The sequence below is a fragment of the Micromonospora sp. NPDC047557 genome (assembly GCF_043205095.1).
GTDB lineage: Bacteria > Actinomycetota > Actinomycetes > Mycobacteriales > Micromonosporaceae > Micromonospora.
Genome location: NZ_JBIDDK010000010.1, coordinates 115,344 through 173,014, shown reverse-complemented (window position 1 = coordinate 173,014; position 57,671 = coordinate 115,344). Strand labels below are relative to the sequence as shown.

At 70.8% G+C, this 57,671-nt stretch carries 44 protein-coding genes and 2 pseudogenes (2 of these 46 cut by a window edge); 20 read left to right on the top strand and 26 right to left on the bottom strand.

From position 1 onward, the window contains the following. On the top strand, window positions 1-1,172 hold the 3' portion of the coding sequence (gene manD, locus ACGGAQ_RS22745; RefSeq protein WP_393052267.1) for a D-mannonate dehydratase ManD. The gene continues 37 nt to the left of window position 1, outside the view; the window shows 1,172 of its 1,209 coding nt (coding positions 38-1,209); its start codon lies beyond the left edge, outside the window; it ends in the stop codon at window positions 1,170-1,172. A 46-nt stretch (window positions 1,173-1,218) separates the two neighbouring features. Here manD and ACGGAQ_RS22740 read toward each other — a convergent pair whose 3' ends face one another. The 6 genes from ACGGAQ_RS22740 to ACGGAQ_RS22715 all read right to left on the bottom strand — a co-directional run bounded on the left by ACGGAQ_RS22740 (window position 1,219) and on the right by ACGGAQ_RS22715 (window position 10,300). Beyond that, window positions 1,219-3,357, bottom strand: a complete 2,139-nt coding sequence (locus ACGGAQ_RS22740; protein WP_393052265.1) for an alpha-glucuronidase — start codon at window positions 3,355-3,357, stop codon at window positions 1,219-1,221. A 43-nt stretch (window positions 3,358-3,400) separates the two neighbouring features. Then, window positions 3,401-4,087: a hypothetical protein gene (locus ACGGAQ_RS22735; protein ID WP_393052263.1), complete on the bottom strand. Its 687-nt coding sequence runs from the start codon at window positions 4,085-4,087 to the stop codon at window positions 3,401-3,403. 196 nt (window positions 4,088-4,283) lie between these two features. Then, window positions 4,284-5,927, bottom strand: coding sequence for an extracellular solute-binding protein (locus ACGGAQ_RS22730; protein WP_393052261.1), 1,644 nt, complete (start codon window positions 5,925-5,927; stop codon window positions 4,284-4,286). A gap of 45 nt (window positions 5,928-5,972) precedes the next feature. After that, on the bottom strand, window positions 5,973-6,911 hold the full coding sequence (locus tag ACGGAQ_RS22725; protein ID WP_393052259.1) for a carbohydrate ABC transporter permease: 939 nt from the start codon (window positions 6,909-6,911) through the stop codon (window positions 5,973-5,975). After that, window positions 6,908-7,900, bottom strand: a complete 993-nt coding sequence (locus ACGGAQ_RS22720) for an ABC transporter permease (protein WP_393052258.1) — start codon at window positions 7,898-7,900, stop codon at window positions 6,908-6,910. Before ACGGAQ_RS22720 ends, ACGGAQ_RS22725 begins: the two co-directional genes overlap by 4 nt. A gap of 9 nt (window positions 7,901-7,909) precedes the next feature. Next, entirely contained in the window at window positions 7,910-10,300 is a 2,391-nt protein-coding gene (locus tag ACGGAQ_RS22715; RefSeq protein WP_393052256.1) for a glycoside hydrolase family 3 N-terminal domain-containing protein, read from the bottom strand. A gap of 315 nt (window positions 10,301-10,615) precedes the next feature. On the opposite strand from ACGGAQ_RS22715, the gene ACGGAQ_RS22710 reads away from it, so the two are divergent. From ACGGAQ_RS22710 to ACGGAQ_RS22700, 3 genes are all read left to right on the top strand, one after another. Further along, window positions 10,616-11,650: a LacI family DNA-binding transcriptional regulator gene (locus ACGGAQ_RS22710; protein ID WP_393052254.1), complete on the top strand. Its 1,035-nt coding sequence runs from the start codon at window positions 10,616-10,618 to the stop codon at window positions 11,648-11,650. A 15-nt stretch (window positions 11,651-11,665) separates the two neighbouring features. After that, window positions 11,666-12,670 carry an acetylxylan esterase gene (locus ACGGAQ_RS22705; protein ID WP_393052252.1) on the top strand — a complete coding sequence of 335 codons (1,005 nt, stop codon included), beginning with the start codon at window positions 11,666-11,668 and terminating at the stop codon, window positions 12,668-12,670. 269 nt (window positions 12,671-12,939) lie between these two features. Then, window positions 12,940-14,139 carry a cellulose binding domain-containing protein gene (locus ACGGAQ_RS22700; protein WP_393052250.1) on the top strand — a complete coding sequence of 400 codons (1,200 nt, stop codon included), beginning with the start codon at window positions 12,940-12,942 and terminating at the stop codon, window positions 14,137-14,139. Between the two features lie 154 nt (window positions 14,140-14,293). Here the strand turns inward: ACGGAQ_RS22700 and ACGGAQ_RS22695 are convergent. Both ACGGAQ_RS22695 and ACGGAQ_RS22690 read right to left on the bottom strand, forming a co-directional pair. Then, window positions 14,294-14,857 (bottom strand): annotated as a pseudogene (locus tag ACGGAQ_RS22695) (DUF6193 family natural product biosynthesis protein). A gap of 506 nt (window positions 14,858-15,363) precedes the next feature. Then, window positions 15,364-16,038: a hypothetical protein gene (locus ACGGAQ_RS22690; protein ID WP_393052249.1), complete on the bottom strand. Its 675-nt coding sequence runs from the start codon at window positions 16,036-16,038 to the stop codon at window positions 15,364-15,366. A gap of 73 nt (window positions 16,039-16,111) precedes the next feature. On the opposite strand from ACGGAQ_RS22690, the gene ACGGAQ_RS22685 reads away from it, so the two are divergent. The 7 genes and pseudogenes from ACGGAQ_RS22685 to ACGGAQ_RS22655 all read left to right on the top strand — a co-directional run bounded on the left by ACGGAQ_RS22685 (window position 16,112) and on the right by ACGGAQ_RS22655 (window position 25,875). Continuing rightward, on the top strand, window positions 16,112-16,528 hold the full coding sequence (locus tag ACGGAQ_RS22685) for a VOC family protein (protein ID WP_393052247.1): 417 nt from the start codon (window positions 16,112-16,114) through the stop codon (window positions 16,526-16,528). Between the two features lie 487 nt (window positions 16,529-17,015). Beyond that, the gene (locus ACGGAQ_RS22680; RefSeq protein WP_393052246.1) at window positions 17,016-17,312 is read left to right on the top strand and encodes a hypothetical protein; all 297 of its coding nucleotides are present in this window, start codon (window positions 17,016-17,018) and stop codon (window positions 17,310-17,312) included. A gap of 867 nt (window positions 17,313-18,179) precedes the next feature. After that, the gene (locus ACGGAQ_RS22675) at window positions 18,180-21,053 is read left to right on the top strand and encodes a BTAD domain-containing putative transcriptional regulator (RefSeq protein ID WP_393052244.1); all 2,874 of its coding nucleotides are present in this window, start codon (window positions 18,180-18,182) and stop codon (window positions 21,051-21,053) included. A gap of 380 nt (window positions 21,054-21,433) precedes the next feature. Then, a pseudogene (locus ACGGAQ_RS22670) lies at window positions 21,434-22,111 on the top strand (hypothetical protein); the annotation flags it as partial. 1,274 nt (window positions 22,112-23,385) lie between these two features. Beyond that, entirely contained in the window at window positions 23,386-25,047 is a 1,662-nt protein-coding gene (locus ACGGAQ_RS22665) for a hypothetical protein (protein ID WP_393052243.1), read from the top strand. Window positions 25,048-25,381: 334 nt separating this feature from the next. After that, window positions 25,382-25,564 (top strand): hypothetical protein, encoded by a 183-nt coding sequence (locus ACGGAQ_RS22660; RefSeq protein ID WP_393052241.1) that lies wholly within the window; start codon window positions 25,382-25,384, stop codon window positions 25,562-25,564. Then, window positions 25,561-25,875, top strand: coding sequence for a hypothetical protein (locus ACGGAQ_RS22655; protein WP_393052240.1), 315 nt, complete (start codon window positions 25,561-25,563; stop codon window positions 25,873-25,875). Before ACGGAQ_RS22660 ends, ACGGAQ_RS22655 begins: the two co-directional genes overlap by 4 nt. A gap of 96 nt (window positions 25,876-25,971) precedes the next feature. Here ACGGAQ_RS22655 and ACGGAQ_RS22650 read toward each other — a convergent pair whose 3' ends face one another. From ACGGAQ_RS22650 to ACGGAQ_RS22600, 11 genes are all read right to left on the bottom strand, one after another. Further along, window positions 25,972-26,436, bottom strand: a complete 465-nt coding sequence (locus ACGGAQ_RS22650; protein ID WP_393052238.1) for a MaoC family dehydratase — start codon at window positions 26,434-26,436, stop codon at window positions 25,972-25,974. Between the two features lie 17 nt (window positions 26,437-26,453). After that, window positions 26,454-27,602, bottom strand: coding sequence for an acyl-CoA dehydrogenase family protein (locus ACGGAQ_RS22645; RefSeq protein WP_393052236.1), 1,149 nt, complete (start codon window positions 27,600-27,602; stop codon window positions 26,454-26,456). Between the two features lie 60 nt (window positions 27,603-27,662). Beyond that, complete coding sequence (locus tag ACGGAQ_RS22640) at window positions 27,663-30,449, bottom strand: AAA family ATPase (RefSeq protein WP_393052234.1); 2,787 nt, start codon at window positions 30,447-30,449, stop codon at window positions 27,663-27,665. Between the two features lie 54 nt (window positions 30,450-30,503). After that, the gene (locus ACGGAQ_RS22635) at window positions 30,504-31,115 is read right to left on the bottom strand and encodes a TetR/AcrR family transcriptional regulator (protein ID WP_354861826.1); all 612 of its coding nucleotides are present in this window, start codon (window positions 31,113-31,115) and stop codon (window positions 30,504-30,506) included. A 94-nt stretch (window positions 31,116-31,209) separates the two neighbouring features. Continuing rightward, window positions 31,210-31,977 carry an SDR family oxidoreductase gene (locus ACGGAQ_RS22630; protein WP_393052232.1) on the bottom strand — a complete coding sequence of 256 codons (768 nt, stop codon included), beginning with the start codon at window positions 31,975-31,977 and terminating at the stop codon, window positions 31,210-31,212. Between the two features lie 133 nt (window positions 31,978-32,110). Beyond that, window positions 32,111-33,397 (bottom strand): ABC transporter substrate-binding protein, encoded by a 1,287-nt coding sequence (locus ACGGAQ_RS22625; protein ID WP_393052230.1) that lies wholly within the window; start codon window positions 33,395-33,397, stop codon window positions 32,111-32,113. Window positions 33,398-33,480: 83 nt separating this feature from the next. Continuing rightward, the gene (locus tag ACGGAQ_RS22620) at window positions 33,481-34,596 is read right to left on the bottom strand and encodes a branched-chain amino acid ABC transporter permease (RefSeq protein ID WP_393052228.1); all 1,116 of its coding nucleotides are present in this window, start codon (window positions 34,594-34,596) and stop codon (window positions 33,481-33,483) included. Beyond that, window positions 34,593-35,471 carry a branched-chain amino acid ABC transporter permease gene (locus ACGGAQ_RS22615; protein ID WP_393052226.1) on the bottom strand — a complete coding sequence of 293 codons (879 nt, stop codon included), beginning with the start codon at window positions 35,469-35,471 and terminating at the stop codon, window positions 34,593-34,595. The genes ACGGAQ_RS22620 and ACGGAQ_RS22615 overlap by 4 nt, the downstream gene beginning before the upstream one ends. Before the next feature lie 28 nt (window positions 35,472-35,499). Beyond that, the gene (locus tag ACGGAQ_RS22610) at window positions 35,500-36,222 is read right to left on the bottom strand and encodes an ABC transporter ATP-binding protein (RefSeq protein WP_393052224.1); all 723 of its coding nucleotides are present in this window, start codon (window positions 36,220-36,222) and stop codon (window positions 35,500-35,502) included. A gap of 58 nt (window positions 36,223-36,280) precedes the next feature. Beyond that, window positions 36,281-37,063 (bottom strand): ABC transporter ATP-binding protein, encoded by a 783-nt coding sequence (locus ACGGAQ_RS22605; RefSeq protein WP_393052222.1) that lies wholly within the window; start codon window positions 37,061-37,063, stop codon window positions 36,281-36,283. Window positions 37,064-37,194: 131 nt separating this feature from the next. After that, on the bottom strand, window positions 37,195-38,091 hold the full coding sequence (locus ACGGAQ_RS22600) for an alpha/beta hydrolase family protein (protein ID WP_393052221.1): 897 nt from the start codon (window positions 38,089-38,091) through the stop codon (window positions 37,195-37,197). A gap of 183 nt (window positions 38,092-38,274) precedes the next feature. Between ACGGAQ_RS22600 and ACGGAQ_RS22595 the strand changes: the two genes are divergently transcribed. Beyond that, window positions 38,275-40,536 carry a catalase gene (locus ACGGAQ_RS22595; RefSeq protein WP_393052219.1) on the top strand — a complete coding sequence of 754 codons (2,262 nt, stop codon included), beginning with the start codon at window positions 38,275-38,277 and terminating at the stop codon, window positions 40,534-40,536. Between the two features lie 219 nt (window positions 40,537-40,755). Here ACGGAQ_RS22595 and ACGGAQ_RS22590 read toward each other — a convergent pair whose 3' ends face one another. Next, entirely contained in the window at window positions 40,756-41,625 is an 870-nt protein-coding gene (locus ACGGAQ_RS22590) for an LLM class F420-dependent oxidoreductase (RefSeq protein WP_393052217.1), read from the bottom strand. A 162-nt stretch (window positions 41,626-41,787) separates the two neighbouring features. On the opposite strand from ACGGAQ_RS22590, the gene ACGGAQ_RS22585 reads away from it, so the two are divergent. The 3 genes from ACGGAQ_RS22585 to ACGGAQ_RS22575 are packed head-to-tail and all read left to right on the top strand — an operon-like array spanning window position 41,788 to window position 45,103. Further along, window positions 41,788-42,933: an acyltransferase family protein gene (locus tag ACGGAQ_RS22585; protein WP_393052215.1), complete on the top strand. Its 1,146-nt coding sequence runs from the start codon at window positions 41,788-41,790 to the stop codon at window positions 42,931-42,933. Next, the gene (gene alr, locus ACGGAQ_RS22580) at window positions 42,930-44,087 is read left to right on the top strand and encodes an alanine racemase (RefSeq protein ID WP_393052213.1); all 1,158 of its coding nucleotides are present in this window, start codon (window positions 42,930-42,932) and stop codon (window positions 44,085-44,087) included. Before ACGGAQ_RS22585 ends, alr begins: the two co-directional genes overlap by 4 nt. Continuing rightward, the gene (locus tag ACGGAQ_RS22575; protein ID WP_393052211.1) at window positions 44,084-45,103 is read left to right on the top strand and encodes a D-alanine--D-alanine ligase family protein; all 1,020 of its coding nucleotides are present in this window, start codon (window positions 44,084-44,086) and stop codon (window positions 45,101-45,103) included. The genes alr and ACGGAQ_RS22575 overlap by 4 nt, the downstream gene beginning before the upstream one ends. Window positions 45,104-45,119: 16 nt before the next feature. Here ACGGAQ_RS22575 and ACGGAQ_RS22570 read toward each other — a convergent pair whose 3' ends face one another. The 4 genes from ACGGAQ_RS22570 to ACGGAQ_RS22555 all read right to left on the bottom strand — a co-directional run bounded on the left by ACGGAQ_RS22570 (window position 45,120) and on the right by ACGGAQ_RS22555 (window position 48,872). Continuing rightward, window positions 45,120-45,638 carry a hypothetical protein gene (locus tag ACGGAQ_RS22570; protein ID WP_393052209.1) on the bottom strand — a complete coding sequence of 173 codons (519 nt, stop codon included), beginning with the start codon at window positions 45,636-45,638 and terminating at the stop codon, window positions 45,120-45,122. Beyond that, on the bottom strand, window positions 45,635-47,077 hold the full coding sequence (locus ACGGAQ_RS22565; protein WP_393052207.1) for an ATP-binding protein: 1,443 nt from the start codon (window positions 47,075-47,077) through the stop codon (window positions 45,635-45,637). Before ACGGAQ_RS22565 ends, ACGGAQ_RS22570 begins: the two co-directional genes overlap by 4 nt. A gap of 23 nt (window positions 47,078-47,100) precedes the next feature. Further along, window positions 47,101-47,796, bottom strand: a complete 696-nt coding sequence (locus tag ACGGAQ_RS22560; RefSeq protein ID WP_393052205.1) for a response regulator — start codon at window positions 47,794-47,796, stop codon at window positions 47,101-47,103. Window positions 47,797-47,864: 68 nt separating this feature from the next. After that, window positions 47,865-48,872: a phosphatase PAP2 family protein gene (locus tag ACGGAQ_RS22555; RefSeq protein WP_393052203.1), complete on the bottom strand. Its 1,008-nt coding sequence runs from the start codon at window positions 48,870-48,872 to the stop codon at window positions 47,865-47,867. A 301-nt stretch (window positions 48,873-49,173) separates the two neighbouring features. Between ACGGAQ_RS22555 and ACGGAQ_RS22550 the strand changes: the two genes are divergently transcribed. After that, window positions 49,174-49,677 carry a winged helix-turn-helix domain-containing protein gene (locus ACGGAQ_RS22550; RefSeq protein WP_393052201.1) on the top strand — a complete coding sequence of 168 codons (504 nt, stop codon included), beginning with the start codon at window positions 49,174-49,176 and terminating at the stop codon, window positions 49,675-49,677. Window positions 49,678-49,770: 93 nt separating this feature from the next. Here ACGGAQ_RS22550 and ACGGAQ_RS22545 read toward each other — a convergent pair whose 3' ends face one another. Then, on the bottom strand, window positions 49,771-54,183 hold the full coding sequence (locus ACGGAQ_RS22545) for a S8 family serine peptidase (protein ID WP_393052199.1): 4,413 nt from the start codon (window positions 54,181-54,183) through the stop codon (window positions 49,771-49,773). 243 nt (window positions 54,184-54,426) lie between these two features. Between ACGGAQ_RS22545 and ACGGAQ_RS22540 the strand changes: the two genes are divergently transcribed. Beyond that, window positions 54,427-55,026: a winged helix-turn-helix domain-containing protein gene (locus ACGGAQ_RS22540; protein ID WP_355066440.1), complete on the top strand. Its 600-nt coding sequence runs from the start codon at window positions 54,427-54,429 to the stop codon at window positions 55,024-55,026. Between the two features lie 93 nt (window positions 55,027-55,119). On the opposite strand, the gene ACGGAQ_RS22535 is transcribed toward ACGGAQ_RS22540, so the two are convergent. Beyond that, window positions 55,120-56,010 carry a diiron oxygenase gene (locus ACGGAQ_RS22535; RefSeq protein ID WP_393052197.1) on the bottom strand — a complete coding sequence of 297 codons (891 nt, stop codon included), beginning with the start codon at window positions 56,008-56,010 and terminating at the stop codon, window positions 55,120-55,122. Between the two features lie 117 nt (window positions 56,011-56,127). Here ACGGAQ_RS22535 and ACGGAQ_RS22530 point away from each other — a divergent pair, with 117 nt between their 5' ends. The 3 genes from ACGGAQ_RS22530 to ACGGAQ_RS22520 form a co-directional block, all read left to right on the top strand. Continuing rightward, window positions 56,128-56,787 (top strand): TetR family transcriptional regulator, encoded by a 660-nt coding sequence (locus ACGGAQ_RS22530; RefSeq protein WP_393052195.1) that lies wholly within the window; start codon window positions 56,128-56,130, stop codon window positions 56,785-56,787. After that, window positions 56,784-57,080: a DUF4873 domain-containing protein gene (locus tag ACGGAQ_RS22525; RefSeq protein ID WP_393052193.1), complete on the top strand. Its 297-nt coding sequence runs from the start codon at window positions 56,784-56,786 to the stop codon at window positions 57,078-57,080. The genes ACGGAQ_RS22530 and ACGGAQ_RS22525 overlap by 4 nt, the downstream gene beginning before the upstream one ends. 243 nt (window positions 57,081-57,323) lie before the next feature. Beyond that, window positions 57,324-57,671, top strand: the 5' portion of a protein-coding gene (locus tag ACGGAQ_RS22520; protein WP_393052191.1) for an OFA family MFS transporter. The gene runs 1,209 nt beyond the window's last position; the window shows 348 of its 1,557 coding nt (coding positions 1-348); it begins with the start codon at window positions 57,324-57,326; its stop codon lies beyond the right edge, outside the window.

The following is a 57,671-nucleotide window of genomic DNA, read 5'->3' as shown; positions in this document are numbered from 1 at the left end:
CGGGCCGCAACTTCGTCACCCTCAAGATCGTCACTGACGAGGGCGTCACCGGCGTCGGGGACGCCACCCTCAACGGCAGGGAGCTGGCCGTCGCGTCGTACCTGCGCGACCACGTGGCGCCGCTGCTGATCGGCCGGGATCCGGCGCGGATCGAGGACACCTGGCAGTACCTGTACCAGGGCGCGTACTGGCGGCGCGGGCCCGTCACGATGAGCGCGATCGCCGCGGTGGACACCGCGCTGTGGGACATCAAGGGCAAGGTGGCGGGCCTGCCGGTCTACCAGCTGCTCGGCGGCCGGTCCCGCGAGGGCGTCACGGTGTACGGCCACGCCAACGGCGAGACCGTCGAGGAGGTCCTGGTCGAGGTCGCCCGCTACGTCGACCTCGGCTACCGGGCGGTCCGGGTGCAGTGCGGTGTGCCGGGCCTGCCCAAGACGTACGGGGTCAGCGCCGACAAGCTCTTCTACGAGCCGGCCGACGCGGCGCTGCCCAGCGAGACCACCTGGTCGACGCCGCGCTACCTGACCCACGTACCCACCGTGTTCGCCCGGGTCCGTGACGAGTTCGGCCCCACTCTGCGGCTGCTGCACGACGTGCACCACCGGCTCACGCCCATCGAGGCGGCCCGGCTCGGCCAGAGTCTGGAGCCCTACGCGCTGACCTGGATGGAGGATCCGGTCCCCGCCGACCTCCAGGAGGGCTTCCGGCTGATCCGGCAGCACACCACCACCCCGATCGCCGTGGGTGAGGTCTTCAACAGCGTCTTCGACGCGGCGCAGCTCATCCGGGAACAGCTCATCGACTACATCCGGGCCACGGTGGTGCACGCCGGCGGCATCACCCACCTGCGTCGCATCTTCGACCTCGCGGCGCTGCACCACGTCCGCAGCGGCTCACACGGCGCCACCGACCTGTCGCCCGTGTGCATGGCCGCCGCGCTCCAGCTCGACATCTCGATCCCCAACTTCGGCCTACAGGAATACATGCGGCACACCGCGCAGACCGACGAGGTGTTCCCGCACGGCTACCACTACGCCGACGGCTACCTGCATCCCGCCGAGACCCCCGGCCTCGGCGTCGACATCGACGAGGAGGCGGCGGCCCGCTACCCGTACGCGCCCGCGTACCTGCCGGTGAACCGGTTGGAGGACGGGACCGTCCACCCCTGGTGAGCGCGACGGCGCCGGTGCTCCGGCCGGCCCGATCGGGCCGGCCGGATCAGTGGATGCGCCGCCCCCGCGCGTCGGGCACCCCGGACTTGCGGAAGAAGTACGTGTTGATCTGGTCCCGCCACTCGGCGGCGCAGCGCACCTGCTCGTCGAGGCGCTCGGCCACCCGTTCGTACACGGCCGGATCGATCATTCCGTTCAGGGTCCGCCACCGCCGCCGCATCACCGCCACCTCCTCGACGCCCGCGAAGTGGGTGTCGTAGATGTGCTGGATGACGGTGGACCCGCTGTGCAGGACGTGCGTGTACGGGACGTGGTGGAAGAAGAGCAGCAGTTCGTCCGGGCACGTCCGGGGCGACTCGTACACCTCGGCCCAGTAGGGCGGGTACTGGCCGGCGAAGCCGGTGCCCGAGGCGCGACTGCGGTCCACGCCGACGCCGTCGCGGTCGGCGAAGTGGTAGGTGCCCCACCGCGAGTACTCGTACCCGTCGACGTCGGGGCCGTAGTGGTCGCCGGGATGGACCATGAAGCCGACGCCCAGCGGGGCGGTGTACCGCTCGTACGTCCGCCAGGAGTCGTCCATGATCTCGTGCAGCGTCCGCCGCACCAGCTCCGGCTCGGCGGTCGCCGACGGCGGGAACGTCAACGTCATCCACTCGTCGAGGACCGCCGTCGGATCGAGGCGCGGATCCCAGGCGAGCCGGCCGAACGTGTAGAGGTTGGCCTGTGCCAACGGGTGCCCCGTCCAGAAGGGGTCGTCGCCGGTGTTGGCGACGGCGACCAGGCCACCCCCCTTGCCGGCCTCCCCGGTGACCACGTCGGCGATCGTCCGACCGCCGGGGCCCCAGGGCGCGAAGCGCAGCACCTCACCCCAGCACGGCCCGAGGTGGCAGACGTGCCGCTGCTGACCCGTGTACTCCTGGGTGACCTGCAGCTCCACGGCGATCCGGGTGGCCGGCATGGCGGCCAGCACCGGCGAGACCGGCTCCCGCGTCTGGAAGTCCACCGGGCCGAACTTCACCTGGAGGACCACGTTGGTGCGGAACCGCCCGTCGAGCGCGGCGAAGTGGTCGTACGCGGCCCGCGCCCGGTCGGTGGAGCGATCCCGCCAGTCCTGGTGGTGGTTGTAGACGAACGCCCGCCAGTGCACCACTCCCCCGTACGGGGCGAGGGCCTCGGCGAGCAGGTTCGCCCCGTCGGCGTGGTCGCGCCCGTAGGTGAACGGGCCGGGTTGCCCCTCGGAGTCGGCCTTCACCACGTAGCCGCCGAAGTCGTCGATGCGCTCGTACACCCGCCGGGTGGTGGCGGCCCACCAGGCGCGTACCTCGTCATCGAAGGGGTCGGCGGTGGACAGTCCACCGAGGATCATCGGCGCGGCGAAGGTGACCGACAGGTGCACCCGGATGCCGTACGGGCGCAGCACGTCCGCGATCTCCGCCACGTCGCCGAGCCGGTCGGTGAGCAGCAGCGCCTCGGCGCGACCCACGTTGACGTTGTTCACCGAGATCGCGTTGATCCCGCTGGCGGCCAGCAGCCGCCCGTACTCCCGGATCCGCGCCAGGTCCCCGCGCGGACGGCCACCGGCCCAGAAGATCGAGCCGCCCGCGTACCCCCGTTCGACCTGACCCATCACCGGGTGCACGGCCACGTTGTCCCAGTGGTTCAGCATCCGTCGGCGCAGCGTGGGCCGGTGCAGCTCGGGTGGACGGGCCGGGTCGAACGCCGCCGCGCAGAGCCGTACGACGTGGAACAGCCCGTACAGCAGGCCGGCGGGCGCGTCGGCCAGCACCACCGTCGTCTCGCTGGCGCGGGCCAGCAGGAACCCCTCGTCGCCGAGCGTCGCACCGTCGCCCAGGTCGACGAGCGCCGCCTCCCCCGCCGACCGCGCCGCCTCGACCGTGGAGCTGGGCAGCTCGTCGGCGTCGCGCAGGGTGAACACCAGGTCGGCGTCGACGTCCCAGGAGGGGGAATGCCAGACCCGCCCGCCGTAGCGCCTGCAGGCGCGGGTCACCTCGTCGAGGACGGTGTCGACGAGCAGCCCGTCGCCGTGCACGAGGACGCGACGCGCGCCGAGCGCCCGGAACGCCTCCGGTGGAAGCCAGGCGGGGTGTACGCGCGGCTGCTCGATGTCGGGCGGTTCTGCCACGAACACCGGCTCCTCCAGGTCCATCGACTCGTGCGCGTTCACGCGTCCTCCCGGCCGAAGCGCGCCTCGTCGGTCGCGGACAGGCTCATGCGGTGAACTCCTTCCGGATCAGGTGGATCATCGGGTCGCCGACGCGCAGGACCGCCAGGACCACGACCGAGGCGAGCAGCGCCAGGACCGCCTCGGAGAAGACCGCGGTGACCCCGGCCGCCGCGGCGAGCAGCAGGGCGTTGCCGACGGTGACCCCGGGGGTACGGACGAGGAAGTGCACGGCCAGGCGCAGGACGTCGCGGGTGCGGAACTCGAACAGCGAGGTGATCACCAGCGCGTTGGCGGCGCAGAGGGTCACCCCGACCGCGATCAGGACCAGCGGCACCACCCACCACCTTCCGAGGCCGACCGCACCGGAGTAGGCGAGGTTCAGCGCGAGCACGGTCAGCCACAGCAACGTCGGCGCCCAGATTCGCAGCGCGCCCCCGACGTTGATCCGGTAGCCCCGCCAGAACAGGGCGGCGGGCCGCAGGTCCGTCAGGTCGGGCCGCTGGTGGCGCAGCGCGTACAGGGCGGCGCAGACCGCCGGACCGACCGGCAGCAGCAGGAGCGCGACCAGCGGCAGGTTGCTGGGGTCGCGGCCGAGCAGCAGCAGCGGGAGCAGGCCGGGCAGCGTGGCGACCAGGAGCAGCACCTCGACCACGAGCAGCGTGTAGACGCGGGACGCGAACCGGGACAGGGGCCCGTCGCCGAACTGCCGCCCAGCGTGCGCGGTGCTCATCGGTGCTCTCCCGGCGCGGCGCCGAGGTCGAGGTACGCGCGGCCGGTGCCGACGGCGAAGCGCCAGGCATCGGACAGTCGGCCCTGCGGATCCGCCGACACGGTCATGCGCGTCATCTCGTCCTCTTCGGTGCGGTGCGCGGCTGACGGTGCTCGGCCGGTCCGGTCGTGACGGGCACCACCGGACCGGCCGACGGTCAGCCGTGGTCCTTCTGGTACCTGTCGTACGCCTTGTTGATCATGGCCAGGTAGGTGTCCATGTTCTTGCCCTTCAACTCGGCCAGGTACGCGTCCCACTGGGAGAAGTCGCGCTGGCCGAGTGCGAACTGCAGGGTCGCCTGGTAGACGGCGTCCTTCAGCGGCGTCTCCCACAGGGACGCCTGCTCCCGTTCCTCGTCGGTCAGGGGGTGCGGCGGGGGCACCGCGACCGGCGGACGGGCGTTGAGCACCTTCTGGAACTCCTGCTCCTCCGGGGAGAAGAAGCCCTGCACCAGTTCCGGCTTGCCGCCGTAGGCGAACACGCCGTTGTAGAAGCCGAAGTCCTTCTGCAGATGCTTGGACGCCTTCGGGTTCAGGCCGATGACGTTGACGTCGGGTGCCAGTTTGGGCTTACCGGCGGCGTCCCGGACGAACGTCGTGCCCTCGACGCCCCACTTGGCGAACTCCTGGCCGGCGTCGGAATACCAGAGCCAGTCGATGAACTGCATCATCGCCACGAAGTTCTTGCTGTCGCGGGCCTTCGAGGAGATCATCACGCCGTTCTCCAGGCGGCTGGCGGGGTTGACCGCACCGGCCGGCCCGATCGGCAGCGGGATCTTGGCGATCGTCGCCTTGGGGTTGGTCTTGGCGAGGTCGGGTCGGTAGTCGTTCACGACTGCCTGCGCGTTGGCGCTGATCACGAAGGACTTGCCGTTGGCGAGCTTCTGCCGGGCCTGTTCGTCGGTCTGAGTGAAGCTCTCCGGGTCGAGCAGCTTCTCCGACACCAGCTTGTTGAGGTACTGGAGCATCTGCTTGTACTGCTCCGTGGCGCCGGTGTAGACGAACTTCTTGGCGTTCGCGTCCCAGGAGGTGTGCTGGAAGTTCCAGCCCGCGCCCTGCAGTCCGTACGACACGGCCAGGATGTTGAGCAGGTTGCCGGCCGGGTTGGGCTTGCTCCACCGGTCGGAGAACGGATACACGCTCGGGTATTTGGCCTTCATGGCCTTGAGCACCGTGTACAGCTCGTCCCAGGTCTTCGGGGCCGTCAGGTGCAACTCGTCGAGGATGTCGGTCCGGATCGCCAGCGAGTAGTCCTGCCAGGGCTTCTCATGCAACCCCGGCAGCAGGTAGAACTTGCCGTCCTCCTGGCGCCGCGTGTCGAGCTCGGGCTTGAGGTTCCACCGCGAGATCTTGTCCTGCAGGTTGGGCATCAGGTCCAGGTAGTCGCTGACCGGCAGGACCGCCCCGGAGGAGACGTAGGCGTCCTCCTGGCCGGGGTACGTCTTCGGGATGATCATCGGAGCGTCACCCGCGCCGATCAGCAGGCTGCGCTTCTGTTCGTAGTCGCTCAACGGCACGGCGACCGGCGAGAGCGTGACGTTGGCCCGCGACTTCAGCTCATTCCAGAAGAGCCAGTCCTCGCGCAGGGGATAGTTCGGATGGTTGTTGTAGAGGATGGAGAAGGAGACCGGCTCGCTCGCCTTGAACTGCTTGCCGATGCCGTAGTCGGCCATCGCACCGGCCCGGTTCTCCGACAGGTCCTTGGCGTCGGACGGATCCTCGCTACAGGCGGCGATACTGGTGGCCGCGAGCAGAGCGGCTACCGCCGCTGTCGCGGCGCGGCGCCACGATCGGTGGAGCATGGCGGTCCTTTCGGGTTCGGTGGTGGGGAATGGTGGACGTGCCGGTCAGCCCTTGACGGCGCCGAGCATCACGCCGCGGACGAAGTACCGCTGGACGAAGGGGTAGACCACGAGGATGGGCAGGGTGGTGAGCACGATCGTCACGGCCTTGAGCGTCGCGTCGGCCTGCACCTCGTCGGCCTCGGAGATGACGCCGACGTTCTCCGCGCCGGTGGCCCCCGCGATCAGGTTGCGCAGATAGACGGTCACCGGCCACAGCTCCTGCTGGTCCATGTAGAGGAAGGCGGCGAACCAGGAGTTCCAGAAGGCCACGGCGTAGAACAGCACCATCGTGGCGACGATCGCCTTCGACAGCGGCAGCACGATGCGCAGCAGGATGCCGTACGTGTTGAGGCCGTCGACGGCAGCGGCCTCTTCCAGGTCGGTGGGCAGACTTTCGAAGAACGCCTTCATCACCAGCAGGTTGAACACGTTGATCGCGTTGGGCACCGCGATGGCCCAGACGGAGTTCTTCATGCCCAGGCTGGTGACCAGCACGTAGTTGGGGATCAGGCCGCCGGTGAAGAACATGGTGAACACCGCGATACCGATCAGAGCGGTACGGCCCCGCAGGTGCTTCTTGGACAGCACGTAGGCGTAACAGGTGGTCAGCACGATCGAGATGGCCGTGGCGACGACCGTGTAGAAGACGGTATTGCGGTAGTTCGTCCAGAACAGCGAGTCGTTCAGCACCAGCCGGTAGGTGTCCAGGTTGAACCCGCGCGGCACGAGGTTGACCTTGCCGGCGATGAGGTACCGCTCGTCACTGAGCGAGCGGGCCACGACGTTGACGAACGGGAACAGCGTCGCCACCACGACGATGGTGAGCACTACCGCGTTGCACGCCTGGAACACGCGGTAGCCCCGGCTCGGGCGGATTCCGCGCGGCCGGGCGCGGGCGGGCAGGTCGCTGGCGCTGGCCGTGTCGGTGGCGTCGACGGTCACCACAGGCTCGTCCCGACGGTACGGCGGGCGATCAGATTCGCCGTCAGGACCAGCGTGAGCCCGATGACCGCCTCGAACAACCCGATGGCGGCGGCGTAGCTGAAGTTGCTGGACCCGAAGCCCATCCGGAACAGGTACGTGGAGAGCACGTCGGCGGTCGGATAGGTCAGCGGGTTGTAGAGCAGCAGGATCTTCTCGAACCCGACCGCCATGAAGCTGCCGATGTTGAGGATCAGCAACGTCACCATGGTGGGGCGGATGCCCGGCAGCGTCACGTGCCAGGTCTGCCGCCACCGGTTGGCGCCGTCGATCCGGGCCGCCTCGTACAGGTCGTCGTCGACGGTGGTGAGCGCGGCGAGGTAGAGAATGGTGCCCCAGCCAACCGTCTGCCAGACCTCCGACGACACGTAGATGGTCCGGAACCACTCGGCTCGTTGCAGGAACGGCACCGCGTCGCCGCCGGTGGCCTGCACGATCTGGTTGATGGTGCCGTCGACCGAGGTCAGCTGCATGACCATGGCCGCCACGATCACGATCGACAGGAAGTGCGGCAGGTAGGACACGGACTGGACGAAGCGCCGCAGGCGGCGGGCGCGCACCTCGTTGAGCAGCAGCGCCAGGACGATCGGCAGCGGGAAGCAGAACAGCAGGGTCAGCGTCCCGAGCACCAGCGTGTTGGTGAAGACGTCCCAGAACGTCGGGTCGGTGAGGAACATCCGGAAGTACCGCAGCCCCACCCAGTACTCACCGAAGATGCTGCCGCCGGGCTTGAACCGTCGGAACGCGATGACGTTGCCGATCATCGGGAGGTACCGGAAGACCAGGAAGAACAGCAGAGGCAGAACGGCGAGCGAGTAGAGCTGCCAGTCCCGGCGCAGCGCCTGCCGCCAGGTGCGGCGCCGGCGCGGTGCGCGCGGCGGCCCGACGGCGGCCTCCGCCGGAGCGCCGGGTGGCGCCGGCGGCGGTGGCCGTAACGTTCCGGACGTCATCCTCGCCTCCTATGCGGAGTGCGGTACGGCCACCAGGGGCTCGATCCGCACCGACGTGAGTAGTTCCCGCTGGTGGCCCACCTCGCGCTCGGCCCCGGTCAGCCGCAGCGCCACGGCCGCCGCCATCTCGCCGCTCGACCGCCCGAACCGCAGCTCCACCGCGCCGGGCTCGACGATGCGCCGACCGGACCGGCCGGTGAACGACGCGATGTCGGCCGGTACGCCGAACGTCACGTGCGCCTCCGCCCCGGGCTCCAGCGGCACCCGGGTGTAGCCGACGAGCCGGATCACCGGGCGGGTGGTCTGCGCCACCGGGTCGTGCAGGTAGAGCTGCACCACCTCGGTGCCGGCCCGGTCACCCGTGTTGCGGACGGTGATCCGCACCCGCACCTCGCCGTCGACCGGCCAGTCCGTCGTCTCGTCCCGATCCCCATCCGCCGACGGCACGACCGTGGCGTCGGACCACTCGAAGCTGGTGTAGCTCAGGCCGTGGCCGAACGGGTACGCCGGGGTCGTGTCGATCGAGGACACCTGGTTGCGGTGCCCGAGCGGCGGCGACAGGTAGGTGCCCGGCAGTCCGCCGGCGTCGCGGGGGACGCTGACCGGCAGCCGCCCGGACGGGTTCACCGCGCCGATGAGCACCTCGGCGAGCGCCTGCCCGCCGAGCTGGCCAGGGAAGAACGCCTGCACGACGGCCGCCGCGGCATCGAACTCCGGGCCGAGCGCGTACGGCCGGCCGGTCATCAGCACCAGCACGACCGGGGTGCCGGTGGCGAGGACGGCCCGGACGAGGTCGGCCTGCACCCCGGGCAGCCGCAGGTCGGCGGCGTCGCAACCCTCGCCGGAGGTGCCCCGGCCGAACATTCCCGCCCGGTCGCCGACGGCGAGCACACACACGTCGGCGGCGGTGGCCGCGGCGACCGCGGCCGGGATGCCCGAGGTGTCCTCACCGGTGATGGCGCAGCCCGGCTCGTGGGTGAGCAGGGGGACGCGGCGGGCCAGTTCCTCGCGCAGCGAGGCGATGTCCAGGCCGAGGCCGTGGTCGCTGTGGTTGACGCCGACGTGGTTCGGGAAGGAGTAGCAGCCGAGCATGGCCATCGGGTCGTCGGCGACCGGACCCACCAGGGCGACGCGGCTCGCGACGGGCAGCGGCAGGACCCCGTCGTTGCGCAGCAGGACGACGGACTCGCGGGCCAGGCGTACGGCGACGTCCCGGCTGGCCTCGTCGTCGAGGCGCAGCTCCGCGACGCCGTCGGGCACCTCGTGCCAGTCCTCGTCGAGCAGGCCGAGCTCGATCTTCTGGATCAGCACCCGACGCAACGCCCGGTCGATCAGCGCCTCGTCGATCTGGCCGGCGCGGACCGCCTCCACCAGCGCGTCGCCGAAGGCGTCCACGGTGGGCAGTTCCACGTCGATCCCGGCGCGCAGGGCCAGGTGGGCGGCGTCGGCGGCGCCCTCGGCGACACCGTGCAGAGTCTGCAGGAACCGTACGGCGAAGTAGTCGGCGACCACGGTGCCGGTGAAACCCCATTCATCGCGCAGCAGCCCGGTCAGCAGGTGCTCGTCGGCGGCGGCCGGCATGCCGTCGATCTCGGCGTAGGAGTTCATCACCGACCGCGCGCCGCCGAGGCGCATGGCCATCTCGAACGGCGGCAGGATGACGTCGGCCAGCTCGCGGCGCCCCATCGACACCGGGGCGAGGTTGCGGCCACCCCGGGAGGCCGAGTAGCCGGCGAAGTGCTTGAGGGTGGCCACCACGCCGGCGTTCTCCAGGCCCCGCACGTACGCCGCGCCGGTCGTCCCCACCAGGTACGGGTCCTCCCCGATCGTCTCCTCGGTGCGGCCCCAGCGGTAGTCGCGGGTGACGTCGACGACGGGCGCGAGCCCCTGGTGTACGCCCGCGGCGCGCATCGACCGGCCGATCCGGCCGGCCATCTCCTGGACCAGGTCGGGGTCGAACGACGCGCCCCAGGCCAGCGGGGTCGGGTAGACGGTGGCCCGCCAGGCCGCGAACCCGGTGAGGCACTCCTCGTGCACCTGGGCGGGAATGCCGAACCGGCTGGCGGCGACGATCTGCGCCTGGGAGGCCGCCAGCGACCGGGCGCCGAGCACCGGGTCGACCGGCGCGGTGCCGAACGGCCGGGTGAGCTGGCCCAGCCCGTGGGAGATGACGCTGTCCCAGGCCGGCGTCTCGGCGACCATGTCGGACTGGTGCGGGGCGACGCCCTCGCCGGAGGCGTCGGCGCCGACCCAGACACCGACGAGCTGGGCGATCTTCTCCTGCACCGACATCAGCGGGAGCAGCGCCTCGGCCCGTTCAGCCGGTGACAGCCGCGCGTCGCGCCACGGTGTGGCGTCGCGGGACGTCGTTTCGCCGTCGGCGGGCAGCTGACTTCTCATGCCGAGACCCCTTAGCTCCGGCCACGTTCCCGCACCCTCGTGGGACCGGTCCGTGGCGGACGTATGCGATCCGAAACTTTCCGGAAACCCGAGCTACCTTTTCGGCAACCTAAGTCCACCGCCCGGATGTAGTCAAGGGGCTCGATCGGTCGCGGGACGGCTCCTTCGAACGGTCCGTGGCAGCGGCCATTGCGCTCGGTCATGACCGGGCCCGGGAACCGCCGCGGCCGCGCCTGAGCCATGGCCACATCGACCGTCCTGACCGACTGATCGTGTTAAGGTCTTCCGAAAATTTCGACGCTGCATGAGGCTGCGATGACAGAGCACCGCCCGCTCGACCCACCCGCCTCCACCACCATCGCGACGATCGCCCACGACGTCGGCGTGTCGGTCGCCACGGTGTCCAAGGTCCTCAACGGCCACGAGGATGTCGCCCCCGGCACCAGGGCACGGGTCGAGGAGAGTCTCGACCGTCACCGGTACCAGCGCCGCGCTCGGCGATCGTCCGGCACGGGGCGGATCGATCTCGTGTTCCACGAGTTCGACACCGGCTGGGCGATGGAGGTCCTGCGCGGCGCCGAGGCGGTCACCAGCATCGCCGGCATCGGCCTCGCGGTCTCCCAACTCGACGGTGCGCACCGCCCACCGCAACGGTGGCTCGACACGCTGCTCAGCCAACGCCCGCTGGGTGTGCTGCTCGTCCTCTGCCACCTGACCGAGACGCAGCAACAGCAGCTGCGACGCCAGGGCGTCCCGTTCGTCGTGATCGACACCGACAGCGCGACCTCGGCCTCCGTGCCCACGGTCGGGTCGAACAACTGGAACGGCGGCCTGCTCGCCGCTCGACACCTGCTGGAGCTGGGCCACCGCCGAAACGCCGTCATCTCCGGGCCGCCCGACGTGCTGTGCAGCCGGGCCCGAGCCGCGGGCTTCCAGCACGCGCATGAGGAGATCGGGTTGACCGTCGACCGCGAGCTGGTCCGCTACGGCAGCTTCTCCGCCGGCGCCGGGCACGCCCACGGGCTCGAGCTGCTGAACCGGCCGGACCGGCCCACGGCGATCTTCGCCGGCTCGGACACGCAGGCCATGGGGGTGCTCCGGGCCGCCCGGCAGTGCGGCCTGCGGGTCCCCGAGGACCTCTCCGTCATCGGGTACGACAACCTGCCGGTCGCCACCTGGACCGATCCGGCTCTCACCACCATCAACCAGCCGCTGCGCGACATGGCGGGCATCGCCACCCAGATGCTGCTCGACCTGGTCGCCGGCAACGGCCCGGCGACCAGCCGGATCGACCTGGTGACCGAGTTGGTCGTCCGGGAGAGCACCGCACCCCCCGCCCGGCAGCTCTGACCCTGCGAGGAACCGTTGCCACACTCCGACCCCGCCCTCGACGAGCTTGAGCGATACGCGCCGACCGTCGCCGAGCCCGAGGACTTCGACCAGTTCTGGCGTGGCACCCTCGCCGAGGCGGCCACCCGTGCGGTGCTCGTGGACGTCCGTCCCGAACCCACCGACCTGCGCCTGCTCGACTCCTGGGACATCACGTTCGCCGGCTTCGGCGGTGACCCGGTGCGAGCCTGGTACACCCGCCCGGCGGGTGTGCGCGGACCGCTGCCCGCCCTGGTGGAGTACGCCGGCTACGGGCGCGGACGCGGCCTGCCGCACGAGCGACTGACCTGGCCGGTCGCCGGGTACGCGCACCTGTTGATGGACAACCGGGGCCAGGCGGGGCAGCACGGCGCCGGCGACACCGCCGACCCGCACGGCAAGCCCGGTGGCCCCTGGCCGGCCACCTGGGGAATCCTCGACCCGCACGACTACCACTACCGACGTCTGATCACCGACGCGGTCCGCGCCGTCGAGGCGGTTCGCGCCCTGCCCGGAATCGACGCGGGCCGGGTCGCCGTGGTCGGCAACAGCCAGGGCGGCGGCCTGGCCCTGGCGGTGGCCGGCCTCGTCGACGACCTCGCGGCGGTGCTGGCGACGGCCCCGTTCCTCTGCGACGTCCAGCGCGCCATCACGCTCAGCGACGTCTCGCCGTACGGTGAGATCGGCCGGTACCTGGCGGTGCACCGGGAGGCCGAGGGGGCGGTCCGGCGCACGCTGTCCTATGTCGACGGGGTGACCTTCGTCCGGCGGGCGACCGCGCCGGCGCATTTCGGCATCGGCCTGCGCGACAACGTCTGCCCGCCGAGCACGGGCTTCGCCGCCTACAACCAGTACGGCGCCGCGACCGGACGGGCCGTCCCGCCGCAGCGGGAGATGCACGTCTACCCGTTCAACGGCCATGAGGGCGGCGAGGCCGTGCACGTCCGGCGGCAGCTCCGCTGGCTCGCCGCGACACTTGCGGGCGCAGCGGGCCAGGACTGACCGCTTCGTTCACTCCCGAACATCGCCGACGTTCGATCCGTTGCCCGTGTTAGCGGTAACAAGCTATGGTGCGTCCAGGCGGGGTGCAGGGCACATCTCGGCCAGGGCTCATCGATCCCGTCGTCTCCGACCGTCGATGACCAGAGCGTTCGACCAGCGGTGATGACGTCCGGGTTCCTGGTCCTCGCGCAGCTCACTCTCGCGTACCGCGCGGTTCCGCCTCGTCGGTGGGCCGCCGCTGTCGTGCCCCCACCACCTGAGGAAGCCCCATGAGCAGACCGATCCTTGGCAACCCCATCCCCCCAGCGCCCGCCACCACCGTGACGACGTCGAGGCCCCGCCGGGCCCGACTGTGGTGGGCGGCCCTGGCCGCCGTCGCGGCCATGACCGCGGCCGTCCCGGTGGCGACGGCGCCGGCGAGCGCCGAGTCCAACGGTGGGGTACGCGTCATGCCCCTCGGCGACTCGATCACCGACGGCTTCAACGTCGCCGGTGGCTACCGCATCGAACTCTGGCAGCGGTTCGTCTCCGGCGGATACCGGATCGACTTCGTCGGTTCCGGGTTCAACGGCCCGGCCAGCCTCGGTGACCACGACCACGAGGGCCACTCCGGCTGGACCATCGCCCAGATCGACGCCAACATCGTCAACTGGCTGCGCGCCACCAACCCACGGACCGTGCTGCTGCACATCGGCACCAACGACATGTACGGCGACACGTCCGGCGCCCCGGCCCGCCTGGCCACCCTGGTCGATCGCATCACCAACACCGCACCGAACGCGGAGGTGTTCGTCGCGACGATCATCCCGAAGTCCGGCGCGGACACCCAGGTCCGCGGCTACAACGCGGCGATCCCGGGGATCGTGCAGACCCGGGCCGCCGCCGGCAAGCGCGTCCACCTGGTCGACATGTACCGCGCGCTGACGCTCAGCGACCTGGCCGACGGCGTCCACCCCAATGCCACGGGTTACCGCAAGATGGCCGTCGCCTGGTACGACGCCCTGCGCACGGTGCCCGGCAGCATCGGGGGCGACACGCCGCCGACCACCGCACCGCCGACCACGGCACCGCCCACCACCGCGCCACCCACCACGGCACCGCCCACCACCGCACCGCCGACCACCGCACCGCCGACGACGCCGCCGCCGTCCGGGGGATGCCGGGTCACGTACACGGTCAACGCCTGGAACAGCGGGCTCACCGCTGCCGTGTCGGTGACCAACACCGGCAGCAGCGCGGTCAACGGTTGGGCTCTGGCGTTCACGCTGCCCAGCGGCCAGACCATCACCAGCGGCTGGAACGCCAGCTACTCCCCGTCGAGCGGGGCGGTGACCGCGGGCAACGTCTCCTACAACGGCACCATCGCCCCGAACACGTCGGTCGACATCGGCTTCCAGGCCACCCACACCGGCGACGCCGGTCGACCGTCCGCCTTCACGCTCAACGGCACCGCCTGCGCGGTCGCCTGACCCTCGTACCCGACCCGGGACGCGGGGGCGGCGAGGCTTCTTTTCGCCGCCCCCGCAGGTACGGGTGGCTCAGGACGCGTATCGGTCGGACGCCGAGCGCCGCGCCGCTCGGCGTCCGGATCTGCCGACGAGCGGATGGCCTGGCGGAGAAGTACTAGCTCTGTTCGGCTGCGCCGTACCTCACCGGACTGAGATCGGCGGGCAGGTCGCGCGCGGCCAATGACACGGCCTCCTCCGCTGTAGCGGTCTCACCGAGTTCCTGTCCCATGTAGCCCATCGTGACGATGTAGTCCTTGCCTCACCCGGCATGCAAGCACACCAGGAGATCGCGGGAGAGGCTGGGCCGGGTGCTGGTGGAGAACCGCAGAGACCAATGGCTGGTGAACGGGTAGAGCTGCCGGAGCCTTGGCTCGGTGTACGCGGCCTCGATGAGCGCGTGGTATTCGGGCCAGTTCACCTCCGCTGCCTCCGTACGCAGGTGCCGCCACTCCGATTCGACCAGCCCTGCCGGATCGCGGTCGGGCACCTCGAACCGTCCAGTCAGTTTCACGAACGACGCAGCCTGGGGGATCTCGGTCAGGGGCGCTCCGTCATGCCAGGCCTGCGCGGCTCGCGCCACCTGACCGAGATCCACCGTGTCTCCTTCGATCAAGGCCAGACCTTGGTCGCGCTCGCAACCGCGAATAGACCACCGCCGCTCAACGTAGCTGGCGGACACCTTCAACTCCTCACGGTGCGGGACGGTGGTCGGAACGACAGCGCCATGCAACGAATTGGACGCCGTAACCGGCACGCGAATGGACAGCCCTTGCCGGATGGCGACGGCTCGCAACGCCGCCGCAAGGCTGCCCTCGGCAGCAACCTCCGGATAGAGAACAACAGGATCGGGGTAGGTCGGCACGGCTCACGATTCTGCCGCACCACGCTGCCGGGACAGCCGCGAGACGGCCGGGATCGAGTCGACTCGAAGCACCCGCTCTTGCCGCGATCCGCGTGGTCATGGCTCCCCTCTGTGGCGAGCGCAACATCGTGCGGGACGACGACTTCACGTGCGCCCTGTGCGGCAGCGCCCTGCCCGCGCAGTGGAACCTCACGTCCGACTGACGGTATCCGATCTGCCGCTGAGTGTGCGCGGATCTGACGAAGTCGTATGTCGGATCGCGCAGGCGTACCTCGGTGGGCCGTCGGCCAGGCCCGCGTCGCCAGGGTCACGGCTCACCCAGGTCAATACCGGAAGACCTGCTCGGACACTCGGAACGTCGTGCTGCACTGCGTGCAGTTGGCACGGCCGAACAGGTAGGTGAGGGCAATGGCGACGGATTGCTGCCCGGCCTGCACGCTCATCAGATGCAGCCGTTGACCGACGCCGTTCAACTCGTCCGGTTCGGTCGGCAGTAGCGGTGTCTGCTCGACGTCCGGCTTCGTGGCGTAGTCCTCGTGGGTGGCGAAACACCCATCCTCGCCGAAGGCCACGAACAGCGACGTCTCGCACTGCGGGCACTCGACCTCGATCTCGTCGTGCACGATCCGATCGAGCTCCGCCCCCCAGAGCTCGTCACCCTCCAGCGCCATCACCGCCTGCAGACGGAAGACGAACGAGTGCCGGTCGGTCGGTGTGGCAAGCCAGTCGTTGGTCAGCCGGTGCATGGTTGCGAACACTTCGGCGTATCGCGGCAAGTTAGCCTCATCAAGATCCGCTGCGACCTTGCCGGCAAGCATCAGAACGTTGTCGCGGTCGGCCGGTGCGTACCGGCCCGCGAGGTCGGCCAAACGCGGGATCAGGGAGGCTTCGTCCGCATCGGAGAAACCTTCGTGGCACGCCTTCTCGTATAGCGAGTCCCAAGCATCTGCGTACGGGTCGGCCGCAGCGGTCGCCAGCAACTCGTCGACCTTCGTCACGGCATGAATCTAACCAGGTCGCCGCGCCGGATCGTGCCGACGACGACAGCGCTCGGGGTGGGCGGCGAGCACGATGGACCCTGCGTACGCTGCCGTGGTGCAGATCGATCTGGTTGCCCTGATCGTTGACGAGTACGAACCCGCGATCGCGTTCTTCACCGACGTACTCGGCTTCGATCTCGTCGAGGATTCCCCATCGCTGACCACTGACGGGCGGCCCAAGCGTTGGGTCGTCGTCCGGCCACCGGGTGCCCAGACCGGGATTCTCCTCGCTCGCGCCGACGGAGACCACCAACGTGCCGCAACGGGTAACCAGGTAGCCGGCCGAGTCGGGTTCTTCCTCCGAGTCGACGACTTCGACGCCACTTACCGACGGATGGCCGAGGCCGGCGTCACCTTCGTCCGGGAGCCTAGGGCCGAGCCCTATGGCCGGGTCGCGGTCTTCCTCGACATCGCCGGCAACCGGTGGGACCTCCTCGGATGCGCCTGACGTCGCCGCAGTTGTCACTCAAGGCGCCCAGGTCAGACGTCCTGATGTGCCGCTCAGTGTGCGCGGATCTGCCGATGAGAGGTCATCCAGGGTTCAGCGCTCACAGATGTCGCTGATGCGGCAGGTCGCGGTGTCGACTCCCTCGTCACCTGGCATCACCTGCCGCCCGGCCTTCAGATAATCAGGTCCTCGCACGAAGAACAAGACTTGATCTTGTAGCGCGGTGGTTCCACGCTGTGACACATGAGATGGGACCCCGTCACCACGCTCCAACGCGCCCGCCCTGTGGATCGGCGGCGGCCAGTGGGCCGGCAAATCCACTGTCGCTGGCATTCTCGCTGAACGGTACGGCCTCACCCATTACCACTACGACTACCACGACGCTCGCGGCCATGATGATCGGCGGATAGCACAGCGGGTCCGTTGCGGCGAGTCCCCAACCGGACCGGACTGGGAGGCAGTCTGGATCCAAGCAACGCCAGAGGAGATGGCCGATCAGGTCATCGCCGACTTCCCGGACCGTTTCCAGTGGGTGCAAGACGACCTGCGTGCCCTCGTCTCCCCTCGGCCCATCCTTGCTGAGGGCTGGGGGCTACGCCCAGAACTGGTCGCGCCGGTCGCCGGCTCTATCGGCCGGATGGTGGTCATGGTCGCGGCCGAGGAGTTCCGCAACGCGCACCGATTGGGGGTCCGCGTCATCGAGGTCGACGGATCACGGGACGCCGAAGCCGTGGCCGACCTAGTGGCCGAGCACTTCGCGCCGTTCCTGCCCGAGCAGCCTTGAACGTATAACTCATCTGCCGCAAGTTGCGCGTCACAAGGCGCGACGGCTACTCGTGCTGACCGACGCACGCTCGTGGGCGTACCAGCGGACTCGCCATACTGAGCTGCATGACGCAGGCAGAGCACGTCGATGCTGTCTCCACAGCCGGCCGTCAACGCTTCGCTGATGGTGCGGACGCGGTGTCCAGGCGATTCCCGGCCTCGTTCATTCGCACGATCACCGACCGGCGACGATGCAGATCGATACCGACGTATTGCTGTCCGTCGCGGTCGGCGTCTGGCTCGCCGGCAGGGCCTCCGCCGCAGGCTCGACGACCCCGCGGGAATCGCCGTCGACGGTAAGACCCTGCGCGGCTCCCGCAGCGCCGACACCGCCGCCCGGCACGTGATGACCGCCTGCGACCAGGCCACCAGTGTGGTCCTGGCCAGCATCGACGTCGACGGCAAGACCAACGAGTCACCCTGTGCCGAGCACACTTTGCCGGGGCCCTGGGCTCGACCGGCTCGGTGCTGCCGCGCTGCGGCAGGCAATCCGCCCGTTCGCGCCGGCACGGTCGACCTTGGAGGCGAAAGTCAGGTAGGGATCGAGTGCCTTGCGGAGCTTGCCGGCGTTCTTCTCGGACTTGGCCACCCTGCGCAACACCGCGGTCAGCCTTCTCCGCCTGGACGGCGTCACCTCGATCGCACCAGCCTTAACGCCGAAACGGCCAAGATCCGTAATGATCCCTACGACTCCATGGACTCACCTAAAACGGTCAAATCTCGACCTTGCGACGGCCCTGGGATCGCGCCCTGGATATTGCCATAACTCATTGATACTTTCCTGTCGCTGCCGTTGTCCCAGCGCCGGGCGGGCAGTGTTGCGAAGATGGGGGCGACCAGCAACGAGCAGGCGCATCGGGGGATCATGCAATTTCGTCTGCTGGGGCCGGTGGAACTGTGGGAGGCAGACCAGCGGGTTGACATCGGCCCGATGAAGCAACGTGCGGTTCTCGCCGCGCTCCTCGTCGATGCCGGGCGACCGATCAGCCCAGATGTCCTGACCGACCGTGTCTGGGGCGACAAACGTCCGGCCCAGGTCCGCAACGTTGTGCACACCTATGTCACCCGGCTCCGTAGCGTATTCGCCCGGCTGCCCACCGGCTCGCCTGGCCGGCGGCCGCAACTGCTCAAACAGCCTGCCGGCTACGTGCTGGACCTGGACGCTCGAGATGTCGACCTACTGCTGTTCCGCTCGCGGGTCGGCGAGGCGGCCGCGGCGCGCACCAGTCAACCCGACCGGGCGCGGCTGTTGCGGGAAGCTATCGACCTGTGGCGCGGAGAGCCGCTTGCGGGAGTGGCCGGCGAATGGGCGGCACAGACACGCGACGCCTGGCAGATGGAACGGTGCGAAGCGGTGGCGGGCTGGGCACGGACCTCGATCGACCTGGGCCAGGGGGCCGAGGCAGTGGGACCGTTGGAGGATCTGTGCCGGCAGCATCCCTTCAACGAGTCGACTCTCGCACTGCTGATGCGGGCGATGCACGCCGCCGGACGCGATTCGGCAGCACTGGACCGCTATACGGCCATCCGGCGCGTCTTCGCCGAGGAACTCGGCATGGAGCCCGGTCCGGAGCTCCAGCAAGTACATCAAGCGATCCTCCGCGGTGAATTGCCGTCGACCGGCCCCAAGCCGGAGGCAGTGGCCCAGATCCCGACTGGTCTTTCGCACTTCGTGGGACGGGAGTCACACCTGTCCCGTCTAGCGGCTCTGCTCGCGGAGGCGGAGAACCAGCCCACCACCACGATGATCGCCACGATCCACGGCACCGCCGGCGTCGGCAAAACAACCTTGGCCGTGCACTGGGCCCGTCAGAACGCCGACCGCTTCCCGGACGGCCAGCTATACGTCGACCTGCACGGGTTCAGCGCGGACAGCACGATCGCCGACCCCGCGACGGTTCTACGTGGCTTTCTGGAAGCTCTCGGCACGCCGGCGGGACGCATCCCCGCCGGGCTGGACGACCGCGCCGCAATGTACCGGAGCTTGATGAGCGGCCGGCGAACTCTGGTCGTACTGGATAATGCCCGCGACGCCGAACAGGTCCGGCCGTTGCTGCCGGGCGCGCCGTCCTGCGTCACCCTGATCACCAGCCGTAACCAGTTGGCGGGGCTGGTGGTGACATACGGTGCCCAGTTGGTATGCCTGGATCTGCTCGACGATGGCGAGGCACGCAGCCTGGTCGTGGACCGGATCGGGGCCGCCCGGGGCGCCCAGGAACCGCAACTGCTGACCGAGATGATCGCGCGCTGTGCCGGACTGTCCTTGGCCTTGGCGGTACTGGGCAGCCGGATGGCGATGCGACCGGACGTGCCGTTGGCCGTCATGGCCGTCGAGCTGCGTGAGACCGGCAACGCCCTCGACGCCTTCGCCAGCGACGACCCGGCCACCGACGCGCGTAGCGTGCTGTCCTGGTCCTATCGGATCTTGAGCGCCCCGGCCGCGCGGTTGTTCCGGCTCCTGGGCGTTCATCCCGGCGAAGACATCACCGCCAACGCCATGGCAAGCTTGCTGGCAGTCCCCGTGCCGGCGGTCCGAGTTTTCATTCGCGAACTGACTACCGCCCAGTTGCTCTCGGAACATCGGCCCGGGCGCTACAAGCTGCACGACCTGCTCCAGGCCTACGCGGTCGAACTGGCCGGCACCGAGGACAGCGCGGCCGAGCAGCACCTGGCCGAGCGGCGACTGTTCGACCACTACCTGCACACGAGCTGCGCGGCACGAATAGCGATGAGCCCTTACCAGCTGCCACGAGCATTGGGCGAACCTTCACCCGGCACCCAAGTCGCGGAAATTCTCGATCATGCCGGCGCGATGGCCTGGTTCGCGGCCGAACATCGCGTGCTGATGAGCACGCTACGACGCGCGGCGGAGTCCGGCGCGTTCCGGCATGTCTGGTTGCTGGGCTGGTCGCTCTCCACGTTCCTGATCCGTGGGAGCTATTGGCAGGACCATCAGGATGCGATGAAGGCCGCCCTCGATGCGGCAGTACGACACGGCGATCGCGCTGGTGAAGCGTTGGTCTTACTGTGTACCGCGATGGGGCTGAGCCGTATCGGAAAGTCGGCCGAGGCGCGGATCAACCTCGAGCGGGCCGTCCGCCTCCAGGCTGAGCTGGAGGACCGGAGCGCTGAGGCGAACATCCACGGCACGCTTGCCAGTGTGCTGACACGCGAGGGAGCCTATCCCGCGGCCCTGCGCGAGGGCCGTCTCGCCGCCGATCTGTACCGCGCGGCCGGCAACACGTCGGGTGAGGCGGCAGCTTGGGGCAGCATGGCGTGGACGTTGACCCTCATGGGCCGCCCGGATTCCGCTATCGAACACGGCTTGCGGGCGTTGTCCTTGTCCTCCGCCGTCGAAGATCCGAACAGCCAGGCGGCCACCTGGCACACCATCGGGTACGCCCAGCACCAGCTCGGACGCTTTGACGACGCACGCCGCTCGTACGAGGAATCCTTGGCGCTGCTTCAACGCGGCGTCGACCGGTACAACAATGCGCGGGTGCTCGTCGATCTGGGCGACGTCCGGCGTGCGACCAACGACCTTGAGGCCGCCTCTGTGGCATGGTTGCAGGCTCTGAAGATCCTGGTGGACCTCGGCTACGCCGAGGCCGCCGACGTCAGGCGCAAGCTCATGGACCTGCGCCTCGCGACGCTCCGTACCGGGAGTGGTCCGACGACCCAGGAGCACCAGGTCCACTGAGTTAGCGGCGATTTCGCCCTGGGCGCCCCAGCGGCCAACGCCTCGATTACCCCGCCCGGCGCGCCCACCGGCCCGGCGGCCGGTCAGGGCCGAATCAAGAAACGTTCATGTACGTCCCGCGATTCTTCTCCCAGTCACCGGCATTGCCGGTCCGACATCAGGGAGAATCGATGGATTTTACCAGTCCTCATCGTCGGCTCCGGGCCACCGCTCTCGTCCTGGGTGGAGTCGCGACTGCTTCGTGGGCTGACCCGCCCTCGGGCATAGCGGCCACGGCCCGGTTCAGGGCGACAGAGCTAGAATTCGAAGGAGAGGCAGTGAGACGGTCCAACGTGCTCAGATTTCTTTTCAGAGCGCCAAGCGCAACGTTCAAATCGGTCCTGACGTCCGGCAAAACCAAGAGCTCTTTCTGTGCTGCCACCGTTGCCTCGGTGGCACTTCTCGCAGGTGTTGTCGTTGCATCCCCTGCAAGTGCAGCTGCAAACCCGAACCCGGCGCGAATCACCTCGGCCTCTTGGTGGTTGATGGAGGAGCTGCTCAAGCTTCAGCCCGGCTCGCAGAACGGCGGCATCTACGCCGACAAGCCCGGGTACCACAACACCCGAGCGGCAAACAGCTCAGACAACTACTCCGTCCGGGACGCCGAGGACAAGGGCGGCCCATCGGACAAGGCCGCTGCCTATGACTGGACGTTTCCGGAGGCTCAAAGCCTGGCCTTGAGTTCCCTGCAGGTCGATCCGAGCGCGGACAAGAAGCTTCCGGCAGGAATTACGGCAGCAGCATCGAACTACAGCAACATTGCCCGGTTCTCCAACCGCCTGCTGGCTTCCGGGCAGAACGCCAATGATCCGCGCCTGAACGGGTGGAAAGAGTTCTTCGGCCAAACCGACAATGACACGACCGTCGAGGGCTGGGATTTCCGCTACCATCGCGCAGCGTCATCCGACTCATCCCATCTATGGCATATTCACCTAAGTGAGGATCGAGACAAGGTCGAGAGCTACGACAACAAGCAGGCTCTACTCAGCGTCCTACGCGGCGAGACGGTCGACCAGTGGCTGAACCGCGGCTCGAGTGGTGGTGTGCTGGCGGGTCAGGCGGTGGTTCATGAGGGTTATACGAGTGTGTTCACGGTGAACGCGGCGGACGGGCATTTGCAGGAGTCGTTCCTGGCGCGGCTTGGTGGTGAGTGGGTGACGCAGGATCTGTCGGTGGAGGCGGGTACGCCGTCGGTAGCGGGTCAGCCGATCGCGGTGGTGCATGACGGGTACACGAGTGTGTTCACGGTCAATGCCTCGAACGGGCATTTGCAGGAGACGTTCCTGGCTCGTGTCGGTGGTGCGTGGGTGACGCAGGATTTGGGTGCGGTCGCGGTGGGACAGACGCCGTCGGTCAGTGTCCACGACGGCTTCGTCAGCGTGTTCACGGTCACCTCGGCCGGGCAGATCCAGGAGACGTACCTGTCCCGTCTGGGCGCGGCGTGGGTGACCCAGCCGTTGCCGGGTGGGGTGGTAGCGCCGTACACGTCGGTGGTGACGCACGACGGTTATGTCAGCGTGTTCGCGGTGACGACCGGCGGCCGGGTCCAGGAGACCTTCCTGGCCAGTATCGGCGTTGCCTGGGTGTCGCAGGACCTCGGCGCGGCGGCGGTCGCGCAGGCACCGTCGGTGGTGACGCATGACGGCTATGTCAGCGTGTTCACCGTCACCGCGGCTGGGCAGCTGCAGGAGACCTACCTTGCTCGGATTGGCGCCCCATGGGTGACCCAGTCGCTGCCGGGCAGCGCGGTGAAGCCGGCAACGTCAGCGGTCGTGCATGACGGTTACGTCAGCGTGTTCGCCGCCACGACCGGTGGCCGGCTGCAGGAGACCTTCCTATCTGGTCTCGGCACCGCGTGGGTGGCACAGGACCTGACCGCCAACCCGGGCACTCCGCTGATGGCGGGTCGGCCGGCCACGGTGACACATGACGGCTACACCAGCGTCTTCACCATCAACGCCACGGGCGGTCATGTCCAGGAGACCTACCTGCCTCGTATCGGCGCGGCCTGGACCACCCAGGACCTGACCACCACTGCCGGGACCCCGGCAGCCAAACCGTAACGACTGATCGAAAAGCGTCCGGGCTGCCGCGCTCCACCGGCAGCCCGGACGACGTCCCGCCCCGCCCGGCGGTGTCCACCGACCCGGCGCGGCCACTGACTGCCGGCGCCGGATCAAGCCTGGCGAGGTGCCCCACGATGGGGCCCGTTGTTCAACGCACCCTTTAGCCCGCCCTTCGGGGACCGACGGCGCACCCGCGCGCTGTCGTTTCTCCACCGTAGGAGTCGTCCATGACTAAGTTTCTTCGAAGCCTCACGTTGGCCAGCGCAATGATTACCATCTCAATGTTCCTGACAGTTCCGGCGGACGCCGCCGCCAAGCAGGAGCCGTCGCCGGCGCGGCCGGTGCCGGTGGAGGCGTTCGCCGCTATCCCGTACGCGCCATGCCGCGCGGGTGGCCCAACGGCGGCAGACACTGCCATCGCGGATCAGGTCCGTCCATTCATGAATGGATCACGGCTGCGAAGCGCGGTCGACGCTTACAACATTTCGTGCGCGCGCACGATCACCGAGGTCGTCGTCGGCCGCGGCATGGACAAGCGTGCGGCGGTTATTGCTGTAACTACAGCTATCACCGAAAGCACCTTGCACAATTACACACAGGCGGTCGACTACGACAGCCTCGGCCTTTTCCAGCAGCGCCCGTCCCAGGATTGGGGAACACCGGCCCAGCTCATCGATCCGATCTACGCCACCAACGCATTCCTGAACGCTATGGTGAGGAAGTTTCCTAGCAATAGCTGGATGACCGGTGACATCGGGGCCATTTGCCAACGGGTCCAAGTCTCTGCGTTCCCGGACGCGTACGCGCGAGAGGTCCACGATGCGCAGTCGATCGTCGATAAGTTATGGCCCTCGCAGTCGAGTGGTGGTGTGCTGGCGGGTCAGGCGGTGGTTCATGAGGGTTATACGAGTGTGTTCACGGTGAACGCGGCGGACGGGCATTTGCAGGAGTCGTTCCTGGCGCGGCTTGGTGGTGAGTGGGTGACGCAGGATCTGTCGGTGGAGGCGGGTACGCCGTCGGTAGCGGGTCAGCCGATCGCGGTGGTGCATGACGGGTACACGAGTGTGTTCACGGTCAATGCCTCGAACGGGCATTTGCAGGAGACGTTCCTGGCTCGTGTCGGTGGTGCGTGGGTGACGCAGGATTTGGGTGCGGTCGCGGTGGGACAGACGCCGTCGGTCAGTGTCCACGACGGCTTCGTCAGCGTGTTCACGGTCACCTCGGCCGGGCAGATCCAGGAGACGTACCTGTCCCGTCTGGGCGCGGCGTGGGTGACCCAGCCGTTGCCGGGTGGGGTGGTAGCGCCGTACACGTCGGTGGTGACGCACGACGGTTATGTCAGCGTGTTCGCGGTGACGACCGGCGGCCGGGTCCAGGAGACCTTCCTGGCCAGTATCGGCGTTGCCTGGGTGTCGCAGGACCTCGGCGCGGCGGCGGTCGCGCAGGCACCGTCGGTGGTGACGCATGACGGCTATGTCAGCGTGTTCACCGTCACCGCGGCTGGGCAGCTGCAGGAGACCTACCTTGCTCGGATTGGCGCCCCATGGGTGACCCAGTCGCTGCCGGGCAGCGCGGTGAAGCCGGCAACGTCAGCGGTCGTGCATGACGGTTACGTCAGCGTGTTCGCCGCCACGACCGGTGGCCGGCTGCAGGAGACCTTCCTATCTGGTCTCGGCACCGCGTGGGTGGCACAGGACCTGACCGCCAACCCGGGCACTCCGCTGATGGCGGGTCGGCCGGCCACGGTGACACATGACGGCTACACCAGCGTCTTCACCATCAACGCCACGGGCGGTCATGTCCAGGAGACCTACCTGCCTCGTATCGGCGCGGCCTGGACCACCCAGGACCTGACCACCACTGCCGGGACCCCGGCAGCCAAACCGTAACGACTGATCGAAAAGCGTCCGGGCTGCCGCGCTCCACCGGCAGCCCGGACGACGTCCCGCCCCGCCCGGCGGTGTCCACCGACCCGGCATCCCGGATGGCCGGACGCCTCTCAGCCTGCTTCGGCAGCTTCCGCTCGGAGGAGGGCACGATGGTTTCGGCTTACGGCATGGCGTGGCGATCGCGGCGTGTTTCCGCGGTGGATCATCCCGTAAGTAAGCATCTCGACCCGATCGGTCATGTAAGGAGCTTGTACCGTTCGAAAACCCCGGCCGCGGGTTATGACGCGCGGTTTTGTCCGGGGCCGTCGCCGGTTGTCGTGGTCATGCTGAGACCATGATCCTGTCGTTCGGGTATCTGATCCTGCGCCAGTTGCTGCAGCGGCTCATCGTGGAATTCGATGAGGGCGAGACACTTGACGTGTGGGATCCCGAGGATCTCACCGTCAACGAGCGCGCGCTCCGCGACAAAATCCCCTACCAGCCCCGGCCGCTGCCGGCTCTAGCATCAGCGGCGTGAAGGACCTGGACCTCGACGACTTCGCTGCCATCGTGCACGCCCGCGCCAACCAATGGAACAACGCAGGCGTGCAATGGGAACTGCATCGCGGACCCACCCGCGACAAGTCAGCGGCCTGGATCGTCTGCACCACCACCCACCGCGAGGCACAACTGACCATCTGGACCAGCGGCGAAGCCGAACTCGACCTCGCCCACATCTCCACAGGTGCCGTCCTCAGCACCCACTACGAACTGTCCACCATCGCCGACCTCACCGCCTGCCTCGACGACCTCACCTACCGTTTGACGTCGACACCCTCCGGGACTTGACCAAACCCACAGGGACACCCCCCGGCCGCAGCCTGCCGACCTGTTCGCCCGGTTCATCTCGTGGACTCGCTGACAGCTATGCCGTCCGACGACCGCTCAGCGACCCGCCTCGCCATAGAGGCGGCTCACCGTCTCGGCGACGCACACGGGCTTGCCCCCGGCGTCACTCTCCACGGTCACCGCCGTGACCATCTGCACCCCACCGCTGACCGGTGACACCTCCGCGATGACCGCGGTGGCCCGCACGGCGGCGCCGACCCGCAGCGGCGCGGGGAAGCGCACCCGGTTCAGCCCGTAGTTGACTCCCATCCCGACCCCTTGGACGCGGTACAGCTGACCAGCCAACGCCGGCAACAGCGACAGGGTCAGGTAACCGTGCGCGATCGTGGCGCCGAACGGCCCGGCCGCCGCGCGTACCGGGTCGATGTGGATCCACTGGTGGTCGTCGGTGGCGTCGGCGAAGAGGTCCACGCGGTCCTGCTCGATCCGCTGCCAGGGGCCGGGCCCGAGGGTCTCGCCGACCGCGGCGGTCAGCTCGTCGAGGGAGGTGAAGACTCGCATCCGGGGTGTCCTTAGAGCTAGAAGGCGTTGACGCCGGTGAGCGCGCGTCCGATCAGGAGCTGTTGGATCTGGCTGGTGCCCTCGTAGAGGGTGGCGACCCGCGCGTCGCGCAGGTACTTGCCGACCGGGTATTCGTCGATGTAGCCGTACCCGCCGAAGACCTGGACCGCGTTGTTGGCCGCGCGGACGGCGGCCTCGCTGGCGAAGAGCTTCGCCATCGACGCCTCGGTGGCGAACGGCTGGTCGCGGTCGATCAGGTCGGCGACCTGCCAGACCAGCAGGCGGGCGGCCGCCGTGTCGACGGCGATGGCCGCGAGCAGCTGCTGGACGAGCTGGTGCCCGGCGATCGGCTTGCCGAACTGGGTGCGCTGCCCCGCGTAGCCGACCGCCGCGTCGAGGCAACCCTGGGCGATGCCGACGCAGCCGGCCGCCACCGACATCCGCCCCTTGGCGAGGGTGGCCAGGGCCAGCCGGAAGCCGGCGCCCTCGGCCCCGAGGCGGGCGGCGTCGGGCACCCGCACGTCGTCGAGACGCAGCTCACCGGTGGCCTGCCCGCGCAGGCCGAGCTTGCCGTGGATCTCGCGCCGGGTCAGGCCCGGACTGTCGGTGGGCACCAGGAACGCGGTGATGCCCCGGTGGCCGGGACCCCCGGTGCGGGCGAAGATCAGGGCGACGTCGGCGGTCGTGCCGTTGGTGATGAACGTCTTCGTGCCGGTGAGCAGCCAGTCGTCGCCGTCGCGGACCGCACGGGTACGCAGCGCGGCCGCGTCCGATCCGCTGTCCGGCTCGGTCAGCCCGAAACAGCCGAGCGCGGCGCCGGAGCAGAGCCGGGGCAGCCACTCGGCCCGCTGCGCGGCCGACCCGTGGGCGGCGATCGACTTGGCGACCAGGCCGAGCGAGACCGAGACGATGCCACGCACGGCCGAGTCGCCCCGGCCAAGCTCCTCCAGGACCAGGCAGTACGCGAGGTGGTCGCCGCCGGAGCCGCCGTCGGACTCGGCGATGGTCAGCCCGAGGAAGCCGAGGTCGCCGAGCTTGCCGACGATGGCCGGGTCGACCGACTCGCGCCGATCCCACGCGGCGGCGTGCGGCGTCAGCTCACGGTCGGCGAACTCGGCGGCGAGCTGACGGACCGCCGTCTGCTCGGCGGACAGGGTGAGCTCCATGACGGATAAACTAGCGGTGATAGTTTACGTCGTCCAGACCGGACCGGGCCCGGGCCGCGCTCACCGGTCGGAGGCCAGACCGGCGTGCGGCTCGGCGGCGAAGGTCCGGGCCAACTCGGTACGGGAGCGGATGCCCAGCCGGTGGAAGACGTTGCGCAGGTGGTGGTCGACCGTGCGGGTGGACAGGAACATCCGGGCGGCGATCTCCCGGTTGGTGGCGCCCTCGGCGACCAGTTGCGCGATCCGCAGTTGCTGACCGGTCAGCAACCGCGCCGCCGGCAGGTCCGGCGGACCGACCGACTCCCCGGCGGCGCGCAGCTCGGCTGTGGCCTGCTCGGCCCAGCGATCCGCGCCGAGCAACGTGAACGTCTCCCGGGCCTGGTGCAGGTGCCCCCGCGCGTCCCGTGGACGCCGGCTGCGCCGCAGGTCCTGACCGAAGAGAAGCTCCGTGCGCGCCCGTTCGAAGGCGCCGTCCTCCGTCGGGTGCAGTCGCAGCGCGGTCCGGAACTCCTGCTCCGCCTCGATGCCGCCCCGGGGCGCGAGCAGCGCGTGACACCGGGCCGAGAGCGCCCGGCGCAGCGGGCTCGCGGTGCTGCTCGCCCACCTGTCGAAGGCCGCGAGCGCGGCCGTCGCCGCCGGCCGGTGCGGCAGGTGGGCCGCCGCCTCCACCAGGTACGGGGTGGCCATCACCTGGACGAGCACCTGGCCCCGGCCGGTGTTGAGCCGGGCCAGCGACGCCAGTCGGGCCGCCGCCTCGGCGTGCCGACCGTCGACGAGGTCGAGCACGGCCAGCGCCCACCCGGCGAGCGCGTGTGGTCGGCTGCCTGGCGTCGGCGTCGGGCCGATCTCGCGGATCCGCCGCAGGCTGGTCTCCCGGTCGGCCCGGACGGCGGCCAGCACGGCAAGCAGGCCCAGGTGGACGTTGGCGCAGTTGAACTGCCCGGTGGCGCGGGCGACCCGCAGCCCGTCGCGGGAGGTCTCCGCCGCGGCCTCGTGCCGCCCCAGCCAGTACTCGGCTACCGCGCGCAGCTCCAACGCCCGGGACAGCATGGACAGCTCGCCCCGCTCCCGCGCCAACCCGACGGCGCGCTCGGCGAGCCGGTGCGCGGCGCCGTCCACGGCCACCACCAGCCCGGCCGCCGCCGCACAGGTGAGGGCGGTCGGGGTCAGCGCCGGCCCGGCCAACCGGCCGCCCAGCACGACGGCTCGGCGCAGCGCGGGACCGGCCCGCTCGTGGTCACCCCGCAGCGTGGCGGCCACCCCGGTGACGAGGCATCCCGCCAGCTCCACGGCCGGCGGGTCGTTCGGGTGCCGCAGGGCCGCGGCCCGGCGGCCGACCTCCGCGTACCGGTACTGGTCGCCGGCGAAGCACACGGCCTCGCCGGCCCGCGCCAACGCCTCCATGGCCACGGCGCGGTCGGCCCCGGCCACCGTATGCGTGGCGGACAGCAGCGTGGCCGCCGCGCCGTCGGCGTCGTCGCAGCGCAGTTGCAGCTCGCCGCGCAGCAGCCCGGCGTGCCCGGTGACGGTCGGGTCCACGCAGGTCGCGCGGAGGCGGTCGAGCAGGAGCCGGGCCTGGCCGGGTTGCCCGGCGGTCCAGGCGTACCGGGCGGCGGCGAGCAGGCGCGCGGCGACGTCGCTCGGGCGGTCGCTGAGCGCGGCGGCCCGGCACAGCGCGGCCGACGCCACGGCCCAGCCGTCGCGCCCACCGGCCGCCGCCCGCTCCAACTCGGCGGCGAGGGCCGGATCGGTGCCCGCCGTCGCGGCGGCGAGGTGCATCGCCCGCAGCAGCCGTTGCCCGTCCGGGTCGAGAACCTCGGCGAGCAGCCGGTGCGCGGCCCGCCGCTGGGCGAGCGGCGCACCGGCCGCGACCATCGTGCGGGCCAGCGGCTGCGCGAACGTGACGCCCCCGGGCTCGACCCGAACCAGGCCGGCGGCCTCGGCCGGGGCGAGCGCCTCGACGGCCAGGCCGGCGGCGTCGGCCGCGCGAACGAAGGTCGCCGGTTCGCCCGACTCGTCGAGCGCGGCGAGCAGCAGCATCCGGCGGGTGTCCGGCGGCAGCCGGTCGAGGCGGGCCCGGTAGGCGCGGGCGAGTGCGCCATCGGCCGGCGGCGCGGCCGGCAGGGGCTCCTCCCCGCGCCACTGCCCCGGGCTCAGCACCTCGGTGAGGTCCACGAGAGCCTGCGGGTTGCCGCCACCGACGGCGGCGAGCGTGGCCGCGACCGGCGCAGCGGGTCGCTCGGGTAGCCGGTCGGCCAGGACGGCGATGCTGTCCCGCTCGCCCAGCGGCGGCAGCCGGTGCGCCGCGATGCCGTCGACGGTGGCGGTGACGTCCGCGGTGAGCAGGACGGCGGCCGGCAAGTGCCGTAGCCGGCGGGCGACGAAGGCCAGCACCTGCGCGGTCTGCGGGTCACCCCGGTCGACGTCGTCCATGGTGGCGAGCAGCGGGCGCTCCCGGGCGGCCGCGGCGAGCAGACCGAGGACGGCCACCGACAGGGCCAGCCGGCGCTCGGGCCGGCAGCCCTCGCCGTCCAACGCCCGGCGCAGCAGGTGCCGTCGCGGCTCGGGCAGGGCGGCGGCCCGGTCGAGCACCGGATCGAGCAGGCGTTGCAGGCCGGCGTACGGCAGCGTCGCCTCCTCGGGCAGCCCGGCCCCGGCGAGGACGGTGCAGTCCTTCGCGTACCGGTGGGCGTAGGAGAGCAGCGCCGTCCGGCCCGAGCCCGGCTCGCCGTACAGGAGCAGCGCTCCGCCGCCGTCGGACAGGCCGTCGAGCAGGGTCCGGATGGCCCGGCACTGGTCGTCCCGGCCGCGCAGCACGGTTATTTGCACTGAGTATGCAGTAACCATGCGTCCCAGTGTCACCCATCGGTCACCGGATGGAAAGAGGGGGACGAGCCGGGATCAGTCGGTCGTGACCTCGGCCAGCAGCGCGCCCACTGTCCGGGACATCACCGCCCGGGCCTGGTCCACGCCGAGCCCGAGGCCGTAGCGCAGCATCGACCAGGCCGGCCACATGCTCGCCGCCACCACCGCGTTGAGCAGCTGCTCGCGCCCCCGCCCGGCGTTCGTCAGCTCGGCGGCGAAGAGGTGCTCGACCTCGTCGCGCACCCGGTCGATGTGCTTGAGGCGGTTGCGGTGCAGTTGGTCGGAGACCGGCTCGCGCATCTGCGCGGCCCGCGCCGACGGCGCGATGAGCTGGAGCAGCCGTGCCCGCTGCCGGCAGTACGCGTCGACCCGCTTGGCCAGCGGCAACGCGGGCGAGATCGGCCGGTAGGCGGCATCCTGCTGGCGCAGCACCTCGGCGCCGCTCGCCTCGAAGAGCGTCTCCATGTCCTTGAAGTTGGTCCAGAGTGTGCGCAGTGAGATGCCGGCCCGTTCGGCGATGCGTTCCCCGGTCGGCCGCAGGTCGCCCTCGGCGATGAGCGCCAGGTGCGCCTCGACGATGGCTGCCCGGGTGCGCTCGGCGCGGGCCGTCCGCCCGTCCACCCGCCCCGGGGCCTCGACCCTGTTCATCCGCCCCCGCCCCTTCACCGCCACGACGTCGCCCGGCTCCCCGCCGAGTCTAGACAGGCGATGATCAGGCACCTCCGAGCGCGCACGGGAGGTGTCATCCGGACCGGCCGGCCAGCGTGACGCCACCGTCGCAGACGATGGTCTGTCCGGTGATCCAGGCGGCGTCGGGGCCGGCCAGGAAGGCGACCGCGCCCGCCACGTCCGGCGCGACGCCGAGCCGACCGAGGGGGTACCGCGCCGCGACCTCGTCCTCGCGCCCCTCGTAGAGCGCCGCGGCGAAGCGGGTCTTGACCACGCCGGGGGCGACGGCGTTGACCCGGATCGTCGGCCCCAGCTCGACGGCGAGACTGGCGGTGAGGTGGTTGAGCGCGGCCTTGCTCACGCCGTAGAAGGCGATGCCCGGCGACGGCGCGAGGCCGGCGATCGAGGAGACGTTGACCACGCAGCCGCCCCGCTCGGTCATGCCGGCGGCGCAGACCTCCTGCACCCAGCCCAGGGCGGCGACGAGGTTGACGTCGAGGATCTTGCGGGCGGCGGCCAGGTCCAGCTCGACCAGCGGGCCGTGCACGGGGTTGATGCCGGTGTTGTTGACCAGCAGGTCCACCGGCCCGAACGCCGCGCCGACCTGCCGCACCGCCTCGGCCCGGTGCTCCGGGTCGTCGGCCCGGCCGGGCACGGCCACGGCGTACGCGGGGCCGCCGAGGGCGACGACCGCGTCGGCGAGCGCCTCGGGACGGCGGGCGGTCAGACCCACCCGGGCGCCCTCGGCGACGAGGCGTCGGGCGATGGCCAGGCCGATCCCACGACTGGCGCCGGTGACGATGGCGACCCGACCCGCGAGTCGACCTGAAGTTGCATCCACAGTGCAGATAGTAGGAGGGCTGATCGGTGTCGGTCAACGGCTGGCATCCGTCGGCGCCGCGCACGGAGTCCGGGCACGCTCGTACGACCCGGAGGCGGTGACCCCCGGGTCGTGCGAGGCGATGGCGGGTTCGTCAGGACACGGTCGGCACCCCGTTCGCCGGTGGCGCGACCGGCGCGGCGGTGTACTCGGTGACCGGCCCGTCCCCGTCGTCGGTCTCGTACGTCGGCCCGAAGTAGCTCTGCACTCCCCCGCTCACCCGGCTCAACCGCTGCCCGCCGTAGCCGGAGTGGTCGTCGGCGGAGAAGCGCAGCGGCGCGAGCCCGGGGCCCGCAAAGCCGCCCTTCTGGACCGCGTCGAGCACCTTCTCGCGGGTGACGTCCTTGCCGGCGGCGAGCAGCACCTGCACGAAGAGGTAGCCGACCGACATGCCGTAGACGGTGTTGCCGTCGAACGGCGCGTCACCGTTGTGCGTCTTGTTGATCTTCGTGAAGAGCTGGATCCACGGGTTCGCGGTGTCGTTCTGCATCGGCAGGTAGTTGGTGCCGACCATGCCCTCCAGCAGCGGGGCGGCGGCGCCGAGCTGCTTGGCCAGGGTCGGGTGGTCGGCGCCGACGTTGGAGACCAGCCACTGTGGCTTGAAGCCCAGCCGCGCGGCGGTGCCGATGGACAGCGCGGTGAAGCCGGGCACGGTCGCCAGCATGACGACCTGACAGCCGGCCGCCTTGAACGCGCCGATCTGCGGCGCGACGTTGGTGTTGCTGGTGACGTACGTCTGCTTGACGGCCACCGCCCCGGCGCCGAGCACCTTCTCCACGCCGGCCAGGCTGTCGCGGCCGAAGTCGTCGTCCTGACCGAGGAAGCAGACCTTCCGGCCGGCCAGGTTCGCCTTCGCGTAGTTGGCGAGGATCTTGCCCTCGATCGTGTAGTCCGGGTTGAAGCCGAACGTGCCGGGATACTTGTCGGGCTGGTCCCAGCTGCGGCTGCCGGAGGCGACGAAGAGATCGGGCACCCGGTTGGTCTTGAGAAAGTCGAGCACACCTGTGTGCGTCGGCGTGCCCAGGCCGTTGAGGATGGCGAAGACCTTGTCCTGCAAGACGAGCTGGCGTACCACCTGCTGGGTGTTCGCCGGGTTGTAGCCGTCGTCCATGATCTTGTAGGTGATCTTCCGGCCGTGCACGCCGCCGTTGGCGTTGACGTAGTCGAAGTACGCCTTCGTCGCCGGGGCGATCTTGGAGTAGCCGGCCGAGGCCGGTCCGGTGAGCGGCATGTGGGTGCCGACGACGATCTCGGTGTCGGTGACCCCCGGCACCGACCCCCCGCCGGAGGTGGGGCCGTCGTCGCCGCTACAGCCCGCGGCGGTGACGAGCAGGGCGATGGTGCTGGCGATCGCGAGACCGCGTCGTGCCGTACGGTGCATGGGAAACACCGACCTTTCTCGGTCCGGTTCGGTGGGAACGGTGTGGTGGTGAGGCGCCCGGCCGAGGCCGGGCCGGGGACAGCTCAGGAACGCCGCGCCGGCCAGCGGGCCCGCAGCCCTCGGCCGACACGGGACAGCAGACCCTGCACACCGCCGGGCGCGGCGATCATCACGACGATCAGCGTGAGGCCGAAGATCGCCAGCGGGAGGTTGCCCTCCAGCCGCTGCGCCACCGCCGGCGAGAGGGTGAGCAGCTCGGTCACGGAATGGGTGAGATCGGGCAGGGCGACCAGCAGCACGGCCCCCCACAGCGCGCCGGCGAGGCGACCGAGACCACCGATCACCACCGCCATCAGCAGGAAGAGGGACAGGGTCAACGAGAACGCCCCGGGCGAGACGCTCTGCGCGAGCATCGCGAGCAGCCCGCCGCCGAGCCCGGCGGTGGCGGCACTGACCACGAAGGCGAGAACCTGCGTGCGGGCCACGTGGATGCCCGCGAGCCGGGCCGCCACCTCGTCGTCGCGGACCGCCCGGAAGGTCCGCCCGTACCGGCTGCGGATGAGGTTCGCCACCAGCAGCAGGGCCAGCAGGGTGGCAGCGCCCGAGAGCCAGAGCTGCCACCGCTCGTACGGGAAGTACGCACCCAGCGCCATCGGCGGCGGCTCCACCGGCACCGACAGCCCCTGCTCGCCGTTGAACACGCCGTCGAAGGTGACGGCCAACGCCGGCACCACGACGGCCACGGCGAGCGTCACCCCGGCGAGGTAGGGCCCGCGCAGCCGGGCCGCCGCCACACCGACCACCGCGCCGACCGCGACCGTGCTCAGCACCGCCGCGACCAGCGACAGCGGCAAGAGCCAGCCGCCGGTCCACCCCCGGTCGGCGAACGCGTTCTGGCACAGGGCCACGGTGTACGCGCCGGTCGCCATCAACGCCCCGTGCCCCAGCGACAGCTGACCGTTGAGCCCGGTGAGGACGGTCAACCCGGCGGTGGCGCAGAGATACGCCGCGACCGTGGCGAGCTGGAAGTTGCGGAACGGCTCGACGGCGTAGCTGACCGCCACCAGCACCAGTCCCACGGCGAGCAGCACGGCGAGGTGCCGCAGCAACGTGGAGCCGCGGCGCCCGCGGTCGACCGGACGGTCGCCGGTCTCGGCCGCCCGCTGCCTCGGCGGCAGGGCCGCCCGGGTGGCGCTCACACCCGCCTCGCCGTGACCGGGGCGAACAACCCGCCGGGCCGGACCAGCAGCACCGCCAACAGCAGGACGAGCACCGCCAGCGGGGTGAGGTCGCTGCCGGCGTACCCGCTGACGTACGAGAGCAGCAGACCCACCACCAGGCCACCGACCACCGCCCCCGGTGGACTGTCCAGCCCGCCGACCACCGCCGCGGTGAACGCCGAGACGAACACCAGGTCCATGGCGTGCGGGTGCAGGCCCAACTCGGTCGGGATGACAAGCATCGCGGCGAGCGCGCCCACGCCGGAGGCGAGCGCCCAGCCGAGCGTCAACATCCCGCCGACGTTGACCCCGAGCAGGCGGGAGACCTCCGGCGCGAAGGCCGCCGCGCGCATCCGCAACCCGACCGCGGTACGCGCGAACATCCAGGCCAACGCGCTGACCACCACCCCGATCGCGGCGAAGACGAACAGGTCGTACGGCGACAGCACGGCCACCCCGCCGACGGTGAGGGCGGAGCGGCTGAACGGGACGTCGGCGGGGCGGAACTCGTTGCCGTACACCATGCCCAGCACGGCCTGGAGCACCAGCACCAGCCCGAGCGCGACGATGACCGGGTTGAGCGGCGACGCGTGGTCGACGTGCCGCATCACGACCCGGTCCACCAGCGCGCCGAGCAGCAGGCCGGCGACGATCGCGACCAGGAAGCCGAGCCAGTAGGAGCCGGTCGCGGCGGACACGGAGTAGGCGACGTACGCGGCGGCGACGGCCATCGCCCCCTGGGCGAAGTTGACGACCCGCGCCGCCCGCCAGATGAGCACCAGCGCCAGCGCGAACGCGGCGTACACCGCGCCCCGCGACAGACCGTCGACGGTGAGGAAGACGAAGCGGTCCAACAGTCCTCCCTCCAGGGGACGAGGTGGGTCAGAAACCGAGGTACGCGTGGCGCAGCTCGTCGTCGTCGCGCAGCGTGGCCGCCGGGGCGGCGATCACCACCTGGCCCAGTGACATCACGACGCCCTGGTCGGCCACGGCGAGCGCGCTGCGCACGTTCTGTTCGACGAGCAGCACGGTCAGGCCCGTGCGGTCGCGCAGCTGGCGCAGCAGCGCCATGGTCCGGGCGACCACCCGGGGCGCCAGGCCGAGCGACGGCTCGTCGAGCAGCAGCAGGCGCGGCCGGCCGACCAGCGCCCGGCCCAGCGCGAGCATCTGCCGCTCACCACCGGAGAGCTGGTGGCCGAGGTGCCGGCGACGCCGGGCGAGCGGCTCGAAGAGCTGGTAGACCTCGTCGAGGGCGCGGTCGGCGTCCGCCCGGTCACGCCGCCACAACCCGCCGAGCCGCAGGTTCTCGTCGACAGTCAACTCGCTGATCACGCCCCGCCCCTCCGGCACGTGCGCCATGCCGCGCCGGACGAGCTGCTCCACCGGCGTACCCCGCAGGTCCTCCCCCGCGAGGACGACCTGGCCGGCGGCCGGACGGATCATGCCGGAGAGCGCCCGCAGCAGCGTCGTCTTGCCGGCGCCGTTGGCGCCGACGACGGCGGCGATCGTGCCGGCCGGCACGGTGAGGTCGACGGCCCGCAACACCGGCGCGGCACCGTAACCGGCCACGAGCCCCCGCACCACGAGCAGATCGGCCGCGCTCACGCTGGGCCCTCCTTCGTTCGCGACTGCGGGGCTCGCAAACCCGGCTCACTCCTCGCGCTCACGAGGTCTCCTCGACGAGGGCACCGAGGTAGGCGTCGGCGACCGTCGTGTCGTCGCGGATCTCGTCCGGCGTGCCGGCGGCGATCACCCGGCCGAAGTCGAGCACCACGAGCTCGTCGCAGACGGCCATCACCAGGTCCATGTGGTGCTCGACGAGCAGCACCGCGCACGGGTCGGCGTCGCGCTTGGGGAGCTGGCGCACCAGCTCGGCGAGCTCGGCGATGTCGTCGGCGCCGAGGCCGCCGGCGGGTTCGTCGAGCAGCAGCAGCCGGGGCCGCGCGGCGAGCGCGCGGGCCAGGGCGACCCGCTGGCGTACGGCGAAGGGCAGCGTGCCCGGCGCGGCGTCGGCGTGCCGGGCGATCCCCAGGTCGTCGAGGACGTCCAGGGCGTGCTCGCGCAGCCGGCGCTCGTCGCGGTCGCTGCGGGGCAGCCCGAGCAGCGCCGACCCGAAGCCGGCGCGGGCGGTGTGCGACGCGCCGGTCATCACGTTCTCCAGGACGCTGAGACCGGCGAAGAGCCCGGTCCCCTGCAGGGTCCGGGCGATGCCGAGTCTGGTCAGCCGGTGCGGCCGTGGTCGCAGCGGACGACCGTCGAGAGTGAGCGAACCCGCCTGGGGCGTCACGAAGCCGCAGATCACGTTGAACAACGTGGTCTTGCCGGCGCCGTTGGGCCCGATCACGCCCACCACCCGGTTGGGTGGCACCCGCAGCGAGACGTCGTTGAGGGCGGTGAGGCCGCCGAAACGGACGCCGATGCCGTGCAGTTCGAGCCCGCGTTCCATCACCCATCCCTCTGCCGTGGCGGGTGTTATTTACACTCGCAGTGTACGTTTCTCGGTTATGGCGTCAAGACCTTCGATGCGCTGACGCGACCGGGGCGGCCGCCAACGGCGACCGCCCCGGCCCGACCCGCTCAGTAACTGGGGCAGGTGTTGCGGTACTCCTCGATCGCCGACCCGCTCGGGCCCGGGCAGAGGAACTGCTCGTAGCGGGTGTCGTCGTCGACGAACCGCTTCAACCAGGCCACCATCTGCCGGGCCGTCGGCGTGTTGACCGTCTGCGGGAAGAAGTGGCTCGCGCCGTTCAACTCCAGGTACGCCTTCTCGGCTGAGGCCGGGATGCTGGTGTAGAACGGCACCGAGTGCGACGCGACGGGCGCGACCGTGTCGCTCTCGCCGCCGATGATCAGCGTCGGCACCCGCAGCTCGGACCAGCTCTTGTCGGTGTTCCAGGGCGCGAGCGGCACGGCGGCCTGCAACGACGGCCGGGCTGAGGCGGCCTCCAGGCTGCCACCGCCGCCCATCGAGTGGCCGGCGACCGCGAGTCGGCTGCTGTCGATGCGGCTGCGCACCGAGCTGCGCTCGGTGAGGTAGTCGAGCGCGGCGAGCAACTGCCGGCCACGGCTGTCCGGCTGGTCGAGCCGGGTGTTGGTCTCGATCCCGATCACCACGAAGCCGTGCGAGGCGATCCGTGGCCCGAGCCAGCTGATGCTGGACCACGCGGCCGTGTAGCCGGGCGAGATGGCGATGGCGCCGAACGTGCCCTCGCTGGTGCTGGTCGGGTAGTAGATGACCCCGCCGCCGAAGCCGGTGACGCTCAACGAGGACACGCTCTGCGAGGCGGTGGCGAAGGGGCCGCGGCTGGCCTCCAGGATCGCGGTGGTCGGGGCGGGGCCCCGCTCGTACGGGCTGGCCGCCTGGGCGGGGGCGGGTCCGGCGAGGACACCGGCGGCGAGCAGGGTGGCGGCCAGCGCGAGCCGAACGGCCCGAGCGGGTGCGGAACGGGGACGGGTGGTGGTTGGTGACGACACGTCGGGCACTCCCTAGAGTCGAGCGATATCGACGTTCGTCAGTCTTCGCCGCTCCGCTCGGCCCCCGCATCGGTGAAATCACCAGTCCCGCCCGCAGATCGGATCTTCTGCGCGTTTCGACCCTCCCACCAGGGGTAGGGGTGCAGGGGCCTGCCCAAACGCTCCATGGAGAGGTTCACACAAGTGGATTCCAGCAAGCCCGCTGAGGCGGTCAAGAACGTCGTGAAGACTGCCTCCGAGAAGATCACCGACGCTCTGACGCCCGAGGTGCCCGGCGCCCCGGGCAGCGCACCCCCACCCGTCGAGGAACCGACCTCGCCCCACGACCCGCTGCCGCCCAAGCCGGAGCAGGGCCAACCGCAGACCCGTACGCCGACCGGCGCCGAGACCGGCGTGCCGCCGACCGCCAAGGGCCAGCAGGGCGCGTACCTCACCACGGCGAACGGGGCGCGACTGCGCGACACCGACCACTCGCTCAAGGCCGGGCCCCGGGGGCCGGTGCTGCTCCAGGACCACCACCTGCGCGAGAAGATCACGCACTTCGACCACGAGCGCATCCCGGAGCGCGTGGTGCACGCCCGGGGCGCGGGCGCGCACGGGGTGTTCACGGCCTACGGCACCGCCGAGGCGGTCACCCGGGCCGGCTTCCTCAAGAAGGGACGTGAGACGGAGGTCTTCGTCCGGTTCTCCACCGTGCTCGGGTCGCGGGGCTCGGCCGACACGGTCCGGGACACCCGTGGCTTCGCGACGAAGTTCTACACCGACGAGGGCACCTTCGACCTGGTCGGCAACAACATGCCGGTCTTCTTCATCCAGGACGCCATCAAGTTCCCCGACATCATCCACGCCGCGAAGCCGCACCCCGACCGGGAGATCCCGCAGGCGCAGAGCGCGCACGACACCTTCTGGGACTTCGTCTCGCTGCACACCGAGGCGCAGCACCACGCCATGTGGAACATGTCCGACCGGGGCATCCCGCGCTCGTACCGGACGATGGAGGGCTTCGGTGTGCACACCTTCCGCCTCGTCAACGAGGCCGGGGAGACGGTGCTGGCGAAGTTCCACTGGAAGCCGAAGCTCGGTGTGCACTCCCTGACCTGGGAGGAGGCGCAGCTGCTCGGCGGCATCGACCCCGACTTCCACCGTCGGGACCTCTACGACGCGATCGAGGCCGGCGCGTTCCCCGAGTGGGAACTCGGCATCCAGGTCTTCCCCGACACTCCCGAGGAGACCTTCGCCGGGATCGACCTGCTGGACGCCACGAAGATCGTTCCGGAGGAACTGGCGGAGGTGCAGCCGATCGGCAAGCTGGTCCTCAACCGGACGCCGACGAACTTCTTCGCCGAGACCGAGCAGGTCGCCTTCCACCTCGGCCACCTGCCGCCGGGCATCGACGTCACGAACGATCCGCTGTTGCAGGGCCGGCTCTTCTCATACGTCGACACGCAGCTCACCCGCCTCGGCGGGCCGAACTTCGCACAGATCCCGATCAACCGCCCGCACGCCGCGGTCAACGACATGCTGCGCGACGGCTTCCACCAGCACGCCGTGCACGCCGGGGTGGCGCCGTACCGGCCGAACTCGCTCGACGGTGGCAACCCCTTCCCGGCCGGCGACGCCGAGAAGGCGTTCCTCGACGTGCCGGTGACCGTGGCGCAGGCACCCAAGGTTCGGGCCAACCCCGCGTCGTTCGACGACCACTACAGCCAGGTCCGCCTGTTCTGGCTGAGCATGTCGCCGGTCGAGAAGGAGCACATCATCCGGGCGTACACCTTCGAGCTGGGCAAGTGCTACCACCAGGCGATCAAGGAGCGCCAGCTCCAGTGCCTCGCCAACATCGACCCGGTGCTGTGCGAGCAGGTCGCCACCGGCCTGGGGCTTCCCGCGCCGCAGCCGACGGTGCCGCTGGCCGACGTCGCGCCGAGCCCGGCCCTGTCGCAGGTCGGCGGGGCATGGCCCGCCGACGGTCGCATGGTCGGGATCGTCGTGGACCCCGACGGTGACCTGGACGGCGTCGGCGAGGTCCGCCGGGCCGTGTTCGAGGCTGGCATGGTGCCGCTGCTGATCGCCCCGCACGGGGGCATGGTGGGCGACATGCCCGTCCAGCGGACCTTCGCCACCGGCCGGTCGGTCGAGCTGGACGCACTCCTGCTGGCCGGGGCGCCGGTGCCCGCACCGGACGCGCTGCCCGCGCGCGACGCCAAGGCCGGCCGGCCGGACGCGGCGACCGTCGATCCCCGCGTGCTGCTCCTGGTCGAGGAATGCTGGCGGCACGCCAAGGCGATCGGCGCCTGGGGCGCCGGCGTCACCGTGCTGGAGCAGGCCGGGGTGGCCGGCACCCCGGGCATCGTGTCCGCCGGCTCGGGCGCCGAGGCGCTGACCGAGGTGCAGCAGTTGATGGCCGCGCACCGGGTGTGGGAGAGGTTCCCCGCCTCGGTCGGCTGACCGGTCACCGACGAGGGCCGTCCCCCGCTTCGGCGGGAGGGCGGCCCTCGTCGTCGTGCGCGAGCAGCCGACCGCTCGTTTTTCACACCCGCCGGAAATACAATTTCCGGCGGGCGGAGCAGCCATTTGGGTGAGCCTTGTCATTACGGCCGGGCGGGTGCGGCACCCGCATTCCACCGCGAATTGGCCTTCCGTTCACAATGGTCGGCCGCGCCCGCGTCAGCCGATGTCGGCCAGCCGCGGCAGCACCTCGTCGCCGAGCCGCCGGGCGAACTCCACGGGGTGCCGGTCCGGCGTGACCTGCACCTCGCTGACGCCGAGCGCGGCATAGTCGGACACCTCGGCGAGGAACGCGTCGAGATCCTCCAGCGGCGGCTTGGACGCCAGCACCGTTTTCTCGATGCTGTCGTAGTCGCGGCCCTCGGCGGCGCAGTGCCCCCGCAGCACGTCCAGCTTGTGCGCGATCCCCTCGGCGCCCGTGCCGAACAGGTTGCAGGCGTCGGCGTACCGGGCGACCAGCAGCAGCGTCTTCTTCTCGCCGCTGCCGCCGATCATGATGGGCGGGTGCGGACGGCGCAACGGCTGGGGCGAGTTGATCGTCTCCGTGAGCTGGTAGTGCCGCCCGTCGAACGGCCCGTTGTCGTCGCTCCACATCTGCCGGCAGATCCGCAGCGTCTCCTCCAGCCGCTCGAACCGCTCGGCGACCGGCACCACGGGCACGCCGAGCCCGCGCTGCTCCCGCTCGTACCAGGACGCCCCGATGCCGAGCCGGGCCCGGCCGCCGGAGAGCACGTCGAGGGTCGTCACGGTCTTGGCCAGCAGCCCCGGATAGCGGTACATCACACCCGTGACCAGCACACCGAGCGTCATTCGACGGGTCTGCGCCGCGACGAAGCCCAGCGTCGTGTACGCCTCCAGCATCGGCTCCTCGGCCGGGGCCAGCGCCTCCATCTGGAAGAAGTGGTCCATGACCGTGAACGAGGCCACGCCGGCCTGTTCGGCGATGGTCGCCGCCTCGGTGAGGGTCGGCGCGATGGCGGCCGGATCGGCCGGAGTCGAGAAATTCCAGTAGTGCAGACCGAGCTTCATGTTCGGCACCTCCGCGATCGAGCCTAGTAGCGCTCCCCCGGGTTCCCAACGCGTCGCCGGAAAGATGGTCGTGGTCCCGGTACGACGATCCAGCGGAGTCCATTACCGGTTCATGACAATTCGTGGATCGGGCGCGGATATCCGGCTGGCAGTTTCTGCTGAGTGATCCAAGAGCTGTCTTTCACCGAGTCGCGACGCGACGGGTACGACGCCGACACGCGCGTCCGGTTCCGCCACCGACGGCGGCCCGAGGCCGGCGCCGCGACCGCCCGGTCACAGCGCGTGCAGTGGGCCGACGCCGCGAAGGGCGTGTGCATCATCCTCGTCGTCGCCTGGCACGTCGTCGTCAAGGACTACCTGACGATCGACTGGCACGTCGGGGTACCCGTGCCGGGCCTGTGGGGCACGCTCGGCGAGCAGTTCCTGCCGCTGCGGATGCCGCTCTTCTTCACCATCTCCGGCGTCTTCGCGGCGAACGCCGTGCAGCGGCCCTGGCGCACCGTCGCCCGCGGCCGCATCGCCGGGTTCCTCTACCTGTACGCGGTGTGGCTGCTGATCCACACGGCGGTCCTCGCCCTGGTGCCGGACTTCCCGACCGACCGCGCCACGTCGGTCCTCGGCCTGCTGGCGCAGCTCACGGTCACGCCCTCCAACCTCTGGTACCTGTACGCCCTGGCGCTCTACTTCACGCTCGCCAAGGCGACCCGCCGGCTGCCCCGGTTGCTGGTCGGCGTACCGGCAGCGGTGTTGTCCGCGGTCGCGGCCGCCGGCCTGCTGGCCACTCCGGGCAACCGCGCGGGCCTCTACCAGAACCTGGTCTTCTTCCTCGCCGGCCTGTACCTGCGGCCGTGGATCGAGCGGTGGGCGGCCACGGCCACCCGGCGGCGACTCGTGCTGACGTCCGGGGCGTACGCCGTCGCGCTCGCCGCGATGGCGGCGGCCGGCGCCCAGCAATGGCTCGGCGTGTGGCCGGTGGTCTCCGTCGTGGCGGTGGCGTTCGGTGTCACCGCCGCCGCCCGGCTGGCGCGGCGGCCCGCCCTCAGCGACCGACTGGCCGCGCTCGGGCGCATCACACTGCCCATCTACGTCGTCCACATGCCGCTTCTGGCGCTGCTGCACCGCCTGCTGTCCGCCCCGGTCTCCGGGCTGGACCCGGTCGCCCAGAGCCTGGTCGTGCTCGGCTACCCGATCCTGCTGACCGCGCTCGTCATCGGCCTGAGCCTGGCCGTGCACCGCGGCGTGCTGAGGGTGCACGGCCGCTGGCTGTTCGCGCTCCCCGGCACGCGTCGCGCGGCGGTGGCCGGATGAGCGCGCTGGCCGAGGCGGTGATCGACCTCGGGGCGATCGCCGACAACGTGCGCACGGTCGCCGCGGTCACCGACACCGAGCTGATGGCCGTGGTGAAGGCGGACGGGTTCGGCCACGGGGCGGTGCCGGTCGCCCGGGCCGCGCTGCGCGCCGGCGCCACCTGGCTGGGGGTGACCTCGGTGTCCGAGGCGCTGGCCCTGCGCGCCGCGGGCATCACCGCGCCCACGTTGAGCTGGCTGCACCGACCGAACGACGACTTCGACAAGTTGATCAGCGCGGGCGTCGACGTCGGCGTCTCGACGACCACCCACCTGCACGCCGTGGCCGACGCGGCCCTGCGCCTCGGCGTGCCCGCGACGGTGCAGCTCAAGGCCGACACCGGCCTGACCCGCAACGGCGCCGGCCGCGACGACTGGCCCGAACTGGTCACCTGGGCCCGAAAGTACGAGGTGGAGGGCGCGGTCCGGGTGCGCGGCGTGTGGTCGCACCTGGCCGACGCGGACGTGCCCGGCACCCCGGGGCTGGCCCGTCAGGTGCGGACGTTCTCCGAGGCGCTGCACGTCGCCCGGGGCGCCGGCCTCGATCCCGACCTCGTGCACCTGGCCAACTCGGCGGCGGCGCTGTCGTCGCCCCGGACCCGCTTCGACCTCTGCCGGATCGGGCTGGCCCTCTACGGCGTCGACCCGTTCGGCGCGGTCGGTCCTGGCGCGTTCGGGCTGCGCGCGGCCCTGACACTGCGGACGACCGTGATCAACGTGAAGCGGGTGGCCGCCGGCACGGGCGTCTCCTACGGGCCGGAGTACGTGACCGCCGCGCCGACGACGCTGGCGCTGCTGCCGCTCGGTTACGCCGACGGGCTGCCCCGGGCCACCGAGGGCCGCGCCGAGGTGTGGCTCGGCGGCCGGCGCTGCCCGATCGTCGGGCGCATCGCCATGGACCAGTGCGTCATCGACGCGGGTGACCTGCCGGTGACCATCGGCGATCCGGTCGTCGTGCTCGGCCCCGCAGCGGCCGACGCCGCCCCGCCGACCGTCGCCCCGCCGACCGTCGCCGAGTGGGCGCGCTGGGCCGGCACCAACCCACACGAGATCTTGACCGGCATCGGGGCCCGCGTGGGCCGCGACCATCTCCAGGAAAGGGCGGACGTCGCATGACAACGCGACTGGCAGTGCTGTACGGCGGACAGAGCGGCGAGCACGAGGTGTCGCGGCGCTCGGGGGAGAGCATCCTGGCCGGGCTGGACCACGAGCGGTACCAGGTCACCGAGGTGCTCATCGACACCGACGGCGGGTGGCACGTCGGCGGCCGTCCCACTCCCCTGCCGCAGGCGTTACGGGTGCTGCGCGCCCAGGACGTGGTGTTCCCGGCCCTGCACGGTCCGTACGGCGAGGACGGCACGGTCGCGTCGCTGCTGGAATGGCTCGGCGTGCCGTACGTCGGCAACGGCGTCTTCGCCAGCGCGGCGGGCATGGACAAGGGCGTCACCAAGCGGCTCCTCGCCGCGGACGGCCTGCGGGTCAGCCCGGGTGTGACCCTGCGGCCCGGGGAGCACCTGTCGCCGGCCGAGCAGCAGCGACTGGACCTGCCGGTCTTCGTCAAGCCGGCACGGGCCGGCTCCAGCCTGGGCGTGGTCCGGGTGACGGACTGGGCGGCGCTGCCCGCCGCCCTTGAGCAGGCCCGGGAGGTCGATCCGAAGGTGCTCGTCGAGCAGGGGGCGCGCGGCCGGGAGATCGACGTCGCCGTCCTGCAGTATCCCGACGGCCGGGTGCAGGCCGGGCCACCCCTGGAGATCCGGGTGAACGGCGCCGGCTTCTTCGACTACGACGCGAAGTACGACGGCGGGGCCGTCTTTGAGATTCCCGCCCCGCTCGACCCGGCCACCACCGAGGTGCTCCAGGACCGGGCCGTCCGCGCCTTCCACGCCCTCGACTGCCGAGGTCTGCTGCGGGTGGATTTCTTCCTCTCCGGCGAGGGCGCGGAGCCCATCGTGAACGAGGTCAACACCTTTCCGGGATTCACCGCCGCGTCGCAGTTCCCGCAGATCTGGCAGCGGGCCGGGATCGAGTTCCCCGCCCTGCTCGACATCCTGATCTCCGGCGCGCTGGTCGACCGTCCTCGGGTCGCCTCGTTCGGGCTGCCCCGGCCGGCGCGGGCGGTCGATCTGGTGTGAGCGGCGTCCGCCCCGGTCACTCGAGCGGGCAGGGCCAGGGTGGCCGGGTGCCGTCCGGCCCGACGAGGGTGACCGGGGTGGCGCTCCTTTCCGGCATGGCGAACACCACGGTGCAGATGATCTGGTTGGCCGCGACTGTCGACAGCGGCAGCACGGCGCCGGGCATCGTCACCGTGATGCCGGGCTCGTCGACACTCGGCGCCACCTTGGCCGGCGCGGCGTCGGATGGCACCTCGCTGCTGAGCCCCGCCTTCCGCTCGCTCGGGGTGGGGCCGGCCGCGAGCAGCGCGAGCGTATCGGCTGGTGATGAGGGAGCGAGGCCGGGTTTCGTCCCGCGCAGGACCAGCGTCAGCTGGCCGTGCGAGATCAGGTAGAGGCCCGTGCCTGCCGACGGACCGCTCACCGCGGAGCGGCCGGTGATGACGTCGCTGGGCCGGACTCCGCAGCCCGCCGTGAGCAGGGTGAGCAGGAGCCCGCCCGCGAGCAGCGTCCGCGCCACGCGTCGGCGCGGCACCGTCCGGCATGCGCGGATCACCGTACGCCTCCGGCGTCCACGGTCTCCGCCGCCACCCGGGGCAGGCGCAGCGTGAACACGGCGCCGCAGTCGGGGGTGTTGCCCGCCACCAGACTTCCCGACCGGCCGGCGTGCCGGTGCAGGCGCGCGTTCTCCCAGGCGATGGCGAGGCCGAGGCCGCTGCCCTCGGACCGGGTTCGCGCGGTGTCGGCCTTGTAGAAGCGGTCGAAGACGTGCGGCAGCACCTCCGGGTCCAACCCCGGCCCCTGGTCGGCCACCTCGATGGTGATCCAGTCCGGTTCGGCGCGCAGGCGTACGGACACCGGCTCGGTGCCGTGCCGGAAGGCGTTGCCGACCAGGTTGGCGACGATGACGTCCAGCCGGCGGGGATCGAGCCGGGCGACGACGCCGGACGGCAGATCCGTGTGCACCCGATCGGCCCACCGCCGCAGCCGCAGGGTCGCGTTGACCGCGGCGGCGACGTCGACGTCGTCGAGGGCGAGCCGGGCGGTGCCGGAGTCGAACCTGCTGACCTCGATCAGGTCGTTGACCAGTTGGGTGAGGTTCTGCGTCTCCTGACTGACGAGCCGGGCGGCCTGGCCGGCGTCTCCCGGCAGCCGGTCCGCCTCCTCGTCCAGCACATCGGTGACCGCCGTCATCGCGGCCAGGGGCGTACGGAGTTCGTGCGACACGTCGGCCACGAAGCGCCGCGCGTCGGCCTCCATCCGCCGCAGCTCGCCGACCTGACGCTCCAGGGTTCCGGCGGTGTCGTTGAAGGTGCGGGCCACGTCGGCCAGTTCGTCGACACCCCGAACGGTCAGCCGGGTGGACAGGTCACCCTCGCCGAGTCGACGTGCCGCGCGGCCCAGCTCCCGTACCGGCCGCAACACGCCCTGCGCGGCCAGCAGGGCCAGCAGGACGGCGAGGATCAGGGAGAGGCCGCCGGTCACCCACGCCAACGTGGCGAGCCGGTCGATGCTCTGCTGCTCGGTGGCGAGGCTGCGCACCGAGTAGACCTCCACGCCCGATGGCACGGACGTTCCGTCGGACCTGTCGAACCTGAGCTGCGTGCCGATGAGCAGTAGGCGCTCTCCGTGGCGATCGACGCGCTGCCAGGCGATGCGACCGCCCGCCACCTCCCGCCGCAGCTCCGGGGTGAGCACGTCGGCCTCGTCGGCGACGTTCTGCGCCCACAGATCTCCGTAGCGGACCACGGCGTCCCCCTCCCGGTCGGAGAGGCGCTGGGCCAGCAGGTCGAGTTCCTCCTGGGTCGGCGGCAGACTGACGACCGGGTACACCTTCGACAGCTCGTCGGTAAGCGACGCCACCGCCGCGTCCTGCGCCTGCTGGAGGATGACGGTCCGGGCCTGGAAGTAGCTTCCGCTGGCCACCACGGCCGTGGTGGTCACGCCCAGCAGGGCGAAGGCCAGGAGCAGGCGGACGCGCAGGCCCAATGCCATGGCGCGGGCCCGGTGCCAGGGGGTCACAGCGGCCCGAACCGGTATCCGAAGCCGCGTACCGTCTGGATGTAGACCGGTGCCGACGGCTCGTCCTCGATCTTGGCGCGCAGCCGCTGGACGCAGGCGTCCACCAGCCGCGAGTCGCCCAGGTATCCGTGCTCCCACACGGCCTCCAGCAGTTGCTGGCGGCTGAGCACCTGGCCTGGCGTGTGCGCGAGTTCGAGCAGCAGCCGCAGCTCCGTCGGGGCCAGGCTGACCGGCGCCCCGTCCTTGCTGACCACCAGCGCGGCCCGGTCGATGGTCAGGGCGCCGTGCTGGTGCAGCCCGGGTCGCTCGGGGCCGGGGCGCCGCGAGTCGCCGCCGGTGCGTCGCAGCACCGCCCGGATCCGCGCCTCGAGCACTCGGGCCTGCACCGGCTTGACCACGTAGTCGTCGGCGCCCGCCTCCAGGCCGGCAACCACGTCCATGTCGTCGTTGCGAGCGGTGAGCATGATGATGGGCAGGTCGCCCTGCTGCCGGATCCGGCGGCACACCTCGAACCCGTCCATACCCGGCAGCATGAGATCGAGGACCACCACGTCGGACGCCGCCGTCCGCAGTCGTTCCAAGCCTTGTTCGCCGGTCGCCACGGCGACGACCGAGTGGCCCTGCCGGGTGAGCGCCAACTGCAGTCCGTCGCGGACCGTCTGGTGATCTTCGATCAGCAGGACCTGTGGCATGCCGTCCAGTATCCCATCATGAGAATTGTTCGCCTTTGGTCGATGTCTCACGGTCGGATATCGACCCGTCAGCGCCCTGCCGTCCGGCTGTCCGTCACCATCAGGCGCTCCATGGCCCCCGGTTGGGCCGGCCGCCGCTGCGGCGGATCCACCGGCCCGGCGAACTCCACCGACCGCACCAGGAAGACCGCTATGCCCACCGCCAGCACCGTCAGCCCGGCCGCCGCCAGAATCGCCACGAGCGGCCCCCACGGCAGCGCGGCGGCGAGACCGGGCAGCAGCACCCCAACCACCCAGCCGAGCACGATCAACCCCACCACCCCCTCGGCGAACGGGCGCCAGGCGTGACCGGCGACCGGCGTGGCCGGCGGGCACGGCGCGGCACCGGCGCGTCGGACCGTCAGCGCCGCCGCGGCCAGGCAGAACAGCGCCGCACTCAGCAGGACGCCACCGAGCACGTCACTGAACCGGTGCCAGCCCGCGATCATGGTGGCCGCGCCGATCACCGAGACACCCGCCGCGCCCGGCACGACCAACCACCGGCGGGCCCAGCCCGGTAGGACCAGCAGGTAGGCCAGCACCAGAGCCGTCGCGACCGCGACGTGGCCGCTGGGGAAGCTGTTGTGGGTGGTCGAGCCCTCGATCGCGAAGTCTGGACGGGGCAGTGCGGACTTCACCGCACCGGCCGTCACGACCGCGCAGAGCACCATGCCCACGCCCACGACGCCGGCCAGCGGCCGGCGACCGAGCAGACCCACCATCAGCACCCCGGCGAGCAGGACGGCGAGCAGCGTCGGCCGGCCGAAGTGCCGCAGGACGACAGTCGCCGGCCCGAACAGATCGTCTGACTGCTCGTATCCGCCACCGCGTTCGGCACGCGGCAGGAGCAGCCCGTCGATCCACTGACCCCAGTCGGTCCACACGAACAGCACGCCGGTGAGGCCCAGCGCGAGCAGGAAACAAACAGCCGCTCCGAACAGCCGCAGACCTGGCGGGGCGGCAGCACGGTCGGACGGCAGCGCCCGCGCGGGGTCGGGCGAGGACCGGCCGATGGGGTACGACGATCCGTGAGACATGTCGACAATGCTCGGCCCGCCAGGTCCGGACGCCGTCCGTGGATTGTCTTCGTTCTGTCACAACCGCCGGTCACCACCGGAAAAAACCGGGCGATCCCGCTCTCCGAAACCCCGCCGGCCCCTGTTGTCGCCAAGCCGTCCGCACAGCCGTGACGTCAGGCCTCATTCACATGCTTACATGCAACTATGTTTTACCCAGCCGAGACGAGCCACCACTAGGGTCAGGACGCCGATCGATGGACGTCCTCGGCGGTGCGAAAACCATCCGGAGTGATTGTGGGGAACCGGAAGGGGTTGGGCAATGCAGGGAATTCCGGTCGCCTCGCTGGTCATCGGCATCGCGTCCTCGCCGGCTGAGCGCCGGCAGTTGGCCCGTCTACTCGGCGGGACCGACGCCTTCCTGATCGTCTCGAACGTGGACCAGGCGCGGGAGTTCCTCGGGGTGGTCGAGACTCCCCCCGACGCACCTCCCCCCGTCCAGACCGTGCTCGCGGAGGTGACGCCGAGCCCGCAACCGCCGCCGGATCTGAGCGTCGACTCCGACCGCCGGGTGCTGCGCTGGCGCGACCAGGAGATCGACCTGACCCGACTGGAGCACGACGTGCTGCTCTGCCTGGTCGACGCCCCCGGGCAGGTCTGGACGTACGAGCGACTGCACCTCGAGGTCTGGGGCAACCGGCACCTCGGCCGCGGGTCCGACATGCACTCCGTGGTTCGCCGGGTGCGTCGCAAGCTCGCCCGGCTCGACGCCGCCACCACGATCCACGCGGTCCGCGGCGTCGGCTTCCGGCTCGCGCCCGTCTGAGCGCACGCCCGACCCGTCGCGAAGGCTGGTCCGGCCCGCCTGGTCGAGGACCAGGCGGGCCGGACCGGTTTGCTACCGCTTACCGCTCAGGTGTCAGCACCGGATGGGCTTCAACCCGAAGTCCTCCACCGCCGGAGTGGCGGTGTCGATCCTCGTCTGACGGGTCTGGGGCTTCCAGCCGTCCTTGGCGACGATCATCGTGAGCGGGTTGTTCCGACGGTCCACCCAGTAGGCGTACTTGCCGGCGCTGTCGGTCGCGAACGTCCACGACATCGCCCACGAGTCGACCTGGACGACCGCCCCGGCGATCGGCGAGGTCGCGCCCTGGCAACTCGTCCCGGTCACCGTGCCCATCAGCTTGCCCCAGGTCTTCGGGGGCGTCGCCGTCATGGTCACCGCCACCGGCGCCACCGAGTACGGCGTGTTCTCCTTGATCGTGACCGCACCCGAGTAGGTGCCCGGCTGGTCCACGTTCGCCGTCATCCCGACGGTGACCGTGACCTTCTCACCCGGCGCGAGGGTGACCGTCGACTTGTCGATCGTCATCCAGCTGACGTCGGCCGCCGCCTCGACGCACCCCTCGAAGCCCGGCAGCACCTCACTGTCCGGCGCCGCGTTGAAGCTGCCGGACGAGCCACCGATCTTGTAGAAGCCACACGCCGCGCCGCCCCGGTACCGGGCGGTGTTGGCGTTCGGCAGGTTCGACCACGAGCTGGTGGCCGGGTCGTAGGCGAAGCCGGCGTTGCTGATGGCGCCGCCCTGCGAACCGCCCACGACGAGGAGCTTGCCGCTGGCAACCGCGTACGAGCTGGCCCAGTTGTCCGTCGGCGCGTCGGCGATGGCGGTCCACGTGTTGGCACCCGGGTCGTACGCGTAGCTGGCCTTCTGCGCCGCGGTGCCGTCGTTGCCGCCGGTGCAGTACAGAACGCCGTCGATCCCGCCGCAGGAGACGAAGGCCACCGACTTCGGGTAGTTCGCCAGCGTCTCCCAGGCGTCGGTGCCCGGGTCGTAGCGGACCACGGTGTTCGACATCGGCAGGCATGCCGAGGTCGTGCAGCCGCCCACGGCGTAGAGCTTGCCGTCGACGACCGCCTGTCCGGCCGCCGCCCGGGGGGCGGGGTTGTCGGCCAGTTCGGTCCAGCTGTTGGCCCCCGGGTCGTACGACCAGGTGGCGGCGTCGGGGCCCTCGGCGCCCCAGCCACCCGTTGCGATGATCTTCCCGCCGACCACGCCCACGGTCAGCGCGTTGCGGGCGCCCGGCAGGTCGGCTGCCGCCGTCCAGGTCTGCGCGACCGGGTCGTAGGCGTAGGTCTTCGCGGTGGAGGCGCTACCGTCGCCACCACCGATCGAGTAGACCTTGCCGTCCAGGGTGACCACCCGGTTGTCCATGATGTTGCCCGGGTAGTCGGTGATGTCCGTCCACGGAGCGGCCTGCGGGCTGGCCGCGGCGGAGGTCGCCGACGTCGCCTTGCCGGACGCCCGGGCCGCGAACGACGTCGGGACGCTCAGCCGCTGCTCCGGTGCGCCGGCCGCGCCGAGCACCTGCTGCCGGGTCACCCGGGAACCGTCCGCCCGCAGCAGCTCGAAGCCGTTGTCCCGCTCACCGAAGCCGACCTCGACCGGCGCTCCGCCGGTGTTGGTCACGGTGAACGTCCTGGTGGCCTTCCCGTTGGGCATCTGGACCGTGGCGCTCAACTGGGTGGGCGTCACCGACAACCGGCCGGCCGCGAGGACGAAGTTCGCGGCGGTGGCCCAGTCGGGCTCGACGTCGACCTGCTTGCTCTGGCTGACATAGTTGCCGGCCGTCGCGGTGAACTTGTGGGTGCCGGTCAGCGTCGAGTAGATCCAGTAGAACCCGTCGGGCAGTCCCGGGTCGTCCGGGGTCGCCACGGTGACCGCCTTCTCGGCGGGCCGGTCGTTGCTGGTGACGGTGGCGCCGTTGACGTAGCTGTTGTCGTTCTTGTCGCGGACGTTGCCCACGACCAGGCCACCGTCGACCGGCACGCAGGTGACCTGGCTGCCGATGAGGACGTTGTCGACCTCCCACCACCACTCGTACGAGGCGTCGTAGTAGTGGAACCGCACCTGGACCTGCGCCTTGCCGGCCGCCTGCGGGATCGGGATCTCGGTGAGCTTCGGGCCCCGGACGTCGGTCTCCTGCCGGAGCACGTTCGTCCAGGTCGCGCCATTGTCGATGCTCAGGTCGACGTCGGCGGTGTCGTCGTTGAGCTGGTTGAAGTCCTGGTTGAACCGGATGACCGGGGCCGCGACGCCGGTCAGGTCGACCACCGGGCTGACCAGGGAGGTGTCCTGGCTGGTGCCCGCGCCGTAGTCATCACTGTCGATCATCGCGAAGTTGCCGGTGCCACCGGTCAGGTTGCCCCGGCCGCCGTCGTCGGTGAACTTCCAGACCTGACCGCTGCCCGCGTTGTCCACCACCGTCCAGCCGGCCGGGGTGGTCGGCGCGTCGAAGGTCTCGTACTCGCCGTCGGAGCCGAACGTGTAGCCGGGGGCCGTCGTGCACCTGGTGGTGTCCACCGGCACCGCGACGTTGGCGGTCACGTTCCGCGTCCCGACCACGACCTCCTTGGTGACCCTCTGGTAGCCCGGGTACTGCGACTCGTACGTCAGGGTGTACGTCTGCCCGGCCGGCAGCGTGATGCTGTAGCGGCCGTTCGAGGGCGTCGTGTAGTCGTACACGCCGGACGGGCCGCTCACGGTCACCTTCGCGTACAGCGGCCAGCCGTGGCCGGAGCCGTCGGTGACCGCGCCGGTGACGTTGACGCGCGGCACCGCCGTCAGGGCGACGTTGAGCGTCGTCGTCGCGCGGTTGGCGACAGTCGCGGACTTCGTGGTGCTGCCGTAGCCGAATGCCGACACGACGACCTGGTAGTCGCCGGTCGGGACCTGGGTCGAGTAGGTGCCGTCGGCGCCGGTGGTGATCTCACGCGAGGTCGGACCGGTGAGGGTCAGGGTCGCGCCGGCGATCGGTGCGCCGGTGGCCGCGTCGGTGACCGTGCCGGCCAGGGTGCCGACATCGCCGGTCGGGGCGGCGTTGAGCAGCGCGAGGGCGTCCAGCCGGCCCTCACCCCAGACGTTGTTGTCCGCGGCGGTGCCGCCGCACTGGGCGTCGGCCTTGTCGATCGCGGTGCCGTTGAGCAGCGCGCGGGTCCCGTTGACGTCACCGATCAGCGACGGCGCCGCCGAGTACAGCAGGGCGATCGCGCCCACCAGGTGTGGGGCGGCCATCGACGTGCCGCTGGCGGTGCCGTACCCGTTGCCGGGAACACTCGACCGGACGTTCACGCCCGGAGCGGAGATGTTGGGCTTGATCTCACCGTTCTGCCCGACGCCGCGCGCCGAGAAGCTGGCGATGGTGTTGTTGACGTCGTACGCGCCGGCCGAGTAGTTGCTGGCCAGGCTGCCCGGCGAGCCGCTGGTCTGGCACGCCGGCCCACTGTTGCCGTTGGAGAACACCCCGAAGATGCCCGACGCGGCCCAGGCCAGCGTCACGTCCTCCATGAAGGGCTCGTTGGACGGCTCCCGGGTGCCCCAGGAGTTGTTGATGATGTTCGGCCGCTTGCTGGCGTCCGGGTTCTGACCGCTCAGGTCGGTCGGTTCGAGCATCCACTGACCGGATTCGATCAGCGCCGCGTCGGTCGGGCAGCAGCCGTTCGCCGCGATCCACTTGACCCCGGGCGCGACACCGATCTGGTTCGTGCCGGCGGAGCCGGCCATGGTGCCCATGGTGTGCGTACCGTGCCCGTCGTCGTCGCACGGTGCGTCGGCGCACGTCCCGGCGGCGTTGAACCAGTTGTAGTTGTGGTCGAACGTGCCGTCCCCGTTGTTGCCGCGGTAGGAGTTCACCAACGCCGGGTGGTCGTACTGCACACCGCTGTCGATGCTCGCGATGGTGACGCCCTCGCCGGTGACGCCGTACTGGGACCAGACGTCGTCGGCGTTGATGTTGGCAACGCCCCACTCGACGGAGTTGACGGTCTTCTCGTCGGTGCCCTTGGTGAGTTCCGGCAGCTTGTAGGCGACCGGGGCGTAGAGGCCCTCGACCTCCGCGTGGGCGGCGAACTTCTGCGCCATCGCCAGGGAGCCGCTGTTCACCTTGATGGCGTTGGTGGCCCAGAAGGTCTGGTACTTCGTACCCGAGCTGTCGAGTTCGGCGCGGATCTTGCCCTGGCTGGCGGCGGCGGTCTCCCGCAGCGTCTGCGCGACGGCGGCGCCGCGCTTCGTCCAGTCCTTGATGGCACTGGCCTTGCTCAGGTCGGCCCGGTCCTTGAACCGAATCCAGAAGTCCCCTGCGCTCTTGGCCTCAAGCTGGCGGGCGAGCTCCGGTCGGATCTTGTCCCCGGCGGCGGTGCCCGCTCCCAGCGAACCGGGCGCGGCCTGCGCGCCGGAGCCAACGCTGGCCAGGCATGTGGCGGCGAGGATCATCGCCGCGCTGGCGCTGACCAGCGATCTGGCCGTGCGTCTCCATTGTGGACGTCTGAACATCGGTGCTGCCTCCCTCAGAACGACCCAGGGGTGTAGTGGGCCATGGTGAGGAGTGCGCGAGATCCAGCTCGACGGAACCGAGCGAACGGACCCCTCATGCCTCCCCATGCACCGCGCGGGTCACGCCGGTTGCCCGAGTGGACACTATGATCGAGAGGAAAGGACGATCAAGAACTTGCTGTGAGCAACTTGTCGCTAACGGTTGCCCTGCTGGCGGCGCGCTTGCCAATCATTGTCAGGACCATGACGATAACTGGGCAGGGAAGCCCATCGATCCCGGGCGGTGTGGTGGCCGAGGACGACGAGACGGCGGTGGACGGGGCTGATCCGGCCGACGAACCGTTTCCGCTGCTGATCGCGGTGACGCCGTCGCCGACCGAGCGCATCCGGCTCGCGGAGCGCCTCGACGGGATCGCGCCGCTGCTGTTGGTGGCCGACCTCGACGAGCTGCGCCGGCTGATCGCGATCCCGCAGCAACGGGCCGGCCCGCTCGGCGAGCCACCGTCGACCCCGACGCCCACTGTCGAGCCCGGCCCCGCCCTGGTCATCGACTCGGCCCGGTCCACCGCACGGTACGGGGGTCGCGAGGTCGACCTGACCCGACTGGAACACGACCTGCTGACCTGCCTGATCACCGAGCCGGTCCGGATCTGGAGCTACGCCGAGCTGCACCGGTCGGTCTGGCACGACGAGGGGCGCGAGCGCAGAGCGGACGTGCAGTCGCTGGTGAAGCGGCTGCGACGCAAGTTGCGGGACCTCGGCGCCGGTGCCACGATCGAGGCCGTACGCGGTGTCGGGTTGCGCCTCACTGGCCGGCACGAGCCGCGGATCGGGCGTGCCTGACGGCTGCCTGATGTGGGCAGTTCATCGCCACGTCCGGCCGCCCCCCACCGCCGGCAGACCCGTCGACGCCGCGCCCCGGCCGGACGACGGCCGTCAGATCAGCCCCGCCCGAGCCCACAACAGCCGCCCCGGCCCGCCCACCAGCCCGACGCCCGCGAGGTGGTCGTGCACCCGGGCCGCCGACCACCGCAGCGTGGCCTGCCAGTACGGGTTGGCGCGGGCGGCGGCCCGGCCCACCGCCGGCGGGATACCCACCGCCGCGTACGCGTCGGGGTGGACGAGACGGTTGGCGATCGAGTGTGCGGCGCGACCGACCAGCAGCCGGGCGTACGCCATGCCGACCGGTCCGGCAGCCGCGACCTGGCGGGCCAGCTCGTCGCGGGCGAACCGGACGTGTCGCGCCTCCTCGACGACGTGGATGCGCGAGACCATCCGGATGAGCGGCTGAAGAGACTCGTCCGCCATGATCTCGCGCTGGAACGCGTCGAGGATCTCCTCGGCGACGAGGATCGCGGCGTACATCCGGGGGCCGCTGGCGGTCGCCTTGAGGAACCGGCCGAGCAGGTGGTCGAACGGGTCCGCCCGGTAGACGGGACAGCCCATCGCCTCGATCAGCCGACCGAACATGATCGAGTGCCGGCACTCGTCGGCGACCTCGGTCAGCGCGTACTGGGCGCGCGGGCTGGTCGGGTCGGCGTCGTAGTAGTGCCGGATCAGCATCTGCATGAGGATCGTCTCGAACCACAGACCGGCGCTGGCCGTGCTGGCCACCTCGTGCTTGGTGAGTTCGACGCGCTGCTCTTCGCGCAGGCCCGACCAGAGCGCCGTGCCGTAGAGGCTGCTGCGGTGCGGCGGGAGCCAGTAGGCGCCCGGGGTGTGCGGCGCGTCCCAGTCGATCTCGACCACCGGGTCGTAGCTGGTGCGCAGCGACGACGTGAGCAGCCGTTCGGCGACCGCCGAGTCCTCGGGTTCCGCCGCCTCCATGACTCCTCCACATTGACGTGACTGGCAGTAACTGTTACCTGTAGTAGCATGCAAGCGCCGCGCATCGATGTCAATGGACCCCAGCCGCCGGCCGCGTCCACCGGCGACGGCCGAACGGTGACGGGCAACGGCCGCCGGGACCGCTGGGCCAACCACCGTGAGCAGCGCAGGCAGGCGCTGGTCGAGGCGGCCGTGCAGGCGTTGCTGCGGCACGGCCCCGAGGTCGACATGGAGCAGGTGGCCGCCACCGCCGGCGTCAGCAAGCCGGTCCTCTACCGGTACTTCGACGACAAGTCGCAGCTCTGGATCGCCGTGAGCGAGCGGTTGTCGGCCCAGGTCGTCGACACGATCGCTCCGGCCATCGCGCGGGTCCGCGAGGAGCGCGACCTGGTCGAGGCGACGATCGACGCGTACCTCGGCGTCATCGAGTCCCAGCCGACGCTCTACCGGTTCCTGATCCACCGGTCCGGTGACCCCGGCATCCACCAGGTCGTCTCCGGGACCAGTCGGCAGGTGGCTGCCGGGCTGGCCCGCGTGATCGGCGACCGGCTCCGCGCCCTGGGCCTGGACGCCGGCCCGGCGGAGCCCTGGGCGTACGGCCTGGTGGGCTTCGTTCAGGCGGTCGGCGACTGGTGGACGACCCGCGGCCAGCCGATCAGCCGCGCGGCCCTCACCGACTACCTGACCACGCTGCTGTGGAGCGGGATCCAGGGGGTCCGCGCCAGCGCCGACCTGCCGCGCGAGCTGACCCGCGCGCACGAGCGAATCGTGCCGTGAGCTACCACGGCCCGGCGAGCGTCGCGGGCACCCCGGTGCGGGTGCACCTCAGCGGTCGGTGGGAGCCGGTCGACGGCCGTTACCACTGGGGTGGCCGGATCGAGCCCGAGCCCGGAGTGGCCCACCTGCTGCGCTCCGGTCGGCGCGACGTCGAGCTTCGCATCGCCGACCGGGCCCGGCCCGCCCGGCTGGCCGAGGTTGACGCCTGGGGTGGTGTGCGGATCACCGGCGTCGGCTCCCCGCCCTGGCCCGCGCCGACAGGCGACGAGCCGGATCAGCCCGTTTTCCCGTAATCGCGAGCCGCGGTCCGGCGACCACGTAACGTGAGCTACAGCCGATCAACGGCGAACGCCGGACGCGCTTCGGGCCGCCAGGTGGCGGCGCAAGCCGCTCGGTCATCCGCCGGGAGTCCGGTGCGATTCCCCGGCCCGGCGTCATCCGGGCATGCGCGGATTCCGCTCAGTGGGCAATACGACGGTACGGGGAACAGCTCCGTCTCGCCGCCTGCCCACTCAGCCGCAGGAGGTGCGGAGCCCATGCTGTCGGTATTCGACCCTCGGCACACCGTCGCTCCCCCGGGATACAGCCGCTGGCTCATCCCGACCGCGGCGCTGGCCGTGCACGTCTGCATCGGCCAGGTCTACGCGACGAGCGTCTACAAGAACTCCCTCATCGCGCACTTCGACGTCAGCCAGACGGCGATCGGGGCGATCTTCAGCATCGCCATCGTCATGCTGGGTTCGTCGGCGGCGGTGGGCGGCCGGTGGGTGGAGCGCAACGGCCCCCGCCGGGCCATGTTCGTCTCCGCCTGTTTCTGGGCCACCGGGTTCCTGGTCGGCGCGCTCGGCATCGCGACCCGGCAACTCTGGCTGCTCTACCTCGGT

Coding starts and splice junctions, on each gene's coding strand:
- ACGGAQ_RS22645 (WP_393052236.1), bottom strand. CDS start 27,602: ATGGAGCTCACCCTGTCCGCCGAGCAGACGGCGGTCCGTCAGCTCGCC.
- ACGGAQ_RS22710 (WP_393052254.1), top strand. CDS start 10,616: ATGACAGAGCACCGCCCGCTCGACCCACCCGCCTCCACCACCATCGCG.
- ACGGAQ_RS22590 (WP_393052217.1), bottom strand. CDS start 41,625: ATGAAGCTCGGTCTGCACTACTGGAATTTCTCGACTCCGGCCGATCCG.
- ACGGAQ_RS22665 (WP_393052243.1), top strand. CDS start 23,386: ATGACTAAGTTTCTTCGAAGCCTCACGTTGGCCAGCGCAATGATTACC.
- ACGGAQ_RS22625 (WP_393052230.1), bottom strand. CDS start 33,397: ATGCACCGTACGGCACGACGCGGTCTCGCGATCGCCAGCACCATCGCC.
- ACGGAQ_RS22700 (WP_393052250.1), top strand. CDS start 12,940: ATGAGCAGACCGATCCTTGGCAACCCCATCCCCCCAGCGCCCGCCACC.
- ACGGAQ_RS22575 (WP_393052211.1), top strand. CDS start 44,084: ATGACAACGCGACTGGCAGTGCTGTACGGCGGACAGAGCGGCGAGCAC.
- ACGGAQ_RS22540 (WP_355066440.1), top strand. CDS start 54,427: ATGACGATAACTGGGCAGGGAAGCCCATCGATCCCGGGCGGTGTGGTG.
- ACGGAQ_RS22535 (WP_393052197.1), bottom strand. CDS start 56,010: ATGGAGGCGGCGGAACCCGAGGACTCGGCGGTCGCCGAACGGCTGCTC.
- ACGGAQ_RS22675 (WP_393052244.1), top strand. CDS start 18,180: ATGGGGGCGACCAGCAACGAGCAGGCGCATCGGGGGATCATGCAATTT.
- alr (WP_393052213.1), top strand. CDS start 42,930: ATGAGCGCGCTGGCCGAGGCGGTGATCGACCTCGGGGCGATCGCCGAC.
- ACGGAQ_RS22735 (WP_393052263.1), bottom strand. CDS start 4,087: ATGAGCACCGCGCACGCTGGGCGGCAGTTCGGCGACGGGCCCCTGTCC.
- ACGGAQ_RS22565 (WP_393052207.1), bottom strand. CDS start 47,077: ATGGCATTGGGCCTGCGCGTCCGCCTGCTCCTGGCCTTCGCCCTGCTG.
- ACGGAQ_RS22650 (WP_393052238.1), bottom strand. CDS start 26,436: ATGCGAGTCTTCACCTCCCTCGACGAGCTGACCGCCGCGGTCGGCGAG.
- ACGGAQ_RS22660 (WP_393052241.1), top strand. CDS start 25,382: ATGATCCTGTCGTTCGGGTATCTGATCCTGCGCCAGTTGCTGCAGCGG.
- ACGGAQ_RS22640 (WP_393052234.1), bottom strand. CDS start 30,449: ATGGTTACTGCATACTCAGTGCAAATAACCGTGCTGCGCGGCCGGGAC.
- ACGGAQ_RS22605 (WP_393052222.1), bottom strand. CDS start 37,063: ATGGAACGCGGGCTCGAACTGCACGGCATCGGCGTCCGTTTCGGCGGC.
- ACGGAQ_RS22635 (WP_354861826.1), bottom strand. CDS start 31,115: ATGAACAGGGTCGAGGCCCCGGGGCGGGTGGACGGGCGGACGGCCCGC.
- ACGGAQ_RS22730 (WP_393052261.1), bottom strand. CDS start 5,927: ATGCTCCACCGATCGTGGCGCCGCGCCGCGACAGCGGCGGTAGCCGCT.
- ACGGAQ_RS22715 (WP_393052256.1), bottom strand. CDS start 10,300: ATGAGAAGTCAGCTGCCCGCCGACGGCGAAACGACGTCCCGCGACGCC.
- ACGGAQ_RS22555 (WP_393052203.1), bottom strand. CDS start 48,872: ATGTCTCACGGATCGTCGTACCCCATCGGCCGGTCCTCGCCCGACCCC.
- ACGGAQ_RS22720 (WP_393052258.1), bottom strand. CDS start 7,900: ATGACGTCCGGAACGTTACGGCCACCGCCGCCGGCGCCACCCGGCGCT.
- ACGGAQ_RS22550 (WP_393052201.1), top strand. CDS start 49,174: ATGCAGGGAATTCCGGTCGCCTCGCTGGTCATCGGCATCGCGTCCTCG.
- ACGGAQ_RS22560 (WP_393052205.1), bottom strand. CDS start 47,796: ATGCCACAGGTCCTGCTGATCGAAGATCACCAGACGGTCCGCGACGGA.
- ACGGAQ_RS22685 (WP_393052247.1), top strand. CDS start 16,112: ATGGACCCTGCGTACGCTGCCGTGGTGCAGATCGATCTGGTTGCCCTG.
- ACGGAQ_RS22545 (WP_393052199.1), bottom strand. CDS start 54,183: ATGTTCAGACGTCCACAATGGAGACGCACGGCCAGATCGCTGGTCAGC.
- ACGGAQ_RS22680 (WP_393052246.1), top strand. CDS start 17,016: ATGGCCGATCAGGTCATCGCCGACTTCCCGGACCGTTTCCAGTGGGTG.